Annotated in this window: 45 protein-coding genes and 1 tRNA gene (2 of these 46 cut by a window edge); 29 read left to right on the forward strand and 17 right to left on the reverse strand. The window is 41.7% G+C overall.

Going from position 1 to position 57,671, the window contains the following annotated elements; genetic code table 11:
- The 4 genes from gyrB to dnaA form a co-directional block, all read right to left on the reverse strand.
- Window positions 1-2,551 carry the 5' portion of a DNA topoisomerase (ATP-hydrolyzing) subunit B gene (gene gyrB, locus FQ083_RS05280; RefSeq protein WP_149409105.1) on the reverse strand. It extends 65 nt beyond the left edge of the window, so 2,551 of the gene's 2,616 nt are visible here — the first part of the coding sequence; it begins with the start codon at window positions 2,549-2,551; its stop codon lies off the left edge, out of view.
- Between the two features lie 499 nt (window positions 2,552-3,050).
- Window positions 3,051-4,259, reverse strand: coding sequence for a DNA replication/repair protein RecF (gene recF / locus FQ083_RS05285; RefSeq protein ID WP_149409106.1), 1,209 nt, complete (start codon window positions 4,257-4,259; stop codon window positions 3,051-3,053).
- Between the two features lie 166 nt (window positions 4,260-4,425).
- Window positions 4,426-5,601, reverse strand: coding sequence for a DNA polymerase III subunit beta (gene dnaN, locus FQ083_RS05290; RefSeq protein ID WP_011512380.1), 1,176 nt, complete (start codon window positions 5,599-5,601; stop codon window positions 4,426-4,428).
- A gap of 160 nt (window positions 5,602-5,761) precedes the next feature.
- Complete coding sequence (dnaA, locus tag FQ083_RS05295; RefSeq protein ID WP_149409107.1) at window positions 5,762-7,207, reverse strand: chromosomal replication initiator protein DnaA; 1,446 nt, start codon at window positions 7,205-7,207, stop codon at window positions 5,762-5,764.
- A 656-nt stretch (window positions 7,208-7,863) separates the two neighbouring features.
- On the opposite strand from dnaA, the gene rpmH reads away from it, so the two are divergent.
- From rpmH to FQ083_RS05335, 8 genes are all read left to right on the forward strand, one after another.
- Entirely contained in the window at window positions 7,864-7,998 is a 135-nt protein-coding gene (gene rpmH, locus FQ083_RS05300; RefSeq protein WP_007394757.1) for a 50S ribosomal protein L34, read from the forward strand.
- Between the two features lie 186 nt (window positions 7,999-8,184).
- Window positions 8,185-8,556 carry a ribonuclease P protein component gene (rnpA, locus tag FQ083_RS05305; protein WP_133104023.1) on the forward strand — a complete coding sequence of 124 codons (372 nt, stop codon included), beginning with the start codon at window positions 8,185-8,187 and terminating at the stop codon, window positions 8,554-8,556.
- Window position 8,557: 1 nt separating this feature from the next.
- Window positions 8,558-8,932, forward strand: a complete 375-nt coding sequence (gene yidD / locus FQ083_RS05310) for a membrane protein insertion efficiency factor YidD (RefSeq protein ID WP_133104024.1) — start codon at window positions 8,558-8,560, stop codon at window positions 8,930-8,932.
- Window positions 8,933-9,150: 218 nt separating this feature from the next.
- Window positions 9,151-10,845 (forward strand): membrane protein insertase YidC, encoded by a 1,695-nt coding sequence (gene yidC, locus FQ083_RS05315; RefSeq protein WP_149409108.1) that lies wholly within the window; start codon window positions 9,151-9,153, stop codon window positions 10,843-10,845.
- 245 nt (window positions 10,846-11,090) lie between these two features.
- Entirely contained in the window at window positions 11,091-12,527 is a 1,437-nt protein-coding gene (gene mnmE / locus FQ083_RS05320; protein WP_149409157.1) for a tRNA uridine-5-carboxymethylaminomethyl(34) synthesis GTPase MnmE, read from the forward strand.
- Window positions 12,528-12,620: 93 nt separating this feature from the next.
- Window positions 12,621-13,079, forward strand: a complete 459-nt coding sequence (nrdR, locus tag FQ083_RS05325; RefSeq protein ID WP_020444555.1) for a transcriptional regulator NrdR — start codon at window positions 12,621-12,623, stop codon at window positions 13,077-13,079.
- Window positions 13,080-13,178: 99 nt separating this feature from the next.
- A complete protein-coding gene (gene ribD, locus FQ083_RS05330; RefSeq protein ID WP_149409109.1) occupies window positions 13,179-14,234 on the forward strand; it encodes a bifunctional diaminohydroxyphosphoribosylaminopyrimidine deaminase/5-amino-6-(5-phosphoribosylamino)uracil reductase RibD in 1,056 nt (351 codons plus the stop codon).
- A gap of 371 nt (window positions 14,235-14,605) precedes the next feature.
- A complete protein-coding gene (locus FQ083_RS05335) occupies window positions 14,606-15,277 on the forward strand; it encodes a riboflavin synthase (protein ID WP_149409110.1) in 672 nt (223 codons plus the stop codon).
- Window positions 15,278-15,414: 137 nt separating this feature from the next.
- On the opposite strand, the gene FQ083_RS05340 is transcribed toward FQ083_RS05335, so the two are convergent.
- Window positions 15,415-18,345 (reverse strand): response regulator, encoded by a 2,931-nt coding sequence (locus FQ083_RS05340; RefSeq protein WP_149409111.1) that lies wholly within the window; start codon window positions 18,343-18,345, stop codon window positions 15,415-15,417.
- A gap of 279 nt (window positions 18,346-18,624) precedes the next feature.
- Here FQ083_RS05340 and fmt point away from each other — a divergent pair, with 279 nt between their 5' ends.
- The 9 genes from fmt to FQ083_RS05385 all read left to right on the forward strand — a co-directional run bounded on the left by fmt (window position 18,625) and on the right by FQ083_RS05385 (window position 29,887).
- Window positions 18,625-19,716: a methionyl-tRNA formyltransferase gene (fmt, locus tag FQ083_RS05345; RefSeq protein WP_149409112.1), complete on the forward strand. Its 1,092-nt coding sequence runs from the start codon at window positions 18,625-18,627 to the stop codon at window positions 19,714-19,716.
- A gap of 70 nt (window positions 19,717-19,786) precedes the next feature.
- Window positions 19,787-21,361 carry a transcription antitermination factor NusB gene (locus tag FQ083_RS05350; protein ID WP_149409113.1) on the forward strand — a complete coding sequence of 525 codons (1,575 nt, stop codon included), beginning with the start codon at window positions 19,787-19,789 and terminating at the stop codon, window positions 21,359-21,361.
- A gap of 41 nt (window positions 21,362-21,402) precedes the next feature.
- Entirely contained in the window at window positions 21,403-22,824 is a 1,422-nt protein-coding gene (thrC, locus tag FQ083_RS05355) for a threonine synthase (protein WP_149409114.1), read from the forward strand.
- Between the two features lie 336 nt (window positions 22,825-23,160).
- Window positions 23,161-24,258 (forward strand): LysM peptidoglycan-binding domain-containing protein, encoded by a 1,098-nt coding sequence (locus FQ083_RS05360; protein WP_262880851.1) that lies wholly within the window; start codon window positions 23,161-23,163, stop codon window positions 24,256-24,258.
- A gap of 54 nt (window positions 24,259-24,312) precedes the next feature.
- Window positions 24,313-25,536, forward strand: coding sequence for a DNA-processing protein DprA (gene dprA, locus FQ083_RS05365; protein ID WP_149409116.1), 1,224 nt, complete (start codon window positions 24,313-24,315; stop codon window positions 25,534-25,536).
- An 80-nt stretch (window positions 25,537-25,616) separates the two neighbouring features.
- Window positions 25,617-26,261, forward strand: coding sequence for an L-threonylcarbamoyladenylate synthase (locus FQ083_RS05370; RefSeq protein WP_149409117.1), 645 nt, complete (start codon window positions 25,617-25,619; stop codon window positions 26,259-26,261).
- 143 nt (window positions 26,262-26,404) lie between these two features.
- A complete protein-coding gene (locus FQ083_RS05375; protein ID WP_149409118.1) occupies window positions 26,405-27,367 on the forward strand; it encodes a TIGR01777 family oxidoreductase in 963 nt (320 codons plus the stop codon).
- 337 nt (window positions 27,368-27,704) lie between these two features.
- A complete protein-coding gene (locus tag FQ083_RS05380) occupies window positions 27,705-28,658 on the forward strand; it encodes a metallophosphoesterase (protein WP_262880856.1) in 954 nt (317 codons plus the stop codon).
- Between the two features lie 80 nt (window positions 28,659-28,738).
- Window positions 28,739-29,887, forward strand: coding sequence for a metallophosphoesterase (locus tag FQ083_RS05385; RefSeq protein ID WP_149409120.1), 1,149 nt, complete (start codon window positions 28,739-28,741; stop codon window positions 29,885-29,887).
- A 32-nt stretch (window positions 29,888-29,919) separates the two neighbouring features.
- Here the strand turns inward: FQ083_RS05385 and FQ083_RS05390 are convergent, their stop codons facing one another.
- A complete protein-coding gene (locus FQ083_RS05390; protein ID WP_149409121.1) occupies window positions 29,920-31,371 on the reverse strand; it encodes an alpha/beta hydrolase in 1,452 nt (483 codons plus the stop codon).
- Window positions 31,372-31,941: 570 nt separating this feature from the next.
- Here FQ083_RS05390 and grpE point away from each other — a divergent pair.
- Window positions 31,942-32,556, forward strand: coding sequence for a nucleotide exchange factor GrpE (grpE, locus tag FQ083_RS05395; protein ID WP_011514755.1), 615 nt, complete (start codon window positions 31,942-31,944; stop codon window positions 32,554-32,556).
- 294 nt (window positions 32,557-32,850) lie between these two features.
- The gene (gene dnaK / locus FQ083_RS05400; RefSeq protein ID WP_149409122.1) at window positions 32,851-34,794 is read left to right on the forward strand and encodes a molecular chaperone DnaK; all 1,944 of its coding nucleotides are present in this window, start codon (window positions 32,851-32,853) and stop codon (window positions 34,792-34,794) included.
- Window positions 34,795-34,879: 85 nt separating this feature from the next.
- Here the strand turns inward: dnaK and FQ083_RS05405 are convergent, their stop codons facing one another.
- Together FQ083_RS05405 and FQ083_RS05410 are read right to left on the reverse strand one after the other, a co-directional pair.
- Window positions 34,880-35,719, reverse strand: coding sequence for a methyltransferase domain-containing protein (locus tag FQ083_RS05405; protein ID WP_149409123.1), 840 nt, complete (start codon window positions 35,717-35,719; stop codon window positions 34,880-34,882).
- A gap of 66 nt (window positions 35,720-35,785) precedes the next feature.
- Window positions 35,786-37,018, reverse strand: a complete 1,233-nt coding sequence (locus tag FQ083_RS05410; protein ID WP_149409124.1) for an 8-amino-7-oxononanoate synthase — start codon at window positions 37,016-37,018, stop codon at window positions 35,786-35,788.
- 320 nt (window positions 37,019-37,338) lie between these two features.
- Here FQ083_RS05410 and FQ083_RS05415 point away from each other — a divergent pair, with 320 nt between their 5' ends.
- The 4 genes from FQ083_RS05415 (at window position 37,339) to FQ083_RS05430 (ending at window position 41,051) form a co-directional block, all read left to right on the forward strand.
- Window positions 37,339-37,878: a porin family protein gene (locus tag FQ083_RS05415; protein WP_011514751.1), complete on the forward strand. Its 540-nt coding sequence runs from the start codon at window positions 37,339-37,341 to the stop codon at window positions 37,876-37,878.
- A gap of 258 nt (window positions 37,879-38,136) precedes the next feature.
- Entirely contained in the window at window positions 38,137-38,634 is a 498-nt protein-coding gene (locus FQ083_RS05420) for an NfeD family protein (protein WP_011514750.1), read from the forward strand.
- Window positions 38,635-38,649: 15 nt separating this feature from the next.
- On the forward strand, window positions 38,650-39,510 hold the full coding sequence (locus FQ083_RS05425; protein ID WP_011514749.1) for an SPFH domain-containing protein: 861 nt from the start codon (window positions 38,650-38,652) through the stop codon (window positions 39,508-39,510).
- Window positions 39,511-39,665: 155 nt separating this feature from the next.
- Complete coding sequence (locus tag FQ083_RS05430) at window positions 39,666-41,051, forward strand: esterase-like activity of phytase family protein (protein WP_149409125.1); 1,386 nt, start codon at window positions 39,666-39,668, stop codon at window positions 41,049-41,051.
- A gap of 97 nt (window positions 41,052-41,148) precedes the next feature.
- On the opposite strand, the gene hemN is transcribed toward FQ083_RS05430, so the two are convergent.
- Entirely contained in the window at window positions 41,149-42,612 is a 1,464-nt protein-coding gene (gene hemN, locus FQ083_RS05435) for an oxygen-independent coproporphyrinogen III oxidase (RefSeq protein ID WP_410477355.1), read from the reverse strand.
- Window positions 42,613-42,964: 352 nt separating this feature from the next.
- The gene (locus FQ083_RS05440; RefSeq protein WP_149409127.1) at window positions 42,965-45,424 is read right to left on the reverse strand and encodes a penicillin acylase family protein; all 2,460 of its coding nucleotides are present in this window, start codon (window positions 45,422-45,424) and stop codon (window positions 42,965-42,967) included.
- A 346-nt stretch (window positions 45,425-45,770) separates the two neighbouring features.
- On the opposite strand from FQ083_RS05440, the gene FQ083_RS05445 reads away from it, so the two are divergent.
- Window positions 45,771-47,321, forward strand: a complete 1,551-nt coding sequence (locus FQ083_RS05445) for a YifB family Mg chelatase-like AAA ATPase (RefSeq protein ID WP_149409128.1) — start codon at window positions 45,771-45,773, stop codon at window positions 47,319-47,321.
- A 170-nt stretch (window positions 47,322-47,491) separates the two neighbouring features.
- Here FQ083_RS05445 and FQ083_RS05450 read toward each other — a convergent pair whose 3' ends face one another.
- The 4 genes from FQ083_RS05450 to FQ083_RS05465 all read right to left on the reverse strand — a co-directional run bounded on the left by FQ083_RS05450 (window position 47,492) and on the right by FQ083_RS05465 (window position 49,565).
- Window positions 47,492-48,169: a phosphoglycolate phosphatase gene (locus FQ083_RS05450; RefSeq protein WP_149409129.1), complete on the reverse strand. Its 678-nt coding sequence runs from the start codon at window positions 48,167-48,169 to the stop codon at window positions 47,492-47,494.
- Window positions 48,170-48,265: 96 nt separating this feature from the next.
- Complete coding sequence (locus tag FQ083_RS05455) at window positions 48,266-48,766, reverse strand: DUF4385 domain-containing protein (protein ID WP_149409130.1); 501 nt, start codon at window positions 48,764-48,766, stop codon at window positions 48,266-48,268.
- Window positions 48,767-48,944: 178 nt separating this feature from the next.
- Window positions 48,945-49,020, reverse strand: a tRNA-Phe gene (locus tag FQ083_RS05460).
- A 122-nt stretch (window positions 49,021-49,142) separates the two neighbouring features.
- Complete coding sequence (locus tag FQ083_RS05465) at window positions 49,143-49,565, reverse strand: hypothetical protein (RefSeq protein WP_149409131.1); 423 nt, start codon at window positions 49,563-49,565, stop codon at window positions 49,143-49,145.
- Window positions 49,566-49,901: 336 nt separating this feature from the next.
- Between FQ083_RS05465 and hisB the strand changes: the two genes are divergently transcribed.
- The 3 genes from hisB (at window position 49,902) to FQ083_RS05480 (ending at window position 51,788) form a co-directional block, all read left to right on the forward strand.
- A complete protein-coding gene (gene hisB / locus FQ083_RS05470) occupies window positions 49,902-50,576 on the forward strand; it encodes an imidazoleglycerol-phosphate dehydratase HisB (protein WP_011514741.1) in 675 nt (224 codons plus the stop codon).
- Complete coding sequence (gene hisH / locus FQ083_RS05475; RefSeq protein WP_149409132.1) at window positions 50,577-51,221, forward strand: imidazole glycerol phosphate synthase subunit HisH; 645 nt, start codon at window positions 50,577-50,579, stop codon at window positions 51,219-51,221.
- A gap of 174 nt (window positions 51,222-51,395) precedes the next feature.
- The gene (locus FQ083_RS05480; RefSeq protein ID WP_011514739.1) at window positions 51,396-51,788 is read left to right on the forward strand and encodes a hypothetical protein; all 393 of its coding nucleotides are present in this window, start codon (window positions 51,396-51,398) and stop codon (window positions 51,786-51,788) included.
- Window positions 51,789-51,828: 40 nt separating this feature from the next.
- On the opposite strand, the gene FQ083_RS05485 is transcribed toward FQ083_RS05480, so the two are convergent.
- On the reverse strand, window positions 51,829-53,163 hold the full coding sequence (locus tag FQ083_RS05485) for a valine--pyruvate transaminase (RefSeq protein ID WP_149409133.1): 1,335 nt from the start codon (window positions 53,161-53,163) through the stop codon (window positions 51,829-51,831).
- Window positions 53,164-53,400: 237 nt separating this feature from the next.
- On the opposite strand from FQ083_RS05485, the gene FQ083_RS05490 reads away from it, so the two are divergent.
- Complete coding sequence (locus FQ083_RS05490) at window positions 53,401-53,613, forward strand: hypothetical protein (RefSeq protein WP_149409134.1); 213 nt, start codon at window positions 53,401-53,403, stop codon at window positions 53,611-53,613.
- On the forward strand, window positions 53,594-54,178 hold the full coding sequence (locus tag FQ083_RS05495) for a hypothetical protein (RefSeq protein ID WP_149409135.1): 585 nt from the start codon (window positions 53,594-53,596) through the stop codon (window positions 54,176-54,178). The genes FQ083_RS05490 and FQ083_RS05495 overlap by 20 nt, the downstream gene beginning before the upstream one ends.
- Before the next feature lie 178 nt (window positions 54,179-54,356).
- Here the strand turns inward: FQ083_RS05495 and FQ083_RS05500 are convergent, their stop codons facing one another.
- Window positions 54,357-57,020: an ABC transporter permease gene (locus FQ083_RS05500; protein ID WP_149409136.1), complete on the reverse strand. Its 2,664-nt coding sequence runs from the start codon at window positions 57,018-57,020 to the stop codon at window positions 54,357-54,359.
- Window positions 57,020-57,671, reverse strand: the 3' portion of a protein-coding gene (locus FQ083_RS05505; protein ID WP_149409137.1) for an ABC transporter ATP-binding protein. 38 nt of this gene lie beyond the right edge of the window; 652 of the gene's 690 nt are visible here — the last part of the coding sequence; its start codon lies beyond the right edge, outside the window — the gene reads right to left on this strand; it ends in the stop codon at window positions 57,020-57,022. The genes FQ083_RS05500 and FQ083_RS05505 overlap by 1 nt, the downstream gene beginning before the upstream one ends.

The raw sequence follows: 57,671 nt of genomic DNA on the forward strand, positions 1-57,671 counted from the left end.
GATCACCCATCAAGCAGGTGAACATATGATCCGCTGCGATAGCATCTTCAATATTGACGCGCAGCATACGGCGGTTTTCAGGATCCATGGTAGTATCCCACAGCTGATCGGCATTCATCTCGCCCAATCCTTTATAGCGCTGGATCGCTAGACCACGACGCGCGTCCAGCATCATTTGCTGCCACAAATAATCGAAGTCACGTATTGGGATGTCTTTGGTTGTACCCGCTGTTGCGTCACGGCGAATAAAAGCATCTTCATCAAGCAAGGTATTCCATTCAGCTGATAAACGCAGCAGCTTAGTATACTCACCCGAATTGATAAAGCTGGCATCGAGCAAGTAATGATGGGCCAACTGATGCACATAGACCGTAATACGTGGCAGCCATTGTGCTTTTGCGACTACCGCTTCAGTGTCAGAGCTATCACTTTCTTCAACGGCAACGACAGGTTTCATACCCAGTAAATCAGCGGCAGCGGCATCCATATTTTTAGGCTGCGGTGCATGAATATTCACCAGCTCAATCTTAGGATTTAAGTCACTACCAAAGTGCTCAAGCTGGGTCTGTAGCGTGTCTTTCCATGCTTGCATTGCATCTTTATCATACGTCATATCAGTACTAAGCTTTGGCGTATGAGTCAACGCATCCAACAAAACGGCTGGATAACGAATCTGCAAGCGCGCTTTAATAAGCTGCGTTTGATTATAGTCGTTTAATAAAGTCTCTAACGCTTGACCAGTAATCGCAGGAGCATCAGCACTGATATGCAGCCTAGTATTATCAATCGTTGAAGATAATAAATACGCTTTAAGCGCTTCATCATCTTTTAGATACAGCTCTTGACGACCTTTTTTGACTTTATAAAGCGGTGGCTGTGCGATATAAATATAACCACGTTCAATCAATTCAGGCGTTTGACGAAAGAAAAAGGTCAATAGCAAAGTGCGAATATGCGACCCATCAACGTCCGCATCGGTCATGATAATGATTTTATGATAGCGAACTTTATCAGGATTATATTCATCAGGACCAATACCACAACCAAGCGCAGTAATTAGATTACCGACTTCTTGTGACGATAACATCTTGTCAAAACGCGCGCGCTCAACGTTTAGGATTTTACCTTTTAAGGGCAAAATTGCTTGCGTTTTACGGCTACGACCTTGCTTGGCTGAACCGCCAGCAGAGTCCCCTTCCACGATATATAACTCTGATAATGCAGGATCTTTTTCTTGGCAATCTGCCAATTTACCCGGCAGACCTGCGATATCTAATGTGGTCTTACGACGCGTCATCTCACGCGCTTTACGAGCGGCATCACGAGCACGAGCAGCATCAATGATTTTACCGGCAATTAATTTACCAGCGCTTGGATTCTCTTGCAGATAATCATTAAACTTATCGTGCATTGCTGATTCGACGGCAGATTTTACTTCACTTGATACCAGTTTATCTTTGGTTTGACTCGAAAACTTAGGATCTGGAACTTTAACAGATACAATAGCAGTTAGACCTTCACGGGCATCATCACCAGTCGCAGCGACCTTCTCTTTTTTGAAGAGATTTTCACGATCCATATAGGTATTCAAACAACGCGTGAGTGCTGAGCGGAAGCCAGATAAATGCGTGCCGCCATCGCGCTGTGGAATGTTATTGGTAAAACAAAACACCTTTTCGTTATAAGTATCTGTCCACTGCAACGCCACTTCGACACTGATACCATCATCTTGATTACTGATAAAATGGAACACATCATTGATGCCATCTTTACCAGCATTAATATAGCTGACAAACTCTGACAATCCACCTTTATGTTCAAACTCATGACGCTTATCAATACGCTCATCAGTCAAAACAATACGTACGCCAGAGTTTAAAAATGACAACTCACGTAAACGCTTGGCTAAAATATCATATTCAAAAATAGTACCAGTAAATACGTCATTGCTAGGGTAAAAACGGATTTGTGTGCCAGTTTGATCTGTCGCTTCCATTTGCTGAATATCGCCATCAGGCACACCATCAGTATAAGTCTGATGATAATGATAACCTTCACGCCAGATATTCATCTCAAGCTTTTTGGATAATGCATTAACGACTGAAACGCCAACGCCGTGCAGACCACCAGAGACTTTATAGCTATTATCATCAAACTTACCACCAGCATGCAGTACCGTCATAATAACCTGTGCGGCAGACACACCTTCTTCTGGATGAATGTCGACAGGGACACCGCGACCATTATCCATCACGCTGACAGATTCATCTTCGTGGATAATGATATCAATTTGATCACAATGACCAGCAAGCGCTTCATCGATAGAGTTATCCACCACCTCAAAGACCATATGATGCAAGCCGGTACCATCATCGGTATCACCAATATACATACCAGGACGCACGCGCACCGCTTCTAGTCCGCGCAGTACTCGAATGTCTTTCGAGCTGTAATCGGAGGGTAATACCTCAGGAGCGACAGCGGCGGCAATAGTCTCAACTGCGCTGTCTGACGTTAATTGCTGGTGGTCGGTAGGTAATGAGTCACTCATGTGCATTCCTTGATCTAGCCATTATCAGCTGTTTATCATCAGCTCACCACAGTGGTGATACTTAATGATGCTATCTATAATATCGTTTTGTAGTCATATTCTGTCTTTATTAAGGTTGGCCCAAGCTTTTTAGAAAATAATATAGAGGCAAAAAACCAGATTGAAAAATATGTCAGGTCTGCATACTCTATTTGATCCATACTGCGATTATTCTTAAAACTATGAAGTTTAAAAATATTGAATCAAATTCATTGTTATCAACAACTTAAGTCCTTACAACCAATAATAAAAATCCATATAAAACGGTAAGATAACTTGCTAAGAATAGGACAAAAATAAAGCTCTATTTTAGCATTTTTTTGCCTGTAAGTCACTGTTTAGGGAACGATTTCTAAGTAGCAGAATGCGGTATAAGATGAGGGTGAAATATGCAAGGGGAAGGGTGCTTAAGGACATAAAATAAGGATTAATAACGCAGATATCAGTACCCTAGTAAAAGCTACTGAGCTGATAAAACAGCTCCTTGTTTCATGTGAAACACTTGAGATTTTTCCCAATATTTATGTATTAAAGGTAAAATGCTGTCTGTCAAACTGGTCACAAATACCTGGCATGGTAGCTGTGCTAATGTTGATAATAAAATCTCTATCGCCTTATCATCCAGCTCTGCGGTAATATCATCTAGTAATACCACTGGTGTAGCACTTAATTTAGCCTCACTGTTATATAGCTCGCTATTAGTTTTAGCATTAAGCAACAAGGGTAATTGTGATAAACGCAATGCCGTAATCAACAGTTTTTTCTCTCCACGAGATAAGATATTAGCTGCCTGCTCTTTTAAAATAGGCAGTTTAACAGTCGAATCCGCTGATAAAGGTGAGTTTAGATTCTCATCAGCTATCTGTCTTGAGCCTATCGAGCGCCAATGTACGTGAATATCAGCACGATGGTTACCAATACGGGTATAACCCAACTGCAAATCCTGCTCTAGGCGTTCATTAAGCTGTATGTCGAGCGCTATACCAGTATCATAGCCCGCATTGTAGCTCAAGCTTAACTGCTCAGCATAAGCAGGCAATAACTGTGCAATGCTCTTAGAAAAATAAGGCTGCCAAGCTCCAAATATAGCTTGACGGTAGTGATGAATCAGCGCTGCATGACTGGAAAGCCCTTTATCCCAAGCTTTAAGCTCAGCAAGCTGAACCTGAGTTAAATGACGCCGTTGCTTTAGTAAACTATTGCGCTGTTTTAAAAGACGTTGATAAGCAATCCACTGGGGGTGGAAGCCTTGTTTCATGTGAAACACTAACCAATCCAATAGTTGGCGACGACTGGCACTACCCTGCTCTAGCATGTCCATCGTTGATGGGTCTATAAGCAATGTTGGTAGCTGCTCAGTCAAGATGCTTTGGTTGTAAACGGTGGTTTGATTTAAACGCAGAATAGTCGTTGCATCTGCTTTCTTTTGGATAGCTAAGGTACGGCTGTCATTGAGATTAGCATGTATAGTGGCAGACTCTTGATAATGTTGGATATAGCGTTTAGGCTGATGATGACGGAAACTTTTGCCTCTTGATAACAAGAATATAGCTTCAAGTAACGAGGTTTTACCACTGCCATTAGCGCCGATAATAACATTACAAGCTGCAGGCGATAAATTGATGTGCGTTAAATTACGCAAGTGAGAAATTTGTAGACGTTCAATCATAATACCGACAGCCGCCTATAAATCCTGCTTGTATTTTAGCAGGCAAAAGTTTAATTAAAATATAAGATTTTAAGCTTTGGAAGCTTAAAATTATCGATATGATTAGGGTTAAAATCCATAACAATTATAATTTTCAACCCTAATCATCTATCATTTAAAGAATAGATTATATGCGCATTGGCATAATAACGTACTGATGAAACTCATCATTTAACTGATTAACCAATACCGACGCATTTGACTGGCTCATATGCATTTGCAAGTCGCCTTGGATGACACCTAGCACGTCTTGTAGATAAGCAGCATTAAAGGACAACTCCATCGGCTCACCTTGATACTTAGCTTGAATCATCTCCACCGCTTCATCTTGCTCTGCATTATTGGCGCGTACTTCTACCATACCATCACTGGCAAAATTAAAGACTACTCCGCGAGACTTCTCATTACTCAAAATCGCGACACGGCGCAACACATCCATCATTTTTTCTTGATTAAATAGAGCAAGTTTGTCCGTATTGCTAGGCATCACACGGCGATAATCAGGGAATTTACCATCAATCAGACGCGCGGTAAAAGTCACCATCAAATCCTGACTAACCTGCCCTGCACTATCCACATCACCAAATGGTAAGCTCACTTGCAAAAATTCACGACCGAAACTCAACGTAACGGCATTGTCTTTATCACCAAGCATTTTGCCCAGCTCGGTAGCCAAACGCTCAAGCTCAATTACAGCCTTACGTGGCAAGATAGCCTGCATACTTAAATCAGCACTGACTTCAATAACACTACGTGCTAATGCCAGTCTATGACCATCGGTTGCAACCGTCGTTAACTGCTGCTGTGATACATCAAATAGCATACCCGTTAGATAATAACGGACATCTTGAATCGCCATCGCAAATTGGGTCTTATGAATCAAATCAATAAGACGACTACGGCTAATCGTCAATGGCGTGATATTTTCAGGGTTACCCAAACTTGGATAGTCTTCGCTAGGCAATGTACCTAAGGTAAAACGACTTTTGCCACTGGTCAATAAGCAGCGTTGGTTTTCTTGAGTTATCAGACTGACTTGTGCTTGAGCAGGCAAAGATTTACAGATATCTCTTAATTTAGTGGCAGGCAATGTCGTCGTACCTGCTTCAACACAAGCTCCAGCAGGCAATTTCAACGTCGATGTCAGCTCTACTTCTAAATCAGAAGCGGTCAAAACAAGCTCTGATTCAAATAGCTGTAGCTTGATATTACCCAAAATAACCATATTATGGCGTTTATCAGCAGCCTTGGCGATCAAGTTAATGGCTTTTAGTAACGACTCTCGATTAATCGATAATTGCATGCTTAGTTACTCTTATTTGATTGATTCTTTTTGTAAAAATAAAGAATATTGACTTAATATACCCTGTCTACTTACGATAATCTATTAGGGGTCTGTATACGCCCGTTTTCAACATTATAAACCATATCTATCTACTAAAATATAGTGATAGTAGAGCCTTCTAACCAGCTTGCAGCATCAAAGCTAGGGTCTTGTAATCCTTGTCAAACGCTGGATCGGCGGCACGTAATTCATTCACTTTATCACAAGCATGCATCACTGTTGTGTGGTCGCGTCCTCCAAAAGACTGCCCAATCTCAGGAAAACTCTCGCTGGTCAACTCTCGTGATAGTGCCATCGCTATTTGGCGAGGTCTAGCAATACTACGCGTACGCTTGCGACCGAGCATATCCTTAATCGTCACATCATAATATTCAGCGACCACTTTACGAATATTATCCATATTGACGGCTTGTACGCGCATGGCAACAATATCTTTTAAGGCATATTGCACCATTTCAAGAGTAATAGGGGCGCCGGTTAAGTTAGCATTGGCAAATACCTGGTTTAAAGCACCTTCTAAACGTCTCACATTAGAAACAACATTTTGAGCGATGAATAACGCACATTCTTTAGGAAGGCTCATTCCATAAGAGGCGGCTTTCCTTTGTAAGATTTGTACGCGCGTATCAATTTCAGGCGGATCAACTGCGACCGTTAAGCCCCAAGAAAAACGAGATCTAAAGCGCTCGTCAAATTCAGTCATTTGTGATGGATGCCGATCAGATGCCAAAATCAGCTGTTTATCACCACTAGTAAAATCTGCAAACAATGTTAAAAACTCATTACTACTTTTAGTCTTTCCAGCTAATACATGAATATCATCTACTATTAATAAATCTACTTTTTTTATTTTCTTTTTAAAGTCTTCTATTTTATTATTTCTTAATGAATAAACCAATTGATTAATAAATTTTTCAGAAGTGAAATAATAAAAAGTTTGATTATTTTTTAAATAGCGATGTGCTACTGAATGCATTAAATGGGTTTTCCCCAAACCAGAAGGTCCATATATAAACAAAGGATTGTGACGATTTTTTGATTGACGTTTACCAAGCTCGTAGCACGCCTTATAAGCAAGATTGTTAGACTTACCTGTGACAAAGGTTTCAAAGGTAAAATCAGGATTTAAATAATTTAAGGATTTCGCATCAGCAGAGTCAATGGCTTCCGCATGACGCATATTGGCATCGATATCTGCTTTAGCATTATTATGATGAATCGTTTCAAAATCATGATTTGAAGGGGTAGGGGAGAGGTTATCTTCTGAGAATAATGATCCCGATTGCAGCGAGCTAATATCATCGATATCGCGACCAGCGTTATCAACACGTACAATAACTTCTTCAATACTTCCCTGACTATGCTTAGCAACCAGCTGCTGAATATCCTCTAAGTGGTTCTTTTTGATGTAAGTTACAAAGTAATCATTAGGTGCAAGAATGATTAAAGTGTTGTTTTCTTGATGAGCTGACAATGGTCTTAACCACATGGTAAACACGTTATCTTTGACATGATAACGTAAGTCGTTTAGGCATTTATCCCAAATATTTGCTGTATCTATCATGAATATCAGTAGCCCTATAGTTCAAAGTATTAGCATTTTTTATTGTAAGAATGGATCGAATTAGGTTTAAAAAGGCGTTGAGGTTTACGTTAAACAACCTATTACAAAGTACACTAACACCTTATATCTTATAGGGGAGTAATCTACCACAAATAACCTGTGGATAAAACCTTGTTTTCTGGGGATAAGCCTGTGGATATTTTTGTGTATAAGTAATCATATTAAGTTATCCATATTCCACCCACAGGTTATACACAGGGTTACCCATAGCTTAAATTTTTGATTATAAAGGAAAATCAACACTTAGCCACAGAAAAACAGTACCCCAATAACAACAATATCTATATATATTAATCAATTAATTATTATAAGAATCAACCAAAATTGTGGATAACTTTAAAAATCATCGCCAATAATACAAATTGTTTTCAAACTAGATAATAAGATTTACAGTAGTAAATTCATCAAGTACGCAAAGGATGACTAACTTCTTAGATGAGTTTTTAAAATCCATCAGCTTTATACAAAAAGTAAAAAATCGAAGAGCAATATAACGCTGCTTTAAAACGTAGTGAATAGTTTATTGACCCACATCCTATGCAATGATATAATCCTCCGTTATTACGAATTTAGTCCATTATTTTGATAGGTGAGTTATGAAACGTACATTCCAACCAAGCGTGATCAAGCGTAAACGTACTCACGGTTTCCGTGCTCGTATGGCAACTAAAAAAGGCCGTCAGGTCTTAGCTCGTCGCCGCGCTAAAGGACGTCATCGCCTTACTGTATAATCAGTAGATTGCGATAAGCATGGCTCATAGTGCTTGTTGTGTTTCTATTATTTATAGATTGCGATAGTCAATCATCACAACTGACACTTAGCCATATATTAAAAGCGCCCACATCGGCGCTTTTTTTGTCTCTATATTTTGTTATTATTTCTACCATCGTTATCATCTCTTATACTAGGTTGTACTATGTCTAATACTCCTCCAACGACACTAAATGCCCGCTTTACTAAAGAGCAGCGTTTACTCACGCCTGCAGCCTTTCGTGAGGTCTTTGACGCGCCTGAGCGTAAGCTACATCAGAGCCATCTGATGGCGTTTGTGCGTACTAACACTCATGAGCAGCCACGAGTCGGTATGGCGATCACCAAGCGCAAAGTCCCTACGGCAGTTTCGCGAAATCTAATCAAACGTCAAATACGTGAGCAGTTTCGAATAAAAGCTTCTAGTTTAGAAAATAAAGACATTGTTTTTATCGTTAAAAATTCTGTTAAAGGCTTAAGTAATAAAGAAATAAAAATGGAAGTAATTAATATTTTTAAAAAAATAGAAAAAAAATAATATGAGTTTATTTATAAAAATAATAAATAAATACTTATATAAGTTAATATATAATTTTATTGATTTTTATCAAAAAATAATAAGTCCCATATTACCTGCTCGGTGTCGATATTATCCAACCTGTTCAAACTATGGTAAGCAAGCTCTAGCTTGGTATGGTGTTTGGAATGGGAGTTTACTGTTATTAAAACGCATTAGTCGCTGTCATCCATTAGGCGGACATGGAGTTGATTTTGTGCCTCTACCTTTAGCTTCCTATCGCTATCAATACTTGTCCCGTAATCTAGTAGCTCATGGACAGTTTCATGGTTTTTATGTTTATCGAGATAATCATGGCTATGTTACTCGCCTAAATCATATGATGAAATTGACCTAAGACGTAAGCTTTACTAGGCGTTTCAGCATATCTACCTAGTTACCCACAAGTTATCCACACTGTTGGTATCATTTAGAATCGTTTTTTAGTAAAATGATGAACATTTTATGTGATTGACTGCTGACATTACCGTTCACTATCTGGGCCAATGCTGTGTGGTGGTCATAACACATGCCCTAGTTTTTTTATTCCCTAATTTTTTAATCTAGGAAAGGTTTATGCAAAAGATATTTCGGGTGATGATCATCATTGCGATGTTAATCACCGCTTATCTGCTGATTTTGGCATGGCGTGATGATTATGCAGATGCCCCAGCTGTAGACACGGTGCCAGAAACTGCAGCTTCAGTAGGAGCCGATATTCCTTCTACTAGCGGTGCAGCAGGTGATATTCCAGTACAGACGCTACCTGCCGACAACGGTACAGTTGATAGCGCTGTGACTGCTACACCTGCTACTGATGCAGGACTAATCACAGTCACTACTGATCGTTATGACATCAAAATCAATCCAGAAGGCGGTGACATCGTTTATGCTGCGCTAAAGCAGTATGATGCGACCCTTGATAGCGATAAGCCTTTTGTATTGCTAGAAAACAACAGTAACCGCGTTTACGTGGCTCAGTCTGGTCTGATTGGTCAAAATGGTATCGATACCGCAGAAGGTCGTGCCAAATACAGCCATACCGCTAACAATTACGTGATGGAAAAAGGCCAGCAAACGTTATCAGTGCCGCTTACGTATAAAAAAGATGGCGTGACAGTCACTAAGACTTTTAGCTTTACTCACGATAAATATCCTATCGATATCAGCTATAAGATTCAAAATGCTTCTACAGCGGCATGGCAAGGTCAGATGTTTGCGCAGCTAAAGCGTGATGATAGTAAAGATCCCGGTATGTCTGATAAAGGTGCGCTTAGTATGGCAACCTATTTGGGCGGCGCTTGGGGTACACCCGATGATCCCTATAATAAGCTGAAGTTTGGTAAGTTTAATGATGGTGAATTGACCACAACCAGTGATAAAGGTTGGGTTGGCATCGTGCAGCATTACTTTGTGTCAGCATGGACGCCTGAAAACTTTACTGGTAAATTCTTTAGCCGCGAAACAGGTGATGATTACTTTATCGGTTTTAACAGTCAGCCTGTCAATGTTGCACCAAACAAGCAAGTAACCTTAAATGCGACGCTATACGCAGGCCCAAAGGTACAATCTGAGCTTAAGGATGTAGCAGTAGGGTTAAATCAGACGGTCGATTATGGTCTGTTATGGCCAATATCAAAGATATTGTTTGGTATTTTGGATGGTATTCATAAAGTCATCGGTAACTGGGGCTGGTCAATTATTCTATTGACTATCTTAGTGAAGCTGGCATTGATGTGGTTCTCAAACAAGAGCTACTACTCAATGGCGAAGATGCGTGCGATTGCACCGCGCCTTGCTGCATTAAAAGAAGAGCATGGCGACGATCGCATGAAAATGTCGCAAGAAATGATGGCAATGTACAAAGAAGAAAAAGTCAATCCAATGGCGGGTTGTTTGCCGATTCTAATGCAGATGCCGATTTTCTTAGCCTTGTATTGGGTACTGGTTGAGAGTGTTGAGCTACGTCATGCACCGTGGATTTTGTGGATTCAAGATCTATCAGCGATGGATCCGTGGTTTATTTTGCCACTATTAATGGGTGCATCGATGTTTATTCAGCAGCAGCTTAATCCACAGCCAGCTGACCCGATGCAAGCGAAAGTCATGAAATTCTTGCCGATTATTTTCACCGCGTTCATGCTGTTCTTCCCAGCAGGTCTGGTACTATATTGGACTGTGAATAACTTATTTAGTATGACGCATCAATATATCGTCAATAAAAAAGTAGAAGAAGAGCAAAAGCTTCGTACGGTTAAGGTACTGGATTAACCATTTAATAGTTTATAATTTTAAAAAACCATCGCTACGGCGGTGGTTTTTTTATGCCCTTAATGTCATATCTGGTATGAATACCTACTTAAGACTACGCCATAGTCGCTGCAGTCAAGCTAGATGATATTGGAAAAGACTTACAATGAGGAGATTACGCTCTTTAAAGATTGTTTTGTCAGTGTGCGTTAAGCCGTCTATAATGGAGTTTTTAGTTATTGAGAGTGCTTGTGGATTCCCAAGAGTTGGCGTTAGCCGCCCCTGAGTCATCAAAAAATCTCGGTTTTTCGAGTCTGCCTACCATTGCCGCTATTGCTACACCGCTTGGACGGGGTGGGGTCGGGGTTATTCGTCTGTCTGGCACACATGCGTATAGCATTGCTTGTACACTGACAGGTAAGTCAGCATTTAAACCACGCATGGCGAGCTTCTGCCGATTTTATCAAGCAGATGGTACGGTTATCGATGAAGGGTTGGTGCTGTATTTTAAGGGTCCGCACTCGTTTACTGGCGAAGATGTTATTGAACTGCAAGGTCATGGCGGCATGATTTTGCAAAATCAGTTGTTGGCACGTGTGTTTGAGTTAGGGGCAAAACAAGCCAGCGCTGGAGAGTTCTCTTATCGTGCCTTTGATAATGATAAGTTAGATTTGGTACAGGCAGAAGCCATTGCAGATGCGATTGATGCTACCAGCGCCGCCGCTGCTAGCAGTGCTATTCGGTCACTCAGCGGCGAGTTTTCACAAAAGATTAATCAGCTACTTGAGCAGTTAATTCATCTGCGTCTGCATGTTGAAGCAGCCATCGATTTTCCTGATGAAGAAGACGTTGATTTTTTATCAGATGGGGTCATACAAGGTAAGCTTGAACAAACACAAGAAAAAATCCAGCAGGTCTTGGCGACTGCTAAGCAAGGACAATTATTACGTGATGGTATTCATGTGGTATTGGCAGGTAGACCTAATGCTGGTAAATCAAGCTTGTTGAATCGCTTGGCAGGGCAAGAGCGTGCTATCGTCACTGATGTGGCGGGTACAACGCGTGATACACTACAAGAAACCGTTGTCCTCAATGGTTTGACGCTACACTTGACTGATACGGCAGGCCTGCGCGAGACAGAAGATACGGTCGAGCGTATCGGTATTGAGCGCGCGCGGACAGCGATTGCTCAGGCAGATATGCTGTTAATGGTTTATGATGTAACCCGTGATCTTGAAGAAGAAAGTACCCCATTACAGCTCGCTGAGCAGTTATTTGGTGAGCTACCAGAAGCCAAGCGCTTGTTAATTATCGCTAATAAAAGTGATTTATTAAATAATAATAGCAGCAAAGAAATAACCTCTATTTCGCAACAACAAATTCATAATCGCGGTTACGAGCAAGTTAATGTTTCATGTGAAACAGGCGCAGGTATTGATGATTTAGTCGAAACTCTGTGTGCCAAAGTAGGGTTTCATCCACCCGAAAATAGCTTGATAGCTCGTACGCGTCATTTAGATGCATTAAGAAGAACGGCCGAATATTTAGCAGAAGCTCATGAGCAACTAACCGTTTTTAAAGCGGGTGAGTTAGTCGCTGAAAGTTTGCGTCAAGCTCAGCATAGTCTGGGCGAGATTACCGGGGAGTTTAGTGCAGATGATTTGTTGGGCAAGATTTTTGGCAGTTTTTGCATTGGTAAGTAATCTTATTTACGGTTATAAATTTGAATGATGTAGCTGTAAAGATGGGATTATGACTCGTTTAATAGTGCTTCATATAAAGACAAGGAAAGCCGTATGCATTGCCCTTATTGTAATGCGTCAGAGACAAAGGTAATCGACTCGCGTCTTGCTGCTGAAGGTGCGCAAGTGCGCCGCCGTCGTTCATGTAATAGCTGTCAAGAGCGTTTTACTACCTTTGAAGTGGTCGAAGTGGTGATGCCGCGTATTATCAAGTCCAGCGGTAAGATTGAACCTTATGATAATGATAAACTACGACGCTCAATTTTATTACCACTACAAAAACGTCCTATCACTATCGATGAGCAAGAAGGGATGATTAGCCGGATTGAAAAGCGTGTACGGCAAATGGGTGAGCGTGAGGTCAGCAGTAAAGTCTTAGGTGAAATCATTATGAGTGAGCTTAAAACGCTTGATGATGTCGCTTATGTGCGCTTTGCTAGTGTTTACCGTGACTTTCAGGATATTGATGCTTTTCATCAAGAGATTGCCAATATACGCCCTAATGATAAATAACATTGAGTTAAGGTTTTGATGCTTTCTTAAGCCTATAATTTTATGTGACTTCATGAAACCATTGATAATAATATCTCATCATTTATTAAGTCCTTTTTTATGTCAAATTCAGACCATTCTCAAAATGCGAAAGACCGATATTTTATGATGCTTGCTATTGAGCAAGCAAAGCTTGGCTTGTATACCGCTCGACCCAATCCTGCTGTAGGGTGTGTCATTGTTCAAGCAGAGGAAGTTGTCGGTCAAGGCTTCCATCCTGAAGCCGGTCAGCCGCATGCTGAGGTATTTGCTCTAAAAGATGCTAGTATAAGAACAGTTGGTGCTACCGCTTATGTCACTTTAGAGCCTTGTAGTCATACGGGTCGTACGCCGCCTTGTGCAAAAGCACTGATAGAGTCTGGCGTCATACGGGTTGTCGTTGCTGGACTAGATCCAAATCCACAGGTCGCAGGTCGTGGTGTGAAATTGTTAGAACAAGCGGGTATTGAGGTGACGGTTGGTATCCTTACCGCGCAGGCAGAAGCGTTAAATAAAGGCTTTCTAAAGGCCATGCGTATTCAAATGCCTTATGTCAGGCTTAAGATTGCGACCAGCCTTGATGGTCGTACGGCGATGGCGACAGGTGAATCAAAGTGGATTACTGGTCCTGCTGCGCGCGAAGACGTACAAAAGCTGCGGGCGCAAAGTGGGGCTATTATTACCGGTAGCGAAACGGTTATTGTCGATAACTCTCAGTTAAATGTACGCTCTAACCAACTAGGTATAGCAATTGAAGAGGTTCCACATCCTAAAGTGGTGATACTTGATAGGCGAGGTCGTTTAAAGCATGATCTACAGTCTGATTACCAGTTGTGCCACCGTACTGACATACTGTATTGGCGTGAAGATAATTTAAGAGAGTTATTAAAGGTATTAGTCACTGAGTATCAGTGTTATGACGTATTGATAGAAGCAGGTGCCAGTGTTGCTGGTAGCTTCTTACAACAGCAATTGGTAGATGAGTTGATTGTGTATCAAGCGCCATGTCTGTTAGGGCAAAAAGCGCGAGCGATGGTTGATATTAATCCCTTATCGCTAGCTCAGCAATTGCGTTTTGATATTCAATGTCATGAACAGCTTGGTTCTGATCTGAAATTGACCTTATTACCCATTTAATTGTTAATTATCTATCCACACTCTTAATGCAAGATATGATGGTTAGGCATAAATAATGACTGCTCATATTAGTTTCACATGAAACTGTGTATAACTTTGTTCCACATGAAACTTTTGATTTTGGTTAAATGTTATTTATATAGATAAATTATAGTAAAATCAAATACTTGCATAGTAGCGATTAGATATATAAATATTGAGTCAAAACAATATTAATTGTGGATAACTTGTTAATAACTAAGGCTTTTAAGCTTGCAGGTAAGTATATCCATTACTTATCCACAGTTTATCCCGAAATATATGTGATATAGCACGTTTATTGCTGAGAAAAGCTATGTATAACGACAATAAAACAATGAGAAGAGGTTGATATGTTTACCGGAATTATAGAAAGTGTGGGAAAGGTTAAGTCGATGCAACCTACAGGCGGCGACATTCGCTTGACTATAGAGTCTAATGGCTTAGATTTTAGCGATGTGAAGCTTGGAGACTCTATAGCTTCTAACGGTATCTGTCTGACGGTTGTAGATTTCGGTAGTAATCATTACTCCGTTGATGTTTCACGTGAAACTATAGCGCGAACAGCGTTAGAAGATTTGAAACCGGGGCATATTGTCAACTTAGAGAAGGCAATGCTACCGACTACACGTTTTGGTGGGCATATTGTCGCAGGTCATGTCGATGGAGTAGGGGTCGTTAGTAAGTTGCAAAAGGATGCACGTTCTATATATATCGAAATTGAGGTACCAAAAGAGCTGGCGCATTATACAGCGACCAAAGGATCTATTACTCTTGATGGTATTAGCCTCACGACTAACTTAGTACGTGATAATATTGTTTCACTCAATATCATTCCGCATACAGCTCAAGTGACCAATATTGCACAGCATTGGTTGGTAGGAGATAAGGTCAATGTGGAGGTAGATATTGTGGCTAGGTATTTGGAGCGTTTATTAAATAAGTCGCAGGAAGACACTGCAAATATTAGCCCGCAAAGCAATATTACTGAAGCTTTTTTAGCAGATAATGGCTTTATGAAGTAAGTCATATTTGATACCACAGTCTTATCTTGCTGCAAATTTTATATTAGCAGTAAGTGAAAAGTATAGAAGCTATCTTGTTTTGGCATGGTTTTGTATAAGTGATCACTAACATTCTTTATGAGTTTTAGTAGTATTTTTTAGGGTTTAATTAGTGCTGTTAAGACGTCTTGTAGTTTATCCTTATTAATAGGTTTGGCTAAAAACTCATCCATACCTACCTTTAAGCACGCTGAGCGGTCTTCTTCAGTATTGTTCGCTGTAAGTGCAACGATAGGAATATCATCGCCTTGCGCTCTAATTGCCTGAGTTGCTTGCAATCCATCCATCACTGGCATCCGGCAATCCATCAGAATAAGATCAATCTCTTGACGCTGCGCTTGCAGTATATGTAATGCTTGCTGACCGTCTTCTGCCACCACGCTACGATAACCAAGTTTGGCGAGCATTTTGCAGGCAATTTTTTGATTGGTAGGACTGTCTTCTACCACTAAAATCAGAGGTGAGATAATTTCATTAGACCTATTATCTGCTGACACTACAACGCTGTCGTTATACTTAATATCTGCTGCTTGTATGAGTATCTGTCTGGTAGGAAGTGTTAAGCGCAGTAGCTCAGAGAGTAGTAAATTCACATCTAGCGGCTTGGTTAAAAATCCATCACATCTATCTAGTAGCATAGAAGCGATGCGGCGCTCAGACTTCATACTTAGTAATATCTTTGGTAGCGATACATTAGCCAATAAGTGATTTAATGTATGCTGTCTGTCAATATTGCTAGATAACGTATTTGCTAAATCTTCTTCTTTTATTTGTTCCTCTACCATATTGGCATGGATGCCTTTTTCATCTTTCATCTTTGATTGATTAGATAAAGCAAGCGTAATGCTTTCATAATAATCGTAGTCGAGGAGCAATATTGGAGCGAGTGTACGCTGGTTTTGCATCAGTTCGTCGTTGAGCTGTTGTAGGGTCACGCTATCAGTAGACGTAAAAATAGTGACTCTTATAGATAAATGGGTACATAGGCGTTTTAGATGTTCAGCGGCAAGTGGCTGATTGATGATGGCAATAAGATGCAATCGCGTTAACTGTTGATTGAGATGGTAGATGGGTTGATAGTTTGGATTTTGGCAAGGCAGATAAAGATCAAAGGTACTTCCAATATCAGGTGTGCTATGTAAATCTATAAAACCACCCAATAATTTAGCAAAACTATGAGCAGTTGTCAGTCCTACATCTGCTTGACTGACTTGAGTATGAATTTGGCTGGCTTTTTGCGAGTAACTTGACTGGTCTAATTGCGTGTTTTCTATTTGAGCTGTTTGATTAAAATAACTATGAAGTTTATCTCTCTGGGTTGTCTCTAAGCCAATGCCACTATCTTGGATACTAAAGCGAACCCAGTCATGCGCTGGGTTTGTTTTTCTGTTGGTATTATCAGGCACTAATTTATTAGTTGTACCGTTCACTAAATCATTAACCAGAATGGTATTTTTGGCTGATAGTTGTTCTGTATTCACAGCTTCAATCGTCAGTACAACGTAACCTGAACTGGTATATCTAATAGCGTTATCCAGTAAGTTACGTAAGATTGTCTGCAGACGTTTATGGTCGGTATCGATGAGGCGAGGGCAATCAGGAGTGAAAAAGTATAGTAATTCAAGCCCATGTTGTCTCGCATCTTTTGTGACTAAATGACTGACATGTTGCCCTATTTTATAAATGTCGACAGTTTCAATATTCAAACGAGTTTTTCGAACTTCTATCTCCCCTATATCCAGCATCTCGTTGAGCATAATAAGCATAGCATGACTGGTTTCAATCAGAGTATTGACAATCTGGTGCTCTTTGACAGTCAAAACGCTAGTATCAATCGGTTCTAAAGTATCAATCATAGCCTCTAATGGCAGCCGTAAGTCATGACCCATCGTTGATTTGAGTGCATTAAATTCATCAAGTTGTCGCTGTATTTCTATATTTTGTTGCTGCAGCTGTTCGTTTTGGCTTGTTAAATCATTTACATTATTCAGTAATACGGTAAAACCGTGAACCTGACCATGCTCACCAAACCACGGGGTAATATGTAGCTGATAAGCTTTTTTATTAGCCAGCCCATATACCATAAACGTACGCGTAACACGAAGACTTTCTAGTTGTTGCAGCAGTAACTGGGTGGATTCATCTTCAGTAAAAACAAAATCTGTTAATTTATAATTGCTGTCATTTTGAAAGGCTGTCGAAAATACTTGCTCAAAACGTTGATTAAAGAAGCTAATTTGACCTTGTCTCATAATCATCAGCATCGGTAGTGGGGCGTGATCAACCAAACGCTCTAGGCGATGCTTTAGAGTAGTAATATGACGATGATTGTTATGCAATTGATAGTTAATCCGACTAAGTGCATGACCCAATTGCAAAAATTCAGGCGTAGATTCTTTGCTGACAAACGGTGGTGGTGTATATGCCTCTTTTGCATGACTGCTTAAGTTGTCGGTATAAAGCAGTAACTGCACCCAATTGGCGCGGCGTTTTAAGGTATATAGTAGTGCCAAAGTAAAAAACATGATGGCGGTCATTAAAGGCAACCAATAGCGATAAGATACCCAGTTAACATCGAGCGGCTTATGACGCAAAATGGTATAAAATTTATGGCCGCTTTTAAGCTCGATGGTTCCGACTAGTTTTTCGTTGGATAACGTATAGGTGCTATGAGTATTCTTATTTGATAATAGCGAAGTCTCAATGCTTGGAAACATAATCCCCGTAAATTCAGGTTCATCAGCTTCAGTTTGATGGTAAATGAAAGTTTGGCCGGAGGGCATCATAAAAATCAGCTGATAACTGATTCCTGCCAAAAAAGGCTTTTCTACTATCTTTTTAACGGCAGGGTTTATAGGATTATTAAGCTCGGAAATTTGATACTGCAAGGTATGAAACGTCTCTACACTGTGCTGCTTACTCTCATTCTTCATCTCATGAAACATGATGAAATAATACAATGACAACATGGCGAGTAATGTCAAAGTATAGAAAGCCAACAGGCGTTGCAGAGACTGAAATTGTGGCATAAAGGCATGACCCTAAGTCGGCATAATAATACACAGTAAATTTAAAATGGTTTCGTTAGATTTTACTGCTATATTCTTTATTATTAGCCTACAACAAAGCAATAAACAATATTGATAGCTAGCTAGTATATGACAATGTGAAAAATGAGACTGAATCTTATTGCTATTATAAAGATAATCAGACGCATTAGTAGCGCTTGATTGTGGCTATTACAATCATGGCACAACGCCACAAACTCACCTATAATAGCTTTATTACTTATTAATATTGCCTAAACTATGACCACACTTGCTTGTACCCCTGATGTATCTCTTAATAATGATAACTTTAAACCGACGCGTACAGAGCCGTTAAAAGTGGTATTTGCTGGCACGCCTGAGTTTGCCGCCGTGAGTCTTGAGGCATTAATCAAGCAGCAACAGGCATTGAATATCAGTATTGTAGCGGTCTATAGTCAGCCTGATCGTAAAGCTGGCCGCGGACAAAAGCTGGCGGCATCTGCGGTCAAGCAAGTAGCATTGGCACATGATATCGCTGTTGAACAGCCAGAGACCTTTAAAAAATCAAGTATAGAAGGGGTAATAGCAAGGCAAACTTTGCAAGATTATCAACCCGATGTAATGATTGTTGCTGCTTATGGGTTGATTCTTCCTGTTGGTGTCTTGAATACGCCGACTTATGGTTGCTTAAACATCCACGCCTCATTATTACCACGCTGGCGTGGTGCAGCGCCTATTCACCGCGCATTATTGGCTGGTGATAGTGAGACTGGCGTTACTATTATGCAGATGAATAAAGGGCTTGATACTGGAGACATGCTTTATAAAGTCAGTGCTAGTATTGAGTCTGATGATACGGCTGCCAGCCTACATGATAAAATGGCTGAGCTTGGTGCGACCGCCATTATTACTGTGCTACAAGATTTACCACACTATCAAACTCAGGCTATAGTACAAGATGACAGTCAAGCCAATTATGCTGAAAAGTTAGTCAAAACTGAGGGTGAAATTGATTGGACGCAGTCTGCCACTGTGATTGAACGACAAATTCGTGGCTTAACTCCTTGGCCTGGTGCTTATACTTTTTTGGCAGGTCAGCGTGTCAAAATTTTAGCCAGTTTACCTGTGAATGCATCGCAACCAACCGATAAACAAGCAGGTACAGTTATTAGCGTTGGGCGCAAGGCGATTTTAATCGCTTGTGGTAAAGATAATAATATTGATACTGATGTAAATAGCGAAAAACCTCAAGCCAGTACTTTAGCTATTACTCAGCTACAGTTTGCAGGCAGCAAACCTGTGAGCGCCGAACAAATCTGCCATGGCAATCAGCTTAATGATGGCGACCAGTTTAGTAAAGAAACGAAATAACTCCATTTAGATATACCTAATCCAAATCGCACAAGACGCTAATTATTAGACGTCAAGGAAATTCAATTTAATGAGACAAACCAGCACTGCGCCAAGAAACAACAAGCTTAAACCGTCAAGTAACCTTATCATGAATGGTAGCGTCCGCGTCCGCGTCATTCGTACTTTACTAGCGATTCAAAATGGTCAGTCGCTTGCAAGCGTCCTTGACCCGTTACTAAACAGTTTGCATGACGGTGATAAGGGTTTTGCTCATGCGTTATTGCTAACGACGTTGCGCCAGTGGTATGCCCTTGAGCGTCTACTCGATAGTCTGGCTGATAACTCGATTGATGAAAAAGAGGTGCGTACGACGATTCAAGTAGGTTTGACGCAGCTGCTGTATTTGCAAGTGGCTGACCATGCGGCAATTCATGAAACGGTTGAAGCAGCAAAAGAAATTGAGTTTGCGCATGCGACGGGTTTAATCAATGCCATCTTGCGTAAGGTTGCTAAGAACCCAAGTAAGTTCCGCAAGAAGTGCGATAAAAAACACAGCTTACCGAATTGGCTTGCCTATCAGCTTAAGCAAGATTGGAGTGAGCAGTATGACGATTTGATGCAGGGTCTACGTCAACCTGCGCCAATGTTTTTGCGAGTGAATACAGGGGTTACCTCGGTAGAAGATTACCAGCAAGCATTAGTAGAATTTGAAGTTGAAGCAGATTTGGTTGAGCTAACGAGTGGTTTACAACTTGAGAAATCGTCGGCTACAGCGACATCTAATAGCATATTAACCCAAGGGTTAAGATTGCATCAAAGTACCGCAGTCAATGCTTTGCCTCAATTCGCTGAAGGCGCTGCTAGTGTACAAGATATGCATGCTCAGCTTGCAGCGCCGCTTATCCATAATGCTCTACTTAATAAACTGAGTATTAAAAACAATGATACAGACGGCGATGTAGATACAAGCAACGACGAAGTCCGTATTTTAGATGCTTGTGCCGCGCCCGGTGGTAAGCTTGCTCATTGGTTAGAATTAATCAGCTCAAATGAGTCTTCGTTGTTTCACGTGAAACAAGACAATGCTGAAACGTTGCCTGTGATTTCGAAAGTGAAGATTACTGCGATAGATAATGAAGCGCCACGTATCGAGCGCATTCATACTAATTTACAGCGCTTAAATTTAAGTCAGCACGACTTGCAGCAAGCTGAGAAAAACATCGAGCTCAATATCGTCTGTGCTGATGCGACGACATGGCAAGGTGCTGGTAAGAAAAAGAGCAAGCTCGTATTTGACGCTATATTGCTAGATTCACCTTGTACGGCGACTGGCGTGATTCGTCGTCATCCTGATATTAGTATCTTGCGTACTGAAGAAGACGTCGAGCAAACAGCACTTTTGCAAGCCGATATCCTGCATAATCTATGGCCACAACTTAAAGTTGGTGGTTATCTGTTATACGTTACTTGCTCTATTCTAAAGCAAGAGAACGTCGAGCAAATGCAGGATTTCATGACTCATTATAATAATGTAGTAGCTGTTGAATTTAGCGACGATTGCAATTGGGGTATCGAACAAGCGATTGGTCGCCAGTGTTTGCCAATTGATAGCGAGAGCGGTGATGGCTTTTATTATGCTTTGCTGCAAAAAACTGCTGAATAAACTGTTTTAATTAATCATCTCATTGTAGACAGGACAATCTAATGAAATATATCAGTACCCGTGGTCAGACAGCGCCGATGGATTTTAGTGATGTGTTATTAATGGGTCTTGCACCAGACGGTGGTTTGATGTTGCCTGAGCACTATCCGAATATTGATAGTGCGACGCTGACTGAATGGCGTACGCTGAGCTACCCACAGCTTGCGATGGCGATTATGCAGCGCTTTGCGACTGATATTCCTGCGGCTGATTTGCAAGACATCATTGAGCGCACTTATACCGCTGATATATTTGGCTCTGATGAGATTGTTCCTGTCCGCAAACTTGAAGACAATTTATATATTCTAGGATTATCAAACGGTCCGACGCTGGCATTTAAAGATGTTGCTATGCAGTTTTTGGGCAATGCTTTCGAATATGTGCTTAAAAGAAAAGACGCGCGTATTACTATTATTGGTGCAACCAGTGGCGATACGGGCAGTGCGGCAGAATATGCACTACGCGGCAAAGAGAATATCGAAGTCTTTATGCTGTCACCGCACGGCAAAATGAGCGAATTTCAGCGCGCACAGATGTATAGCTTGACCGATGATAACATCCATAATATTGCCATCGACGGTATGTTTGATGATTGCCAAGATATTGTCAAAGCGCTACAACAAGATGCTAAGTTCAAAGCGGCTTATAATCTAGGTACGGTTAACTCTATTAACTGGGGTCGTATCCTTGCGCAAATCGTTTATTACTTTAAAGCTTATTTTGCCGTCACTTCAAACAACGATGAAAAGGTGAGCTTTAGCGTGCCATCAGGCAACTTTGGTAATATTTGTGCTGGTCACATCGCCCGAGAAATGGGTCTGCCAGTTGATCGTCTAATCGTCGCGACTAATGAGAACGATGTACTGAACGACTTCTTTAATCAAGGTGCTTATCAGCCACGTCCGACTGCCAAAACCTATATTACTTCAAGTCCTTCAATGGATATCTCTAAAGCCTCTAACTTTGAGCGTTTTGTTTATTTGCTATTAGATAAAGATAGCGCGCGCGTCCATGAACTATTTGAAGGTGTGAAATCTGGTCAAGGTTTTGATTTGCCTGATTTGATGGAGGCGGTCAACACTCGCTACGGTTTTGCTGCAGGTAAGTCGACCCATAATGACCGCCTGCAAACCATTAAAGCGCTTTATGAGCAGCATGGAGAGCTGGTTGATCCGCACACCGCTGATGGTATCAAAGTTGCTAAAGAATTACAGCGCGAAGGCGAAGTGATTGTTTGTGCCGAAACGGCACTACCGGTTAAGTTTGCCGATACGATTGTTGAAGCAATAGGTCAAATAGATATTGCTCGTCCAGCCCATACCGAAGGTTTAGAGAGCTTACCGCAATATGTGGTGGTACTTGATAATGAGGCTAAGTTGGTTGCTGAGCAAATTCGTCAACAGGTCACGCCAAATCCTGCCTAGTCGATTTTATTTTTATTTAGTTGTTAAAATGAATATCCAGTCTAAGGTTACGCTATTGTAAAAAAGTGTTTATGATTGTGTTATGGTGGATATAATTGTAATATTAGAAATCGCGTCGGTAGGTCATCGGTTTACCAGACGCTTTTTTAGCAATCATACCTGTCACTCATATCAGTCACTAACACTGAATAGCTGCTCTATAGACGTTATGATAAGGTGCTATAAGTCTTTATTTTTCCTTAATTCTTTGTTGTTATTTTTAAACAAAGGTAAAATAAGCCAACTTAAGTAGCCTTGATTATGGCGCTAACAGCGTTACATATTGTGGATATAACCATGAAGATGAGCTTAAAAAATATCGTAAAAGCGCTATTGGTGACAACCTTTAGTGGTGCAATGCTGATGAGCACCGCCCACGCTAATAATCCGCCGCCGACCATTAAAGCGGATGCGCCCAATCGCTATATTGTCAAAAAAGGCGATACTTTGTGGGATATCTCAGGACGTTATCTGGATAGTCCATGGCGCTGGAAAGAGATTTGGGCGACCAATAAGCAAATCAAAAACCCTCATCTTATTTATCCTAATGATGTTTTGATTTTATGCGTCATACAAGGTAAAACTCTGATCGGCGTTGATACAGGCGAGGGTTGTGCAGGGATTGAAAAACAGTTAACAGGCAATGTGGTGACTACGACAGTCGCTGTTACTTCTGCTGTCAATAGCATTCCGCCGATTCCTTGGTCTGCCATTCAACATTGGCTTGATAAGACACTGATTGTTAATCCGCAAGATTTTAATACCACGCCTTATATTCTAGCCTCTAAAAAAGGCAATTTAATTACGGCTAGTGGTGACAAGGTTTATGCCAAAGGCGTGCCACTGCTTGTAGGTCAACGTTATGGTATCTACCGTGAAGGCGAGATGTATATCGAGCCAAAAACGCAAAAAGTCATTGGTTTAGAAGTCACACAAGTGGCAACGGGATTGGTTACGGCTACGGCAACCAATGGCGTGACGAGCTTGCAGCTTATCGACAGTTACGGTAAAGAAGTTCGTGAAGGCGATCGAGTATTTGTTGAATTAGACAATGCTATCCCACCAGTCTTTTATCCGACGCCTGCAACCGTTAATCGCGGTGGTATGATTGTTCGTGTGATGGATTCTATCAGCTCAGCTGCCAAAGGTAGTGTGGTGGCAATTAACTTGGGTCGCATACATGGTGCGAAGCCGGGTGATGTATTGACTGTTTATCAAAAAGGCGCAGTCATACGTGATATTAAGGACAATGATACACCGGTACGTTTGCCGAGTGAGCCAAGCGGTATGGTGATGGTGTTCAATAGTTTTGACAATATCAGTTATGCTTATGTGCTTGAGTCTGAGCTGCCACTGAGTATTGGTGATCAGCTGTTGCCACCTCCTTATTTATAACACTGCCTTAAGTTTCAGCGAGCAGATCTTAAATAAGCCTATAAGAGTCATACGATGATGACGGTAGCCACTTTTACTTTATCAGATGAGCAGCGTGCGGTACTGGCGCTGTGGTTTGAGTTAAATGCGTCATTATCATCTTATCATAAACTCATTCATAACTATGATAGTGCGCAGCTTGCATGGCAAGCTGGCGTAGAGTCGTGGCGTCAATTAGGGATTCATCATAGCCATTTAACTCGTCATGAACATCCAGAGAAAACGCGCGCCAGCATCGATACCATTCAACAAGCATTGATAGAAGAGAAGTACGGTCTATTATTTGCCGACCAACCTAATTATCCTGCTCAATTGTTAGAAATCTACGATCCGCCGCCGCTGTTATTCTATCGAGGTAATAGTGAATTGTTGCGTTGGGCACAAATCGCTATTGTTGGCAGTCGCAAGCCAACGGCACACGCGCAAAAAATTACCTTTGATATGGCACAGTATCTTGCACAAGCAGGCTACGTCATTACCAGTGGACTTGCCATTGGTGTGGATAAACGTGCCCATCTTGGCGCATTGGCACAGACCGATGTAGCGTGCCAAGGTCGCACAGTGGGCGTTATGGGGACGGGTATTGATGTTAATTATCCCAATCATCATGATCGTCTGTTTAGCCAAATTATTGAGCAAGGTGGTTGCATCATCAGTGAACTATTACCGCATACGCTACCACATAAGCATACTTTTCCACGTCGCAACCGCTTGGTTGCAGGGTTGAGCCTTGCGACCATCGTTACTGAGGCAACGATTAAAAGTGGTTCGCTTATTACTGCGCGCCTCACATCCGAGCAAGGTAAGCAAGTTTTTGCAATTCCAAGTCATATAGACAATAGCAATGCTGAAGGGTGCCATCATCTAATACGTGAGGGTGCGACCTTGGTTTATCACCCTCAGCAAGTATTGGATGATATCAGTGTGCAATTGCCAAGCCAGTCTCAGCAGCATCAACTTGATCATAATTCAAAAGCACAAAGTCTTGATAAGTCAGTATTTAATCAGTCTGCTACCATTAAAAAAACAATAAAACCTCAGGAAGTGAAGCCAGCGCCTAGTATTACTGTACCTGAGCATCTAACCACCTTGTTTGAAAAGTTGGACTGGCATGGTCAAGATTTGGATGCACTTATCCTTGTGACTGATCTTGTGCCCGCACAATTGATTGGGCAGTTGATGGAGCTAGAGCTATTGGGCGCAGTGACGGTCCAAGGTGGACGCTATTTACGTATTTAAATATACTTGCAGCACTGCATTTTTTGTAAAATAAATTCACGCTATCTCTTTTCATTCTCTTTGTTCGAAAGGCATTATTTATGTCCTTATCTACACCCCTTATTACTGACTCTACTATTCAAGCGGCTACTTGGCTTAAAAAGGGGCAGCTACTTGCTTACCCAACCGAAAGTGTGTGGGGCATTGGTTGTGACCCATTCAATAAGCAAGCAGTCATGCGGTTACTTGATATCAAGCAGCGCCCAATAGAGAAGGGGATGATTGTGGTCACTGATAGTCCCAGCCGCATTACGGCTCTGCTAGAAGGTCTAACGGCTGTAGAGCGGCAAACCGTACTTGATAGTTGGCAAGCTGATTCGAAAGACACTACTGCCAAACAAGCGCATACTTGGCTACTACCTATTCCAAAAAATCTGCCGATTACTATTCCATCGTGGATTACGGGTACTCATGATAGTGTTGCCGTCCGTGTCATTGATCATCCATTGGTCAAGCAACTGTGCGCGCAGATGGTGTCAGTTAGCAATCCTTACGGTTTTGTCGTCTCAACAAGCTGCAACCCATCAGGAAAGCCACCTGCTATGTCACTCATCGAAGCAAAAGGTTATTTTTTAAATCACAATGAAAACTCAAATGAGTGCGTTGGTTATCTTAAAGGGGAAACACTAGGCTATCAATTGCCAAGCCAAATAGGCGATGCATTGACAGGACAAGTTATTCGATAGTTTAATATTTAATAGCCAAAATTTCGTATCACTATCTCCGATTCTCATTACTCAGCCCTAACGTCTACACTTGTCCCCTTGTTTTCATAGTGTGCTTTTTGTCACACTGATGAGAATATAATCAATAATAAGGATAATAAGTGATGAATATTCTAATCAGCGGTGGTTCGGGATTTTTGGGTAGTGCTTTTAGCCAAGAGCTCTTGATGCGCTATCAAGAGATGGGAAAAGCGTTACAGATTACTTGGTTGACCCGTGATAGTAATCAAGCACATCCTAGTGATATCACAATGATGACCTATGATGAACTTGCAAAGTCAGATGCATACTTTGATGTGATTTTAAATCTAGCGGGTGCCGGTATTGCTGATGCGCGCTGGAATGACGATCGTAAAGAGCAATTGCTAGCCAGTCGAATGAAGCCGACAAAAGATATACTGGCATTTGTTGCCCGCAGTCATGTAAAGCCAAAATTGCTTGTTAGTGGTTCAGCGATTGGTTGGTATGGCAATCAAGGTGATAAACCCTTGACCGAGAGCAGTGGTTTTCAGACAGATTTTGCCCATCAGTTATGCGATGACTGGGAGCAACTAGCGCTACAAGCAACTGAGTTTGGTGTGCCAGTGACGCTTGTGCGTACGGGTGTGGTCATCCATCCTGCAGGCGGTATGCTTAGCAAGCTCTTAACCCCTTTTAAAATGGGTATTGGTGGGCAGTTAGGTAATGGTCAACAAATCATGAGTTGGATCAGCCGTGATGATTGGGTAGCGGCAGTAACATTTGTTATAGAGCAGCAGCTTGATGATAGTACTTTTCAGGTTAATGAGAATACGCTCCATCCAGCAAGCAATAACGATATGAAAATTTATAATCTAACCGCGCCAAATCCTGTAACTAATCATACTTTTACCAAAACATTAGGCGCTTGGCTACATCGTCCGACCTTTTTTACTTTGCCGGCGTTTTTACTCAAGCTGATATTTGGTGAAATGTCGACACTGCTTCTTGATGGACAGAAGGTGCTGCCGAAAGCATTGCTTGATGGTGGGTTTGAGTTTAAACATCAAACGCTTAAAGAAGCTTTGGAACAACAAGCAGTAAAATAGTCCTCAGCAAATCTGGCATAATAAATCTATAGTAAGCGCTATAGCTATTTCATAGACTAAAAAAGCGGATTGTTCCACATGAAACAATCCGCTTTTTTTTGGTTTTTATAAAGGGATAAAAACATAAATAGTGTCAGGTTTCAATAAACAAGAACTCTGTCTTCAACAGGTAAGAATATTGACGTACTATACGTGCGTCTTTGGCTGGTTAAATTTTGTTATGTGGCTTTTTATAATAGGTACGCAACTACTGGCGTTTATGACGAGTATGATATTTTGGTGGTTAATCAAACCAAAATCTCGCTTTAGTCGTATAAGTTTAGTCCTCAGTATTTTTGTGATTAATAATACTTTTCTTATCTACGGGCTGAGTGAGTTTTGGCGAGAGCGCTTTCATGTCTATCTGGCCGCCAGTATTTTGCAAGGCTTTATGTTGTATGCTGGTTTGGTCACCGCTATCATTGCTATTATTTATACTCAGGTTTTTAAACGGAAGCTCAATAACGTATCCATCCGCGCGTTTGCAGTCGCTGTTTATACGGGGATTATAAGCTTGGCAGTGTTTAATGCCTACTCTCCAGTCATTCATCATTTGACGGTAAAAACGGAAAAAAACTTAGTCAAACCGATGAGAATAGCCTTAGTTTCTGATACCCATTTGGGTAGATGGTTTGGTAATCAGCAGATAGATAAAATGGTTGCGCTAATAGATGGGCAAAATCCTGATGTGGTGCTTATCGCCGGTGACGTCATGAACGACTCTACTGATGCTTATGATAAAACCAATATGCATGAGCATTTATCAAAATTAAGAGCGCCACTTGGTGTCTATGCAACTTTGGGTAATCATGATTACTCTGGTAATGAGATTGCGATTGCCGAAGCGATTGAGCGTGCCGGCATACAGGTGATTGATAATAAAAGCGTATGGTTGGATGATGCTGTATTGCTGGTTGGGCGTTCAGATGCGACAGACCCTAAGCGTCCTGCTGCAGCAGATTTGATGGGTGACATTCAAACTGATAAACCAGTGCTGTTTTTGGAGCATAGTCCTGAGGCTTTAGCAGAAATAAAGGACTTGCCGGTTGATTTACATTTATCAGGGCATACCCATGGCGGTCAAATATTTCCTTTAACCGTTTTACTAAAATGGTTTACGCCTTTGGTTTATGGCTTTAAAGCAGTAAATGGTAGCCAGTTTTTGGTCACTTCAGGCTATGGTATCGGGGCGGTGCCATTTAGGCTAGGGACGCGCTCTGAGATTTGGTTGATTACTTTACAACCGACCTAATGCGCTTCAATATATTGTGATTAAATGAATTTAGCTCAGAATAAACACACAGTGCTTAAACCCCGCTCAAGGATTTCCTCATGCGTTACGCCTTTATTCTCACCATTATTGTGCTGCTAGAGCTTTTTAGCACGGGTGCAGCGCTCAGCTTGCAGTGGTGGCTGCAGCCTTGGATAGATTCTACACCTACATCGATTGCGGTATGGATAGGGGTGTTTTTAATCACTCATGTTTTATTATTACTAAGCGTTACCAAGCTATTTTCTAATAGCTATCGCTGGATGAGTGGTTGGATGTTAGTGATGCATTTCATGATGCTGACTGCGGTAGCGACTGGTATATTGTATGGAGGGTCTTGGCTTTTAACCCCCTTGCTTGATAGTACGCTTGACCATTCAGAGATAATTGCTGCTGGATTACGCATTTTTGCGCTGTTGTTTTTTATAGGGCTGTTTGCATATGCTTTATATAGTGCTTATATACCCGTTGTGCGTGAGCTGCCGATTCATATTCATAAACCTTTAAACAATCCATTGCGTATCGCGGTCGCTAGTGATTTACATTTAGGTCGGCTATTTGGTAATAAAGCTATTGAGCGGCTGCATATCATGCTAAGCAAGTATCAAGCAGATATCTTATTGATGCCAGGCGATATCATGGATGACAATACACAGGCATTTAACACTTATAATATGAAAGATAGCTTGGCAAAACTTGTCGCCAGTTTGCCATATGGTGTCTATGCGACGTTGGGTAATCATGATTTATATGGTCATGAGCAGCCCATCAGTAACTCTTTACGCGCGGCGGGCGTGCAGTTATTAAATGATGAAGCAACACACTTCATCCATCAAGGAGAAGTGGTCTGGCTAATGGGACGCTTTGATAATCACAAGCGTCAGCGTGTCGCAACGATTGAGCTGCTCGCACAAGTCAATAGTACCGAGCCCGTGGTTCTTTTAGATCACAGACCCAGCGCTATCATCGAACACAGTCAGCTACCAATAGATTTACAAGTATCAGGACATACCCATAACGGTCAAATATTCCCTGCTAATTTTATCGTCAGCGCGATTAACCGTTTGGGTTATGGCTATGAAGCCATTGGCAAAGGACATTTTGTGGTGTCCTCAGGCTATGGATTTTGGGGGATACCGTTTCGACTAGGCTCCCGATCAGAGATTTGGATAATCAATCTTATAGGTACCAATATAGGTACTCAAATTTAAGATCAATAAGCACTCAAATATTAAAATTCTAATTAAGCGCTCAATAGCGCCCTTGTTTTTATGATTTCACGCACAAAATTAGCAAACCCTGTGATGATATGCTGAGTTTCTTGCCCTAATCTTTGATGAACGCTCATAAAGTGAATAAATCCATGCGGTGCGCCAAGTACCGTATGGGTTTGTACGGCTATACCATAACTCTTTAGCTGATTGGCATAAGCAAATGCTTCATCACGTAAGACATCTAATTCTGCCGCAACGACATAACTGGGGCAAACCTGTCGATTGTCCCCAAGCATCGGTGAGGTCAGAATATGCTGACGCGGTAACGGACTATTTTCTAAACAAGCGGCATCAAAAATGGCAACATCAGCATGGTCGAGTAATAGACCTTCACCATATAATTCCCAGCTTGGATAATCGGTCTCAATATCGGTCACAGGATATAAGGGCATTTGTGCCATAGGATGTGGTAAACCTTGTAATATATCAAAGGTCTTTTGACCTTCATCACCTAGATCTAACCAAGCCTCTTTATTTGGCGTGATGATTTGCTGAGCCATCAAAGTAGATAATCCACCACCTGCGCTATCACCTGCTAATACAATGCGTGATGGTAAAGCACCAAATTCTTCACAATGTTTAGCCAACCAAGCATAGGCACTGATACAGTCTCTTACGGCAGCAGGGGCAGGGTGTTCAGGTGCTAAGCGATAATCAACACTAATGACCGGCCAACCCGTCTGCTCACAAATAGCATGACAAAATTCATGATGGGTATTAAGGTCACCAATACAAAATCCACCACCATGAAAAAACAATAGCACGGTCTCATCAGGATTACTGGTTTGCTCTTTTTTAAAGCCAAAACCATTATCGGAGGTCTCATTTTGATAGCAGCGAATGGTCATATCACCGTCGTCGGCATTGGCAATCGTTCTATCTTGCCAACTGATGGCGCTATCGCCTTTTTTATGAAACTGTTTTAAATTGCTAAGCAAGTTGTCAGAAGCCTGCTGCCATACTTTTGGTGCTTGCATAGCGACCGCATCTGTTGCAAAACGTTTACGCAGCTCAGACATCTCTATCAGCTGCAAAGGCGTTTTTAGCTTGCTATTGACTGCAAGTATTAAGCGCAGATGGGCATCAACATGCAAGTATTGCTTTGAAGTAGGTCCATCTAAACACTTTATCAAACTCTCAAGAATCGGCGTAGGTAAGCAGCCAAAGCTTTTTATGGCATAGTGCAGTAGATGCGGTTGATAGTTGGTCATCAGATGGTGCTCGAGTATCTTTTCTTTAATAGATAAGCCTTTATCCTCGCGACTATCTTGCAAAGCACTCTCATCTATATCCATTATTTCAGCTGATATATTGATATCAGTGCTTTTGGGGTTCTTATCTTGTCCAAATGACATAAGATTTAGGGTCTTCACCGCTTTATTGAGTAAGGTGTTGACTGATAGTACTGTTGAGTTAGACATAACACCTCTTAAAAATCATGGTGAATACTTATTAATGGTAAGTATTCACTGTTAGTATTTTGCTGACATTTGGCAAATGTGTAATGACTGTTATGCAGTCAATTTTGATTATAGCAATCATAAAATAATCGAAAATTAAGTTGGGTATTCTTTGGTAATAGTTTGGGTACAAAGCGTAAAGGAGTAGGAATAAATGACGACTTTTTGTACCTTTTGTTGGCTTAACTACATATTTATGGTTAATAAAGATCAGCAATGTGTATGCGAAATTGATAGATATCCGGCTATTTTTTCTTTATTTGCATAGTGTTTTTTATTGGTGAGAAAAATTCCTTGCGCTGGGCTTGAAATTTGCCTTCACAACCTTTATCAAGCAGCTATTGAAAGGTGATTACATATAGTTATACAAAGAACCAGTAATAAAGGTTAAGTAGGCAGTATAAGCCTATGAATTATGAGTAAATGCATTAGTAATAACCACAAAGTGGCGAGCGCTGCGCTAATCTTTTGTGTGCTACATTGCATCATTATTACGACGCTATTAAATTATGACACTATCAAGGAGTTATCATGAGCGAGCAAAATAACAACCACGAATCGATCGATCAAAATGTTTCACATGACAATGTCTCACATGACAACGTGGTACATGATGAGAGCATCTTAGAAGAGACTTTAAAAGAATTTGACCCACAAAATAATGCTGGTGAAGAAAGTGTCATCGAAAATGATATTGATCTTGATACTTTTAAAGCCCGTATCGCTGAGCTAGAAGGCGAAGTTAAACAAGCTAAAGAAAGTACCGCTCGTGCCAATGCCGAAACTTACAATGCGCAAAAGCGTATGGAGCAAGAGGCAGATAAGAGCAAACGTTTTGCACTACAGAAATTTGCCAAAGAGCTTTTGGAAGTAGTGGACAACTTGGAACGTGCGATTGAAAACGTCAATGCAGACGATCCTGTTACTGAAGGCGTGAGACTGACACATAAAGCATTGCTAGATGTGCTGAACAAAAATGGCGTCGAAGTGGTCGAGCCACAAGGCGAAAAATTCAACGCTGATTTTCATGAAGCGGTCGGTATCGACGCTGATGCGCCAGCCGATACTGTTGGTACAGTCTTGCAAAAAGGCTATAGTTTAAATGGCCGTTTATTACGTCCGGCGATGGTACGTGTCGGTCAGTAGTAAGTAGGACAGGCGCTAAAGCGGTAGTATGCTAAGCATATAACGTCGCCAATGTAGTCCTAGATGCTTATAGAGTATATAGGCAAAAGATATTCAGTCTTTAACTGTGCTAAACCTTATTATTAGTGAGGGTTTTCACAAAAAATCACACAAAAGGCATTATTTGCATGGCTATCGACTTGAAAAAATACATAAGCAAACCGATATAAAGCAACAAGTGATCGACTACGATCTAGTGATCGACGGTCTGATGAAATAAAATTTTATTTAAAAATAAATTAGGAGCAATTCATTATGGGTAAAGTCATTGGTATTGATTTAGGTACAACCAACTCATGTGTCGCAGTAATGGAAGGTGATAAAGTTAAAATCATCGAAAATGCTGAAGGTACTCGTACCACCCCATCGATTGTCGCTTATAAAGATGACGAGATCCTTGTTGGTCAGTCAGCCAAGCGTCAAGCGGTTACTAACCCAAACAACACGCTTTTTGCTATCAAGCGTTTGATTGGTCGTCGTTTTGATGACAAAGTCGTGCAAAAAGACATTGGTATGGTGCCTTACAAAATCGCCAAAGCCGATAACGGTGATGCATGGGTTGAAATCAACGGCAAAAAACTAGCACCACCACAGGTTTCTGCGGAAATCTTGAAAAAAATGAAGAAAACAGCCGAAGATTATCTTGGTGAAGCGGTTACTGAAGCAGTCGTTACTGTACCTGCTTACTTTAATGATTCACAGCGCCAAGCAACTAAAGATGCCGGTAAAATTGCGGGTCTTGATGTAAAACGTATCATCAACGAACCAACTGCTGCTGCTCTTGCTTATGGCATGGACAAAAAGCAAGGTGATAGCACTGTTGCCGTTTATGACTTGGGTGGTGGTACCTTTGACGTGTCAATCATCGAAATCGCTGACGTTGATGGCGAGCAGCAGTTTGAGGTACTAGCAACCAATGGTGATACATTCCTTGGTGGTGAAGATTTTGACTCAGCATTGATTGATTTCTTAGTCGCTGAATTCAAAAAAGACCAAGACGTCAACCTAAAAGGTGACTCTCTTGCGATGCAGCGTCTCAAAGAAGCGGCAGAAAAAGCGAAAATTGAGCTATCAAGTGCCCAAAGTACTGAAGTAAACTTGCCGTATATCACTGCTGATAGCAGTGGTCCTAAGCATTTGGTTGTGACTATCAGTCGCTCAAAACTTGAGAGCTTAACTGAAGAATTGGTACAACGTACCATGGGTCCTTGTAAGATTGCCCTTGAAGATGCAGGTATAAAAATCGGCGATATTGATGATGTCATCTTGGTTGGTGGTCAGACTCGTATGCCATTGGTACAGCAAAAAGTACAAGAATTCTTCGGTCAAGAGCCACGTAAAGACGTGAACCCTGATGAAGCAGTAGCAGCCGGTGCAGCTATTCAAGGTGCGGTATTGTCTGGTGAAAAAACCGACGTATTGCTACTTGATGTGACACCATTGACGCTTGGTATCGAAACCATGGGTGGCATCTTGACGCCAATCATTGAGAAAAATACCATGATTCCGACTAAGAAATCACAGGTATTCTCAACGGCTGAAGACAACCAGCCAGCGGTTAGCATTCAGGTTTATCAAGGCGAGCGTAAAATTGCGAACCAAAATAAACAGCTTGGTCGTTTTGACTTAACTGATATTCCACCAGCACCACGTGGTTTGCCACAAATCGAAGTAAGCTTTGACATCAATGCTGACGGTATCATGAATATCTCAGCGACGGATAAAGGTACTGGTAAAGCTCAAAGTATCCAGATCAAAGCGGATTCTGGTTTATCGGACGAAGAAGTTGAACAAATGATTCGTGATGCTGAAGCTAATGCTGCTGAAGATGAGAAATTCGCAAATCTTGCGCAAGTGCGTAACGAAGCAGATGGTCGTATCCATGCGGTACAAAAAGCGCTAAAAGATGCGGCTGATAAAGTATCTGACGATGAAAAATCATCAGTAGAAGCGGCTATCTCTGAGCTTGAAGCAGCGGCGAAAGAAGATGACCATGAAGAAATCAAAGCCAAGCTTGAAGCATTAGACAATGCCTTCTTACCAGTTAGCCAGAAGATTTATGCTGATGCAGGCGCTAGCGCCGAAGGTATGGATCCAAACCAGTTCCAACAAAGTGCGGATAATGCTGGCGAGAGCAACCAAGCAGACGACGATGTGGTCGATGCTGAGTTCACTGAAGTAGAAGACGATAAAAAATAATTATACTGCTAATAAGTAGTTAAATAAAAAACGCATCCTTCGGGGTGCGTTTTTTTATTTCATTAATAAGATTGCAATTCACATGTCACGCTTTAAAAGCGCTTATCATCAGCACATCATAAGTCAAATTCACATAAGGTTGACCGTCTTTATTTAATTCAGAAAACTGTTGCCAATAATCTTGCTCAAATTGTTTTAGACGGGACTTAGTCCATGTAAATGGCTGACCACTACTTGACTGATCTTGCGTTCGATTAGTCGAAACCCCTGTCAGCTTCATATGTTTAAGAACAGCGTAGGGATTGGCAAAAGGTACATCAAAGCGCTGAGTTGATAGTTTGATATTCTCAAAACCTGCGATTTCTAATGCTGATTGCCACTCACTGATAGCTGGATAATGTAACCCTTGACCCGTTAGTTGCTTAATTTGCAAAAAGTTATCTGGCGTAAAAGTATTAAAGACTAATTGCCCTCCTGCTCGCAAACATTGGGCAGATTGTTTTATAAAGTTCAATGGATTATCAAACCACTGTACCGCATTTGCACTGACTATTAGGCTGTGCTCTATCAAACTAGGGTTTATTGAGTTAGAGCCTTTGGATAATTCAATGGTTTCAGCATCGCCAATTATTATGTTGGCTGTTGGTACTATCGATTGCAACATCGCTGCCCTTTCAGAACACAGCTCATTGATAAACCAGTGCTGACTTTGAACGTTCTCTGCCAACAACCGTGTCATCTGGCCTGTGCCTGCACCGATTTCAAATACGCTATCTTGCTTAGTACGAGCGATAAGGGCAAGGAGATGCTGACAGATTTGCGCTTGAATATGGGCATGCTGGTCATAATCGCTAGCAGTGGCAAAGTGACGCGCGATGGTTTGTTTTCTTGTGCTGAGAATGTCAGGTATAGCAGGAGGTTTCATGTTGTTTGTTGCATCCAAATAATTCGCTTAACGCTAAAAGAAAGTAGTTACTAAAAAATAATCGCATTATAAATGCGCTATCAGCCGCTGACACTCCTCATGGCTAAGCGCTGCATTCATCACTAAGCGAATACGAGCAGTATTGGCAGGAACAGTAGGCGGTCTGACAGGTAAGGCATAAAATCCTGCTGCTTGTAGCTGCTTTGCTTTTTCGACAGTGAGCGCATTATCGCCTAGTATATAAGGCACGATAGGAGAGGCATAGCCTGCATCTTGATGAATTAACGACACGCGATATCGTTCGGGAATAGCCTCACTAAGCGTGACGGATAACCGTGCCAAATGAAGGCGCTGCTCCGTTAAGCTTGGCATTTTTGCTAAAATAAAACGTGTCCATGCGTGGTTAATGGGTGGCAATGCGGTGCTAAAAATGAGGGGGCGCATCTGATTAATTAGCCAGTGTTTGACGACATCATCACACATGATATAAGCGCCAATAGAGGCAAACGCTTTACCAAAAGTCCCCACCAGATAATCAATATCAGCCAGTGTTTGGGTTTCTTCTGCCAATCCTAAACCTGAATCACCTAAGATACCAATAGCATGGGCTTCATCGATATACAGCTCAATACGAGCATCTTTTGCTTTTAGTTGTACCAATTGCGCCAAGTCAGCGCGGTCACCATCCATACTAAAAATACTCTCCGTGACAATGATAATGCGCTCAACACTTGAATCTGCTTGCTCAATAAATTTGGCTAAATGCTCATAGTCGTTGTGACGATATCGACGATAGCTAACCAGCTTACTTTGGCTTAGGCGTATGCCATCAATAATACTAGCGTGCACCAGTTTATCTGCCAAAATGAGCGTTTTGATTGGCAATGTCGTCAGTGCAGGCAAAATACCTATATTGGCATGGTAGCCGCTGTTGAATACCAGTACCGATTTTGATGAGGATAGGTTTTTCTTGTCTAAGGCATTTTGATACCATTCTTGTAGTTCAGACTCCAATGCATGCAGATGTTCATCGTTACCTGTCAAGAGCCTAGAGGAGGTGGCACTCATCCTAGGCATACTATCGACTGGAAATTGATTGAGTTGATTAAGGAAATCGCTCTGGAGTTGCTTATTACTGCCCAAGCCAAGATAATCGTTGCTAGCGATATTGAGTAATCGCTTGCCTTCACTAATCACATATCGCTCATGGTGTTGCAAGTTAGGTATCTGACGGTATTGATTCGCTGCTTTTAGCGCGTTGAGCGACTCTTGCAGACGATTGATAATAAGAGCAGTCATTGATATCCCTTTTTTTATTTAGTCGCTTTTATTTGATCGTTTTTACTTATTAAAATGAGTTTCTTAGTAAATCGTCTCAAGAATAAGTAGGGATTATTGCACAAACTGAGTGGTTGTAACAAAAGATTTCATATATCGGCCTTTGTAACTTGAACACTGATAAACACTTGCAAAACTTAACTTTCTTACCATTAAACACTGACAGAGTTTCTGACATGGTTTGTTACTATGTATACATCGTTAGCAAACAAGGCGATATGACTAAAAAGTCCACATAAATAAATAACTTGTTTGTCCACAGTGATTTTAAGGAGATACACATGAAAACTCTACAGAAAACTCTAATTGCATTAGCAGCCGGTTCATTACTAAGCATGGGTGCACAAGCTGCCGTTTCTTATGGCAACGGCTACACTGGTCAACCATACGTTGGTGCTAAAGTCGGTCAATTTGATTTAGACGTTGATGGCGCTGATGATCCAACCGCATATGGCGTATACGCAGGCTATAATTTCGATCCTAACTTTGGTATGGAAGCTGAATTTGTAGGCTCAGATGACGCAGATTACAGAGGCGGTGACATCGACGCAAAAACTTACGGCGCTTATGGTACCTACCGTTATGCTTTCCCAAATACTGGTCTGTATGCTAAAGGTAAGCTAGGTGTTGCAAGAACTGAAATAGAAGCGACTGGTACTTCTCCAGCAGGTTTTTATAACGGTTCAAACAAAGATACTAGCTTAGCTGGTGGTGTAGGTCTTGGCTACTCAGTGAACCCTAACTTCAGCGTTGAAGCTGAATATGACAAGCTAGGTAGCGACGCGGATCTAATGACCGTTGGTGCACAGCTAAAGTTCTAATATTTTGATACTTAATCTCTTTATATTAAAGTATTAATAAGAACGCCCAAAATAAAAAACGATCGCTTCGGCGGTCGTTTTTTTTGCTTTTTTTAAGCACAATATAGATAGTCTTAGTTTAAGGCAAATATGGATGCGCTTTAATACTAAGAAAGTTAATAGGATTAAGACATTGTTTTTATAGTGCTTTTAAAACGTCCTTAGAGGAGTAAATGTGCTACATTGAAAGCTAGGATAACAAAGATAGGGAATAAAGCAATGATGGAGACTCTTTGGATGATTGAACCTTGGCATTGGCTGGTATTAGGCTTTTCGCTGCTGATTGTCGAGATGTTTGTGCCAACCTTTGCCAGTCTTTGGTTTGGTGCTGCTGCTATCATAGTGGCTGCGCTTGCATGGCTTCTGCCTGTTTCGGTATCCGTACAAATCATTATCTGGTTACTCCTCTCCGCTATCTTTTTGCTGGCATGGTTTAAGTTTATCAAACCTTTATCGGTTGATCGTACTAAAGCAGGACTTGGTGGCAGTGTGATCGTTGGTGAAACAGGTATGATTATTGCGCAGCCGCAGCCAGATAGGGCGGGCATGGTGCGTTTTAATGTGCCTATTGTGGGTGCCACTGAATGGATGTGCCGTACTCGAGGTGAGCAAGTGGCAGTCGGTGATCGAGTAGTGGTCACAGATATCGTTGGTAACGAGCTGATTGTGAGTAGCATGACATCGAAGGCAGCTGTGAACCAAAATATGCGCGTATAATAATAAGGATAAATTATGGAAAGCTTTAGCATTGTTATGGTGGTTTTGGTTGCACTGGTAGTCTTTACCGTGTTTAAAGGTGTGCGAATCGTACCACAAGGGTATAAATGGGTGGTACAGCGCTTAGGGAAATATAGCCAAACGTTAGAGCCAGGTCTAAACCTTATTATCCCTTATGTCGATGATGTTTCTTACAAAGTCACGACCAAAGACATCGTCCTTGATATTCCGTCACAAGAAGTGATTACCCGCGATAACGTAGTGATTATCGCTAATGCTGTGGCTTACATTAATATTATTCGCCCTGATAAAGCGGTCTATGGTATCGAAGATTATGAGTATGGTATCCGTAATCTGGTACAAACGTCTTTACGTTCAATCATCGGTGAGATGGATCTTGATAGTGCCTTATCTAGCCGTGATGAAATAAAAATGAAGCTAAAGCATGCCATCTCAGAAGATATTGCAGATTGGGGTATCACGTTAAAGACAGTAGAGATTCAAGATATTAATCCGTCACAAACCATGCAGGCGTCAATGGAAGAGCAGGCAGCGGCAGAGCGTCTACGCCGAGCGACAGTGACCCGTGCTGATGGTCAAAAGCAAGCGGCTATCTTAGAAGCGGATGGGCGTTTAGAAGCCTCACGCCGTGACGCTGAGGCGCAGGTGGTACTGGCGAAAGGCTCAGAGGAGTCTATCCGTCTGATTACTGCGGCAATGGGTACGGAAGAGATGCCGATTGTCTATTTACTTGGCGAGCAGTATATTAAAGCGATTCGTCAGCTGGCTGAGTCTGACAACTCAAAAATGGTGGTATTACCCGCTGACATTCTAAGTACCGTAAAAGGCATGGTCGGTGATAAGCTTAAGGTTTAAGCAAATGTGCTTTGACCACATGCTATAAGCACAAAGTATAAAAAAAGCCAGTGAGTATGCTAAGCACTGGTTATTTTTTTGCCTTTAACTTATCTATCATTTTTTATGAAATACCGTTTTTGAATACTCAGAATATTGAGATAAGGAAAATGATAATGACTGAGCAGAAGCTAAATATAGAAGTAATCTCAATTGTGGATTTTCCGCAAGGCAGTCCATTACCTTATAGCGTGCTTGACGCAACGCATACTAATGCTGCCTATCCTGAGAAAAATTTAGAAATACGCGGTGGCGGTTATGGCTCGGACGCTGCAGCACATCCAAGCAATGCCAATCAATTCTATGTACTTACCGATCGAGGTCCCAATGCGGACTTTGATGGTATTGCTGGTCAAGGTAAGCAGTTTTTAGTGCCCAATTATACGCCGTCTATTGGACTGTTTGAGTTGCAAGCTGATGGCAAAATCATCAAGGCAAAAGAGATATTGCTTAAAGATAGCAATGGCAATCCTATCTCTGGACTACCGAATCCAAAAGCCTTTGGCGGCACCAATGAAGTACCTTACGATATCAATGGTCAGCCGATGACGGTGAATCCAGATTTACCTTTTGATGAAGTGACCAACCCTATCAGAAGTGATATCAATGGTTTAGACCCTGAAGGACTTGCCGCGCTCAAAGATGGCAGTTTTTGGGTCAGCGATGAATATGGTCCACATCTTGTCCACTATGACGCGGATGGGGTGGAAATTGCCCGTATCAATCCTTTTGCGCATGACGAACGCAATAATGTGATTATTAACGGTAAGCAGGTGTTATTACCAACAGAGTTTACCAAGCGCCGAGCCAATCGTGGTATGGAAGCATTAACTATAACGCCAGACCAGACTACGCTTGTAGGTATCATGGAGTCCTCCATGGACAATCCTGACAAATCGGGTCGTGGCTCTAGTTTGGTACGTATCGTCACTATTAACTTAGTTTCAGGGAAAATAGAGCAATATTTATATCGTCTTGACGCAGCAGAGCATGTAGCGTCAGGGATAGTCGCTATCAATGAACATGAATTTTATCTCATTGAACATGACCGCAAGTTTCCTTTACAAGATAAATCGGCAAAAAAACTTATTTATAAAATAAATATCTCTCAGGCAGCAGATATTGAAACCATTATCAGTGCTGATAATCCACATATCATCCAACAAAATGAGACTTTCGGCTTGATTATTGACGGTCAAACGCTCGAGCAATTGATAGCAGAAAACGAAGCAAGCTGGCAACTACTCGAAAAGCTAGCTATCAAGCCTGTTAAAAAAACTTTGGTAGTCGATGTGCTTGCTATTCTAGATTATCCGCATGATAAGCTTGAAGGATTATGGTTACGCCAAGATGGCTCGTTAGGTTTGCTCAATGATGATGATTTTGCGATGACAGATACAGAGATAATCAATGCAACAAGCACCGTCGAGCAAAAATACCTAGATAAAGAAAAAACCATAGAGGATGCCAATCGATTATATCTTGTGATGCCTACTGCATAAAGACGGTCTCTAATAATAAGACATTACATTTATCACTAACCAAAAAAAGACTTCAATCGAGGTCTTTTTTATTATTTATATTTTAGAGGCTAATGATTTAAATAACTTTTGAGAAGCGGTCTTTATGTTTTTTATCCAGATATTCATCGAATACCATGGCTACATTACGACCCAATAAGCGACCTCTTGGTAATACGCGAATGCCAGCAGCATCCATATCAATCAAGCGGTCTTCTTGCATTTCACCAAGCTGTTGAATCTCATTAATAAAGTAGGTAATAGCATCGATGCCAAATTTCTGATTGATGTCTCTAAAGTCCATATAATCGTGACACAGTAAATTCATAATCACGTATTCGCGTAAGCGATCTTTGATAGAGGTTTTAATCACATTGACCGCTGGCATGATGGTAGGATTATTACGTGCCGCATCGATATTGTCTTTATATATTTGCAAATCAGTATGATTTTGTAGGATATAACTGCTGTTGGCATTGGCAATTTGACTGATTGAAGACACGCCAAAGCCCAATAAATCACAATCGCCCATGATGGTATAGCCCTGAAAATTACGGTGCAACTTGCCCTCACGCTGGGCGATGGCCAGCTCATCATCAGGTTTGGCAAAATGGTCAATGCCAATATATTGATAACCGGCTTCAGTTAAGGTATTGATGGTATTACCGAGCATTGTGAGCTTATCAGATGGAGTAGGTAAATCGTCCTCTTTGATTTGACACTGCGCCTTAAAGCGTTCAGGCAAATGAGCATAATTAAACACCGACAAGCGATCTGGCGACATCTCGATAATACGGCGTATGGTTTTATCAAAGGTTTCAGGCGTTTGATGTGGTAAGCCATAAATCAAATCGACATTGATAGAATGAAAGGCTAATTCGCGCGCCTCATTTAATACATTTTCAATAAGCTCTGCTGAATGTACACGATTAACGGCAATTTGTACGGTCTCGTCTAAATCCTGTACGCCTAAGCTGATGCGATTAAAACCAAGAGTACGCAATACTTTTAATGTCTCGCTACTGAGCTCGCGCGGGTCAATTTCGATAGAGTAATCACCTTGATCTTCTGGTAAAAACTCAAACTGGGTCTGCAAAAATTCCCACAATTGTATCAGCTCATTGTCTTGTAAAAACGTTGGCGTACCACCACCGAAATGCAGCTGTTTAACCAGTGGTTTTTTACCGTCTTCTGGTGGCGTTAATAAGCTACGTTTATGTTTAATTTCAGCAATTAGATACTCTAAATAATCGCCTGCATCGCTATTCTTTTTGGTGATGATTTTATTGCAAGCACAGTAATAGCAAAGATGGCGACAAAACGGGATATGGAAATAAAGCGATAACGGCGCATGGACTTCGCGCGCTTGCAGAATTTTTGTCTCAAGCCCTTCTGGTATCGATAAAAATTCTAAAGCAGTTGGGTAAGAGGTATAGCGTGGTCCCGAACGATTATACTTATTAATGATATCTTGATCGAATGCTGGCAGCTGTTTGCTAGTGATGCTGCCACGAGTACTGGCATAGGGATTGTCCGGTTGCATAACAGGACGCACTGTAGTGGGCTGCTCGCTCGCATTGATGGCGTGTTCAGGTGTGCTATTGATATCAAGTTGTTCTGACATGCGAGATTCCTCGTTTGACTGTATCGATCGCTATTTTGAATAAGACATTTATGGCTTTTCTAATAGCTGTATTTCTTACGAAAGCTAATAAAAAACGATTGAAATAAGTAATGACTAGTATAACAAATCACAGCTTATAGTGGCATGGACAGCGAGGTTGGTTATACAGCGACGCTAATCATACAGCTATAAAGTTGTATAGTTAGGTGATAAAAAAAACTCTAGGATTGTCCTAAAGTCTTTTCTATTACTATCAAATGTTACGCTAATTTTATTCTCTTAATTGAATCTTATTGCCAATGGCTTGCTTAGAGATTTCACCAGCGCTAAAAGGCAGACGAATCCAGTCTTTAGCAGAATAACGACGGGTCTGATCACGATGGAAAGGACGAGTCGTATCACCAGCTTGCGAGAAGGCTAACAGCGCTTCAACGACAGGGCCTTTACTATCAAACGTTACTGATTGCATATAAGTTGGACCATTGGTCACAGGACCATAAGTGCCATCGCTGTTTTGACTTGAGCTTGCGACGTTGAAGACGCCTTCAGGACCAAAGCCACCATGCATAGGAATTTTCTCACCGTTTTTGCCTGCATCAATAACGAATTGCAAGCTGCCTAATGGGGCATCAAGCGCGATATTTTTACTGTTAAAGTAAGCAATTGAGTCACCTAATGCTCTACGCGTGTTCTCATTAATGATTAGATCACGTGGTGTATTCACTGGATCGGCTTCGTTAAAAGGAGTTCTGAATCCTGCATTAGTAAGTCCACTAACACGAAGGTTGGTCCAAAATTTTCTAAAGATATGAGCGCCTTTGCTATCAAGATTATTACGACGATCCCAAGTAGCTAAGACATTACATGCTTGAGTGGCATCGATAGTACTACCGCCAGTCAGAGGTAATATAGGAAGTTCTTTACAATTAGCTATTACATCATTGAGTACCAGTTCAGCCGCATAACTACGATTACCATAGACAACTTCTTCCATATTTTTTATGTTAAAAGTAGTACCGCCTAAACCATCTTTATTATCTAATCGATCCAAGATTTGCGTAAACGCCATGCGAGTTCGCAATGATAATGGAGTGGCTTCAGGAGTTGATACTCCAGCGAAAGACACTAAATTACGTTGTAGTAGTGGTGAGAATCCAGTTAATGGTTGTTTTGCATTACTGAGCCAATAACTGTCGTTAGAATTAAGGGCATAATCATCACGTATTATGAATGGTAAGTTTGAACCACCAAAAATCCCCGCTTGCGGAGAGTCAGCATCATTACCCCATTCACAGGCAGCAGTACTACCATTAAGTGCAGGTAAGTCTGAGGCAATCAGCAGAGGAAGAGCAGCTCCAGCGTTAGCACTACAGGCTGCTAGCTTTTCTCTAGTGACATTAGGTACGGTTGAAATATCAGCATAAAGCGCTTTACCGTTACGATCAGTAGCAATGGTATTGACAAACCCTAGGCCTAGAATGTTTTGCATTCTATCGACGAGATCCTCAACGCTAGTGGCCATATTCATACTACGCCACTGATTAAGTGCTCTTGGATTTTCAGAAGCTGCGTCACGGATAGTATAAACGACGTTATTAGCATCACCCCATGCTGGTAAATTAGGATTAAGTAGTTTAGCGTTTAATATTGGTCCATATTGTGAAACATATATGTTTCGAGTCATTGTTTGATTGTTTGGCATCTTAATAGTGACTGGAACCGTTTCAATGTCACGTTGTTCAACCATGCCTGCGCTGTTGACATAGTTGTATTTAAAAGGATTACCCTTGACTAGACTAAGCTGATAAAGCGTAAAGCGCTTAGCAGTCGACACCGTATGGCTCCAAGCCACGTCTTTATTAAAGCCGATATTGATAAAAGGTTGCCCTTGCTGAGCTGAACCCATCACGTCAAGCTCACCTGGTATTGTGGTATGAAACTCATAAAAACGCTGTACGCCTTCCCATGGTTCATGCGGATTGCCATACATCACGCCACTATCAGTACCTGTTACTTCACTACCAAAGGCATAAGCGTTACTACCGCCGTCTAATACATTGATAGTCGTCATATCGAATTTTTCATCCGACTCTGCTGTAGGTTCAGGGCTACTCATTCTAGAGCTACCCATGACGATACCTGACACTGGGGGAGCTGTGTCTACGATTTGTCTGACGAAGTTAGAGAGTCCGCCACGTAAGTTGGCTTTGCCATAAACCGTCAACAAATCATCTAGCGTGATCTCACGTACCCATTCGGCATTGGCACAAGCAGGATCAATGTTAGCCACACCTGTATCACGTAGATAACGGCTAAAGCCTGCAGCATAGCCTGTGACCGCATCGATAGTTTCAGGGTCTTGCGCTGCTAAAAATTCAGCACGCCTAGCGGGAGTGTTATACCAGGTGTAAAAAACGTCGCTTCCTTCGTTGCCTTGAGCCCCTAAATAAAGCAGGCTTTCACCTCTAGCAACGACAACTTCACGCGCTAGCGAACAAAAATTATCTTCGGCAAAGGCATAACCTACACCATAGCCCAAGCCCTTATAGTCTTTAGCGGTGATATGCGGGATACCAAACTCAGTGCGCTGGATATCCACTGCATAGGTGTCATTAGTATTTCCATTGCTACTAAGATTGTCACTATCCGAACAACCAGACAATCCCAACGAGACTGCCGCCGTTAATAGCGTAAGTGTGTACACACGCCGATTAAGCATTTTGATGCTCATAAGCTTACCCATCCATGGTTAATTGGTATTATTTAAAGCTGTAGCAGAAAATCATTCAACATGCTTTAAACGATCAATAAATTCCTTTTATTGCTCATGCTTTTTTATTGTTTAGGTTTATTAATCGTCAGGCTTTTCAGTGGTTAATCGTGATGTCAGTTAAAACATCAAAATGTACTTAAAACCTATAGAAATTTGATGAATAAGGTAAACAAAAAGCATTTCTCAATCATATAACAATTTCAAACGTCTACGCCAGTGAATAAACCAAACAAATAAATACGCAACATTTGCGCACTTATTAATAATCCTCTATGATCGATAAATCTCTCTATAGGAAAGGCTTATGTCGTTTGCTCAAGTCTATACCCGCTCGGTAGTCGGGCTGCACGCACCTGAGGTCATCATTGAAGTGCATTTGTCGCAAGGATTGCCAGCATTGACCATTGTTGGTTTGCCTGAAGCGGCGGTACGTGAGAGCAAGGATAGAGTGCGCTCAGCGATACTCAATTCTGGATTTCAGTTTCCTAATAGACGTTTGACGATTAATTTAGCACCCGCCGATTTACCAAAGGATGGTGCTCGCCTTGATTTACCGATTGCTATCGGTATTTTGGCAGCCAGTGATCAGTTGGATCCAACGGTATTGTCAGGGTTTGAGTTTATTGGGGAGTTGGCGCTCAATGGTGAGCTGCGGCAAATAAGCGGTAGTTTGGCGGTTGCACGAGCAATGAAAGCTGAAGTATTGGCGACGCAACTGTTAAAAGGTGATGAGAAGATGATGTCGTCAACACGGCAACTCATTGTCCCAACCATCAATGGGGCAGAGGCTAGCCGTGTGGAAGGAATAACCGTATTGGCAGCGCCAAATTTAAAGGCTGTATGTAATCATTTGCAATCACTTACCGATAGCAGTTTTTTGGATGAACGCTTAACCGAAGTAGAACCGAATCAAATCCAGAAGCATATAGGCTATCAAGTAGATTTGGCAGACGTAAAAGGACAGCATCATGCACGGCGTGCCTTAGAGATTGCAGCAGCAGGTGGTCATTCATTGTTACTTACAGGACCACCGGGTTCAGGCAAAACCTTGATGGCGTCACGCCTGCCAACTATTTTGCCGGATTTGAGTGCAGAAGATGCGTTAGAAGTTGCCAGTACGTATTCGGTTGCTGATAGTGATTATGATTATGGCACACGACCTTTTAGACAAGTTCATCACACCATATCAGCAGTGGCATTGGTCGGTGGCGGTTCACGTCCTAAACCGGGTGAGATTACCCTTGCCAATAAGGGCGTACTATTCCTTGATGAGTTGCCTGAATTTGATCGTACGGTGTTAGAGGTACTGCGCCAACCACTAGAGGCAAAACAAATCACTATTAGCCGTGCCAACTCACAGATGACCTTTCCGGCAAATTTTCAACTGGTGGCAGCGATGAACCCGTGCCCGTGTGGCTATGATGGTGATGGCTCAGGGCGTTGTCGTTGCAGAGCTGAGCAGATTAAACGCTACCAAGATAAGCTATCAGGTCCGCTACTTGATCGTATTGATTTGCATATCACCGTACCGGCATTGCCGATTGTGGATCTGCAAAACGCTCAAGCGGGAGAAACCTCCGAGCAAGTACGTACTCGAGTATCGGCAGCACATAATCGCCAATTAATACGACAGAACAAGGTCAATAATGAGCTGAGTCCTAGTGAAATTGATAAATATATTCAGCTAGGGGCGGGCGAGCAGCAGCTATTACAGCTCGCCCAGCAGCGCCTTAATTTATCTGCTCGTGGCTACCATAGGGTACTACGCGTTGCACGAACGATTGCTGATTTGGCGGACAGCGCGGATATCACGAGCGCCCATGTATCTGAAGCGCTCAGTTATCGTAGTAAATGATAGTTTTAAGATCCAATTATAGTAGATACACTTTTAAAAGAATACAGTGCTACTGGGATTAATTATTCGCAGCCTCTGTCTGCGTAGGCACAGTAAGCAAGAAAAATTGATACCAGTAGCATCTTATAATTTTTGTACTTCTTTTATTTAAGACTGACTATATTTGCAGGCTAACTCTTTAATAAATAGTCCACCAAAGCGCTAAAATTATCAAAGGCTTCGGTAGGGTTGAGCTCACGAATATCTTGCCCATAGTTATAACCATAAGACAATGCGAGCGTGTCCATATTGGCATTTTGTCCCGCTAAGATATCATTTCTTGAATCACCAATCATGACCGCTTGTTTTGGAGTAACATTCAACGTCTCACAGACATGTAATAATGGCGCGGGGTCTGGTTTTTTGCTAGACAAGCTATCACCGCCAAGCACTTCGCTAAAGATGTCTTGCCAGCCAAAGGCTTGCAGTATTTTTGGCACAAAACGAATCGGCTTATTGGTGACCAATGCCAGCTTATATCCTGCTGCTTGTAGCTTTCTGAGCCCACTATCAACATCGGGGTAAGCGACAGTTTTGCTGCCACTGATATTTTTATAAGCGTCAAAAAACACTTGCTCAGCATGGTCGACGGCTTCTTTGGCTAATTCACCCTCTAACACCTCTATCTTACCTACCAAAGCGCGCTCAACAAGCATTCTTGAGCCATTACCGACCCAGTTACGAATGCTATTGAGAGGATAGGGCGTTTTGCCAAGGGTATTCAGCATCGCATTGGTCGCATCTGCCAAATCTGGCACGCTATCAATAAGGGTACCATCAAAATCAAAAATTAAAAGTTGCTTATCCATTATTTCTACCTGTTAAAAGTGCTGCATTTTTTATTCATACTTGTTCGGTGGTGATTACCATAGCATAAGAAAACAGTAAGCCTTAATGTTGCTATCCTATTCAATATCTTTATAGCGCTCACGGTGTTCAGCTTTCATCGCTAAATAATCTTTATTTTCACGGCATAAATCCCATTTTTCTTTAAAGATACGTGCTGACTCTGCTTTGATAGGGTCTTCAATTTGTCGTGGTAACTCTTCGCGACCATGCGCGCCGCTTTGACCTTTTTTATCATCAGGGACAGCCCCTTTATATTTTTTGCCACCTTTATGATTGGCATAGCGGCGGGCACGGGTAAAACCCATTTGAATAAATTTGCGTGCCATATCAGCGCCTACAAAGTCATTGGCTGCTAGATAATCTAAAAACATCTGATAAATAGTATCGCTACTCTCAAGCGCAATCTCAGGGGTGGCAAAACGCCAGTGCGGCAATATCTCAGACTTATAAGGCTCTACCAATAACACCCCTTGCTCGCCACGACCGACACGGTACAGCTCAGGCTGCACGCGCAAATCTAAATTTTTATAATCCAAGTCATAATCAAATTCTCTCATTATCTTACCTATCGGCTATCCATAGATGCCTTAGTATAAAGAGACTACACGATTTAAATGTAGCATAGATATGTTATAGATAAGTGAAAGTGAGCATTAACAGAAGTGAGTCATGATTGCAGGCATAAAAAAAGCCTCAAACAGTGATGTTTGAGGCTTTTTAGAATGCTTTAACGAATGGTGGCTCGAGGCAGGTTCGAACTGCCGACACACGGATTTTCAATCCGTTGCTCTACCGACTGAGCTATCGAGCCGTCTTCGTTGAGGCGCTATTAAACTAAATATAGCGCTTACTGTCAAGAGGTTTTTGCATTATATGTAATAAAAGGGCAAAAATAATGAACGAGTCATCGAAATAAGCCTATTTAGGCTAAAATTAATCCTTGACGCGTAGTAGATCGTATTCACTCATAATACGATGAATGTCGGCATCAACCGGAACAAATGCACGCACGCCTTTTTTGACTTCAGCATCATAAACCAGTTTGATAAACTTAGCATCGATAGCACGACCGCGATTTTGCAGATGTACGGTGAGATACTGCAAGCGTTTGGCATCGGTCTGCCCATCATCAAAGCAAGCAACTGCGGCGATAGGCTTGTCATTAAACATACCGACATACAGCGTTTGACCACGTTTAAAACCTTGCTCAATAATAGCCAATACGTCAGCACCATCAGGCTGGCTATCATCGGTGTCATAGAGCGCTTCTAAGCGCTCGGCTAATTCGTTTTCACGAGCAGGCTTTTTGATGAGTGGCGCATCCAAACTATTGATGGCAATGGCTTCTAAAGGCATTTTTAATTCCTATAATTTGATACAGCAAGGCATAATAGAATCAGCAAAGGTGACGATTGATAAAACTGAAGCTATTATTTTAGCAGAATACGAGAATTTTGTGCGTGGTTTACTGCTTGGTCATGGCAGTAAATGGTAGGGTTTGCTATGATGAAGATAGACAAGGTTCTGTGTGCATCAAGCCTCAAATTTTGGCTTGTTGAACAGGCTTTTTGAATAAGCATTGAACTTATTTTTAGCCTGATTGTTTTATTATCTATTTTAGACACTAGTAAGAATATATTGGGCGTTTTTCGCCCTATTTTATTGACCGCTTTTCATTTATAGAGAGTAGCCATGACCGCCAATTTAACGACGACAGCCAATATACCCAATACAGCTGAGCAAGATCCTACGCAAAAACTAAATTTACATGGTCGCCCTGAACGTATCGCGACTGTTGAGCGTATTACTGCTGAAACCCAAGTGACCTGTACGGTCAATCTTGATGGTACAGGGCAAGGTACTGTGGACACTGGCGTCCCGTTTTTGGATCATATGATTGACCAAATCAAGCGTCATGGTTTGTTTGACTTAGACATCAAATGTACGGGCGATACCTTTATTGATGATCACCACAGTGTTGAAGATACAGGCATTACGCTTGGTCAAGCATTTAACAAAGCATTAGGTGATAAAAAAGGCATCCGTCGTTATGGGCATTTTTATGCGCCACTAGACGAAGCATTGACGCGAGCAGTGGTTGATTTATCCGGTCGTCCAGGTTTACATATGGATATTCCCTTTACGCGCTCGCATGTCGGCACTTTTGATGTCGATTTATTTAGCGAATTCTTCTACGGTTTTGTGAATCATTCGTGGATGACCGTGCATTTAGACAATCTAAAAGGCAAAAACAGTCATCATCAAATCGAATCTACCTTTAAAGCCTTTGCTCGTGCCCTGCGTATGGCGTGTGAATACGATGAACGTGCGCTAAATACCTTGCCATCGACCAAAGAGGCGTTTTAGATGAGTCGTGCCACAAAAATTGCACTATTAGATTATGGTATGGGTAATTTGCACTCAGCCAGCAAAGCATTGTCAGCGGTCGGGGCAGAAGTTTCTATCACCAACGATCCAAAAGTCGTCGCGGCAGCAGATAAGATTTTCTTCCCGGGTGTTGGTGCTATGCGTGATTGTATCGCTGGAATGCATGCAGCAGGTATTGACGAGGTCATACGTCAGGCGATATTTAATAAGCCTGTTATGGCTATCTGTGTTGGCATGCAGGCGTTATTCGAGCAGTCTGCTGAAAATGGTGGCACGCCTTGTTTGAGCATCTTAGATGGCACGGTACCCGCTTTTGATCCAGCATGGAAAGATGAAAAAGGCGCACAAATAAAAGTACCACATATGGGCTGGAATACTATTAGTGGTATGGATTTTGAGCATCCATTGTGGAACGGTATCGAAGACAAGGCGCACTTTTACTTTGTACACAGCTATTACTGTGAGCCAGCAGATAGCTCGCAAGTGGCTGCCATTTGTGATTATGGTCAGCCGTTTTGTGCCAGTATCTTGCAAGATAATTTATTTGCCACCCAGTTCCATCCAGAAAAAAGCCATACCGCAGGTTTGCAGTTATTAAAGAATTTTGTAGACTGGGATATTTAAAAATAAGTATGACATATTTGGTTGCGCAGTCAGGTTGGCAAAGGCACAATCTGAGCGAGGAAGGAACACAGTACTGCTTTGCTCTCGCGCAAAGGAGTTTGCATGGTCGCAAACTCTTTTTTATTCTTATTTTAAGCTTAATGACTTCCTACTCTCTTATATGTGGAATAAATAGTGGACTTTTATCTCTTTAAAAACGGCGTCGTGAGTGCCACAGGATTAGAAAAAGATGCCCTACATATCTATGTGGGCATCAGTGTTTATCTATTGAGCGTTATTTTGCTGCGTCCAATCTTCAAAAAATACAGTATCAGAGCGTTTATCGCTTTAATTATGGTGACCTGTATTGCTTTATTAGGCGAGTATTTGGATAACCGTCAGACCATTACCGAGCTAGGTCTCGCAGGGATAGAAAGCGCAGAGCTGATGGCAAGTATCCACGATATTATCAATACTTGTATGCTGTCGTATGTGCTTTATGGACTTACCATGTGGACGAAGATTTTTCAGTCAATCAGTACAGTCAAACCTATGATTAAACGACAGAAAAAAACGGACTATTCATAAGTCCGTTTTTTTTACTATGTAACTATTTTTATCATTGAAGTTATGATGCTTTGCTATTTTTAGCCGCATCATATAACTCGCGTACCACCTCACCAATCACTTTAATACCATCAGTTAGCGTCTGCTCGTCAGCCGCGATACTCATGCGGATACACTCGTGCGCATGCTGATAATCGCTAACATCGACACCGGGGAAGAAATACTCACTTGGTACTATAAGGGTGCCTTTTTCTTTTAGGCGCTCGTACAGCTCAAGCGTACTAATCGGCAAGTCTTTAAACCACAACCATAGGAAAATCGCGCCTTCAGGCTTATGGATCATCAGTGGATAATCACCCAACGCTTCTTTTAACAGCTTCACAGCGAGGTTCGCCTGCTTTTGATAAAACGGCTTAATTTCATTATCAGATAATTGCTTGATACGATCGTTTTCTACCAATGGCGTGGCAATGGCTGCACCAAAACGCGTGGGCGCTAGATTCACTACCGCATTCATCGCGCTGACTGCTTCGATCACTTTGGCATCGGCAACGATAATACCCGTACGCATACCGGGTAGGCCAATTTTAGACAGGCTAAAGCAAAGAATTGTATTGTTATCCCAATTCAGATGCGCGTCCGAATAGATGATATTGGGAAAGGGCATACCGTAAGCGTTATCGATAATCAGCGGTATGTCATAGCGTTTGGCAATCTTGGCCAAATGTGCCATTTCCTCATCGGTCAGTACGTTGCCAGTCGGGTTGGTCGGGCGTGAGCAGCAAATCGCGCCGATACGGCCTTCCTTTAGTGCTGGCAAGTTCTCTAATGCGTCAAAATCGACACGATATTTAAAGAAACCTTCCTCACCATCATGAGTCACTTCATCGATATGCGGCAATACCGCTGCGAAATGCTGACCTTCGACATGCACGTCGCTATAGCCAATATACTCAGGGGTCAATGGCAATAGAATGGATTTGTCGATAGATTCGCTATTTTCATCAGCGAAAGCGCCGCCAAATAGATTAAACAAATAGAAAAACGCGTTCTGTGAGCCGTTGGTCAGAGCGAGATTTTCTGAGGTCAGATTCCAATCATAATGACGGTTAAAGAAGCCAACCAAGGCATCGATAAAGGCAGAATCACCTTGCGGATTGGAGTAATTTGCCATACTAATAATCGCGCTACTATTGGCCTCACCTGCATCGTTATCATTACCAAGCGCTTTATACGTCTCCAAAAACAACTCATTGACGGCAACAATTTTGGCAGGGTTACCACCGCCCAGCATGTTGACTGGCTGATCGCTTTTTAGCGCATCGCCCAGATCATCCATCAATTGTGAGATGCCAGTGGGCTGAGTAAATTTTTGACCGAACTTTGAGAATTTCATAAGACTACCATGCTGTTTTGGAGGACTTTGTAAGAAGGAATTTGATTGATAAAAGTTAGGCTAGTATAGCAAATGAGGGCTATAAAATAAGCAAAGTGAATGGCTGATATTGGTTTATATTCTTATTCTTTGAGCGAATCAAAAAATACCATTTGTATGGATGAAAACTTTATCCTCCTTCTATCTAGCTAAGTTATATACTATTATTTGAACTGTATGAATAATGAGGTTAAGTACATGTCGTATATGCAATTGAAGGTTGCTTTTGAAAATATCACTAAAAGCGTTTGGAACGTTTTAGGAGATGCTTTTGAACATGACCTAAGTTTCGGTGAAACAAGTATTTCAGATATGATTTTGCTTTACCTGATAAAGCTCAATAACCCTAATATTTCTATCAAGCAAACTAAGCAAAATGAAGAGGCTGATTTTGGTACTGATTGGAAGTGATGATAAGGGGTGGGTAGCTTTCGCTGTACAAGCAAAGAAATATAGTACCAAAAATGACAGGTATAACTCATTGGCACATAAGGTAAAAGGTATTTCTCAAAGCGATATATTAAAAAGCTATTCTGATTCTATTCAGGCTGTACCAATATATGCTTTATATAACCATGTTCTAAGAAAAAATTTTAGTACTGGTATAACAGGATTAATATTTAATTACCCAGAAAATATGTATGGAGTTACGTTAGCTTCTTTAAATGTAATTAAGGAAGCTACGAATACGAGAGGATGTCGAAATTTCAAATTCATACATGACAAACTCAGCACAATTACCTTGCCAGACCTAATCTGTGAGACAGAGACCTATTTAGCTAACTATGCGAATAATAAGAATAAAATTCATCTGTTCGAGGTGTATCCTAAAGTTCACTCTGATATTCTTACCAATGAACTTATTAAGACAAAGACGTTTGTAGTTAACTCAAAGAGGGATGAGGTTCAAATTAAGGTATATGCTAAACGTCAGCTAATAATAAACATTGATAATGATGACAGGCCTATTAATTAAATGAGTTTTATAATAAAGCTAGACGTCAATTAAAGGCGCGGTTTAGCTCTAAGAGTAGCAGTTGTTCTAATAAATTAGGCAAATTATAGCTACAGTCTTGTTGAAAATTGTGGATAATACAAAATCAAAAACCCCCTATTAAGGAGGTTTTTTCGTATCAAGCTAAAATACAATACGCCTAAATCATCGCCCGTACTCGTGCCATAATCCCGCGCCCAATCACCAGTCTCACATAAATAATGGCAATAGCAAACAGCAATACGATTAATGCCGCACCGCCTATAGCCAAGCTTGTCCACGGCACACTAAACTGTAGGTTAAACCATTGCGTGATGGCCGCCCATGCACCCACGCTAGCGATGACGACGGCAAATGTCGCCGCGCTAATACCAAGCACACCCAGCTCTAAAATATTGAGCATATACAGATCACGCTTTTGCATCCCTAGCAGCCTAAATGAGGCGCTTTCTTGCAGACGGTCTTGTGAGGTGGATAATAACGAGCTAATCAAGACCATGACACCAGTCAGTAAGGCAAGTAGCGTAAAGACGTAGACCAAACGGCTCATTTGCACTACAAGCTCTTGAATTTGCTGAGCAATTGCGGTCCCGTCTATCGTCGTCACCGCAGGGAATTGTCGTACCATTTTTCCTTGCAGGTCTGGAATATCCTCAGCGTTTACATGGGCGGTGGCAAATTGAATCTGCGGGGCAGCAGAGAGAACCGCTGGCTCAAATAAAAAGTAGAAATAAGGACTGGGACCTTGCTCGAAACGCGAGCGGATACTGGTAATCTGCCCGACGATTTCAATCCCTTGAATATTAAAACGCACCTCATCACCCATGCCAACATTTAATAAACTGGCGGCAGTGTCCAAAATAGATAAAGGCGCAACGGTTGACGCTGGGTCTTTATTTTCAGTGTTAATGGGCGCGTAAAGCTGATTGTCTACTACAGCATCCGTAATAAATTCAGTGTCCATCACCGCATCTGCATAGCTTAAATTAAAGACACGCGCGGGATCATCAAAGCCATCAGCAGGCTCGATATCCTGTACCGGTATATTATCGGCAGTCACTACTCGAGCGCGAATAACAGGGTAATAGCTCACTGGTGCGCCAATAATGCTATCAATCTCATCATGCTGATTACTCTGAATATCTAACAAAAATAAATTGGGCGCATCTTCAGGATAAGCGTTAATAAACTGGGCATTGATACTGTGATTGAGCGTTGTAATGAGGGTCAGTACGGCTACCGATAGTGCTAAGGTGACGAAAAATAATGCCGATTGGTTGCCCTTACGCGCAAGGTTATGAATCGCAATACGCTGCATCCAGCCGATTTTAGTGTTACTTGCGATACGTGCCAGTAACCACAGCCAGCCGCGTGCCAATAGCCAAAATATACTCACAAAGCCAATTAAACCGATTAATAACTGCGCGCCAAATAACCATCCGCCTACTTCATAAACAAAAAACACATATAGACCAGCCAGCATCAACCCATACCAAAGTAACGGCAAGCGTTGATACCAAGGCAGGTGTTGCACAGCTGAGCTTGCACCTTGATTAAGCAAGGTAGCAGGTTTGGTGGTGTTCAATGTGCTCAAACCGCGTTGGGCAATGAGTAGCGTGAGTACCAAAGCTATGACGGTGGTTTTGATGGCACTGATAGGATTAATAGCCAAGCTGACATCCGCTGGCAAGATAGCCACAAGATAAGGCTGACCGACTTTGAGTAAGCCAAAGCTGACTAAAATCGCTGCGATACAAGCGATGATGGCAGTGATAATAAGGAGCTGATAGTAGCTGCGTTTCAGTGACTTAAGGGGCTCACCCAGTGCCAAACGTATCGCATTGCTCGACTGCTGCTTGGTCACAAATGCTGTGATGACACCATACATAGCCACTGCGGACAATAACAATACGGCAATGACCAAAAGCTTTAAAAACATCAATACATTATCAGAGATACGCGACACCGAGGTATCTGCAGACTCGGCATCAGAGAGCTCGATATCAGGATAGTTGGTCAGTATTTGCGTCAGTTTATCGCGCTGGGTCGCCATCAATTCTGCATTACCTGCCAGCTCAATACGGTAATTAATACGGCTACGCTGTCCCAATAGATTGGTCGCCTCTAACGCCTGCTGTGGCATCAAAATACGACCACCGAAGCCAAAGGCGCTCAGTGGACGGTCAGGCTCTTTTGTCAGCACATCACTAATGATGAATTGCGCATCACCAATAGTAATTTGGTCACCAATATCGGCATCTAAGCTTTTGAGTATTTCTGGAGCGACAACTACATTATTGGCTGTAAGCTGCTGCCATAAGGGCTGTCCTGATGCCAGCTCGACGTCACCATATAATGGATAGGATTGAGAAACCGCTTTTATGCTGGCAAGCAAAGTCTGCTCATCAGTGACGACCATCGCGCTAAACTGATAGTCAAAAACCGTTTGTGTATCAGCAATGGTATCAATCTGCGTTAATACTTCGCTTGGCCAGTCTTGCTTACTGTTTAATATTAAATCGCCACCGACCAAAGCGCGCTGATTGTCATTGATATAGGTGTCAACTGACTGCTGGATAGAGTCCAGTGTGAGGTAGGTCGCAAGTGACAGCGTCAAAGTCAGTAAAAATAATACTGGATATATCCAGCGCTGCCACCAGCTCCGACTAAGTGCTTGCGCGCCCAATCCTTGTAAGCCTAGTTTTTGTAAACCAAGGGTACTCGTCAATAGCTGGCGTACGATACCGCCACTAGCGTCTGACTCTTTAGCCATGCTGTCGGTATTATCAGTCGATAAAGTGTCTTCTATATTCTTATTATCCATCAAGATATAATCCGCCCATCATGCATGGTGATAACGCGATCTGCCATGTCAGCTAGTGCTGAATCATGGGTGACCACCACCAACGCCGAGCCAGTTTTCTGACGCAAATCCAATAATAGCTGCATCACTTGATTGGCATTTTGTTCATCTAAGTTACCGGTAGGCTCATCAGCAAATACAATCTTTGGGCGTGATACCAATGCGCGTGCAACTGCTGTACGCTGCTGCTCGCCACCGGATAATTGGTTTGGCAAGCTATGACGCCTATGACCCAAATCAACCGCCTCAATCAATTCATCGACACGCGCCGCATCTGGACGACGGGCGATGTCCAATGGGAAAGCAATATTTTCAGCAACGGTTAACGTTGGTAGCAGATGAAAAGACTGAAAGACAAAACCCATATCGCGCTGACGAATAACCGCCAAGGCATCTTCATTTAATCGGCTTAAGGTTTGACCTGCCAACTCAACGTCGCCGCTATCAGGATAATCTAATGCCGCTAACAAACCCAACAAGGTGGATTTGCCAGAGCCAGATTTACCCATGATCACCACAAACTCGCCAGCATTAACATGAATGTTGACGTCTTTAATAATAGACAAGGACTGGTCACCAACGTGTACGGTTTTATTTAGCTTAGTGGCAGTG

This window comes from Psychrobacter sp. ANT_H59 (assembly GCF_008369225.1).
GTDB lineage: Bacteria > Pseudomonadota > Gammaproteobacteria > Pseudomonadales > Moraxellaceae > Psychrobacter > Psychrobacter cryohalolentis.

Excerpts from the sequence above, each read along its gene's own strand:
- recF (WP_149409106.1), bottom strand. The coding sequence starts at position 4,259 with ATGATTGAACGTCTACAAATTTCTCACTTGCGTAATTTAACGCACATC.
- dnaN (WP_011512380.1), bottom strand. The coding sequence starts at position 5,601 with ATGCAATTATCGATTAATCGAGAGTCGTTACTAAAAGCCATTAACTTG.
- dnaA (WP_149409107.1), bottom strand. The coding sequence starts at position 7,207 with ATGATAGATACAGCAAATATTTGGGATAAATGCCTAAACGACTTACGT.
- rpmH (WP_007394757.1), top strand. The coding sequence starts at position 7,864 with ATGAAACGTACATTCCAACCAAGCGTGATCAAGCGTAAACGTACTCAC.
- rnpA (WP_133104023.1), top strand. The coding sequence starts at position 8,185 with ATGTCTAATACTCCTCCAACGACACTAAATGCCCGCTTTACTAAAGAG.
- yidD (WP_133104024.1), top strand. The coding sequence starts at position 8,558 with ATGAGTTTATTTATAAAAATAATAAATAAATACTTATATAAGTTAATA.
- yidC (WP_149409108.1), top strand. The coding sequence starts at position 9,151 with ATGCAAAAGATATTTCGGGTGATGATCATCATTGCGATGTTAATCACC.
- nrdR (WP_020444555.1), top strand. The coding sequence starts at position 12,621 with ATGCATTGCCCTTATTGTAATGCGTCAGAGACAAAGGTAATCGACTCG.
- ribD (WP_149409109.1), top strand. The coding sequence starts at position 13,179 with ATGTCAAATTCAGACCATTCTCAAAATGCGAAAGACCGATATTTTATG.
- FQ083_RS05335 (WP_149409110.1), top strand. The coding sequence starts at position 14,606 with ATGTTTACCGGAATTATAGAAAGTGTGGGAAAGGTTAAGTCGATGCAA.
- FQ083_RS05340 (WP_149409111.1), bottom strand. The coding sequence starts at position 18,345 with ATGCCACAATTTCAGTCTCTGCAACGCCTGTTGGCTTTCTATACTTTG.
- fmt (WP_149409112.1), top strand. The coding sequence starts at position 18,625 with ATGACCACACTTGCTTGTACCCCTGATGTATCTCTTAATAATGATAAC.
- FQ083_RS05350 (WP_149409113.1), top strand. The coding sequence starts at position 19,787 with ATGAGACAAACCAGCACTGCGCCAAGAAACAACAAGCTTAAACCGTCA.
- thrC (WP_149409114.1), top strand. The coding sequence starts at position 21,403 with ATGAAATATATCAGTACCCGTGGTCAGACAGCGCCGATGGATTTTAGT.
- FQ083_RS05360 (WP_262880851.1), top strand. The coding sequence starts at position 23,161 with ATGAAGATGAGCTTAAAAAATATCGTAAAAGCGCTATTGGTGACAACC.
- dprA (WP_149409116.1), top strand. The coding sequence starts at position 24,313 with ATGATGACGGTAGCCACTTTTACTTTATCAGATGAGCAGCGTGCGGTA.
- FQ083_RS05370 (WP_149409117.1), top strand. The coding sequence starts at position 25,617 with ATGTCCTTATCTACACCCCTTATTACTGACTCTACTATTCAAGCGGCT.
- FQ083_RS05375 (WP_149409118.1), top strand. The coding sequence starts at position 26,405 with ATGAATATTCTAATCAGCGGTGGTTCGGGATTTTTGGGTAGTGCTTTT.
- FQ083_RS05385 (WP_149409120.1), top strand. The coding sequence starts at position 28,739 with ATGCGTTACGCCTTTATTCTCACCATTATTGTGCTGCTAGAGCTTTTT.
- FQ083_RS05390 (WP_149409121.1), bottom strand. The coding sequence starts at position 31,371 with ATGTCTAACTCAACAGTACTATCAGTCAACACCTTACTCAATAAAGCG.
- grpE (WP_011514755.1), top strand. The coding sequence starts at position 31,942 with ATGAGCGAGCAAAATAACAACCACGAATCGATCGATCAAAATGTTTCA.
- dnaK (WP_149409122.1), top strand. The coding sequence starts at position 32,851 with ATGGGTAAAGTCATTGGTATTGATTTAGGTACAACCAACTCATGTGTC.
- FQ083_RS05405 (WP_149409123.1), bottom strand. The coding sequence starts at position 35,719 with ATGAAACCTCCTGCTATACCTGACATTCTCAGCACAAGAAAACAAACC.
- FQ083_RS05410 (WP_149409124.1), bottom strand. The coding sequence starts at position 37,018 with ATGACTGCTCTTATTATCAATCGTCTGCAAGAGTCGCTCAACGCGCTA.
- FQ083_RS05415 (WP_011514751.1), top strand. The coding sequence starts at position 37,339 with ATGAAAACTCTACAGAAAACTCTAATTGCATTAGCAGCCGGTTCATTA.
- FQ083_RS05420 (WP_011514750.1), top strand. The coding sequence starts at position 38,137 with ATGATGGAGACTCTTTGGATGATTGAACCTTGGCATTGGCTGGTATTA.
- FQ083_RS05425 (WP_011514749.1), top strand. The coding sequence starts at position 38,650 with ATGGAAAGCTTTAGCATTGTTATGGTGGTTTTGGTTGCACTGGTAGTC.
- FQ083_RS05430 (WP_149409125.1), top strand. The coding sequence starts at position 39,666 with ATGACTGAGCAGAAGCTAAATATAGAAGTAATCTCAATTGTGGATTTT.
- hemN (WP_410477355.1), bottom strand. The coding sequence starts at position 42,612 with ATGCAACCGGACAATCCCTATGCCAGTACTCGTGGCAGCATCACTAGC.
- FQ083_RS05440 (WP_149409127.1), bottom strand. The coding sequence starts at position 45,424 with ATGAGCATCAAAATGCTTAATCGGCGTGTGTACACACTTACGCTATTA.
- FQ083_RS05445 (WP_149409128.1), top strand. The coding sequence starts at position 45,771 with ATGTCGTTTGCTCAAGTCTATACCCGCTCGGTAGTCGGGCTGCACGCA.
- FQ083_RS05450 (WP_149409129.1), bottom strand. The coding sequence starts at position 48,169 with ATGGATAAGCAACTTTTAATTTTTGATTTTGATGGTACCCTTATTGAT.
- FQ083_RS05455 (WP_149409130.1), bottom strand. The coding sequence starts at position 48,766 with ATGAGAGAATTTGATTATGACTTGGATTATAAAAATTTAGATTTGCGC.
- FQ083_RS05465 (WP_149409131.1), bottom strand. The coding sequence starts at position 49,565 with ATGCCTTTAGAAGCCATTGCCATCAATAGTTTGGATGCGCCACTCATC.
- hisB (WP_011514741.1), top strand. The coding sequence starts at position 49,902 with ATGACCGCCAATTTAACGACGACAGCCAATATACCCAATACAGCTGAG.
- hisH (WP_149409132.1), top strand. The coding sequence starts at position 50,577 with ATGAGTCGTGCCACAAAAATTGCACTATTAGATTATGGTATGGGTAAT.
- FQ083_RS05485 (WP_149409133.1), bottom strand. The coding sequence starts at position 53,163 with ATGAAATTCTCAAAGTTCGGTCAAAAATTTACTCAGCCCACTGGCATC.
- FQ083_RS05490 (WP_149409134.1), top strand. The coding sequence starts at position 53,401 with ATGTCGTATATGCAATTGAAGGTTGCTTTTGAAAATATCACTAAAAGC.
- FQ083_RS05500 (WP_149409136.1), bottom strand. The coding sequence starts at position 57,020 with ATGGATAATAAGAATATAGAAGACACTTTATCGACTGATAATACCGAC.